The 57,671-nt window shown below is 55.7% G+C and carries 52 protein-coding genes and 1 pseudogene (2 of these 53 cut by a window edge); 17 read left to right on the plus strand and 36 right to left on the minus strand.

Annotated features, from left to right (window positions below):
• The 9 genes from EA20_RS0118845 to zwf form a co-directional block, all read right to left on the minus strand.
• A protein-coding gene (locus EA20_RS0118845) for a bifunctional 4-hydroxy-2-oxoglutarate aldolase/2-dehydro-3-deoxy-phosphogluconate aldolase (protein ID WP_024968311.1) crosses the window boundary here: on the minus strand, window positions 1-233 show its beginning. Its footprint begins 406 nt before the window's first position; 233 of the gene's 639 nt are visible here — the first part of the coding sequence; it begins with the start codon at window positions 231-233; its stop codon lies beyond the left edge, outside the window.
• 561 nt (window positions 234-794) lie between these two features.
• Entirely contained in the window at window positions 795-1,385 is a 591-nt protein-coding gene (locus tag EA20_RS0118850; protein WP_024968312.1) for an ATPase AAA, read from the minus strand.
• Complete coding sequence (locus EA20_RS0118855) at window positions 1,382-1,819, minus strand: PTS sugar transporter subunit IIA (protein WP_024968313.1); 438 nt, start codon at window positions 1,817-1,819, stop codon at window positions 1,382-1,384. Before EA20_RS0118855 ends, EA20_RS0118850 begins: the two co-directional genes overlap by 4 nt.
• A 9-nt stretch (window positions 1,820-1,828) precedes the next feature.
• On the minus strand, window positions 1,829-2,098 hold the full coding sequence (locus EA20_RS0118860; RefSeq protein WP_024968314.1) for a hypothetical protein: 270 nt from the start codon (window positions 2,096-2,098) through the stop codon (window positions 1,829-1,831).
• Window positions 2,099-2,171: 73 nt separating this feature from the next.
• Window positions 2,172-3,014 (minus strand): class II fructose-bisphosphate aldolase, encoded by an 843-nt coding sequence (locus tag EA20_RS0118865; protein ID WP_024968315.1) that lies wholly within the window; start codon window positions 3,012-3,014, stop codon window positions 2,172-2,174.
• Complete coding sequence (locus EA20_RS0118870; protein ID WP_024968316.1) at window positions 3,001-4,368, minus strand: PTS sugar transporter subunit IIC; 1,368 nt, start codon at window positions 4,366-4,368, stop codon at window positions 3,001-3,003. The genes EA20_RS0118865 and EA20_RS0118870 overlap by 14 nt, the downstream gene beginning before the upstream one ends.
• Window positions 4,361-4,675, minus strand: coding sequence for a PTS sugar transporter subunit IIB (locus EA20_RS0118875; RefSeq protein WP_024968317.1), 315 nt, complete (start codon window positions 4,673-4,675; stop codon window positions 4,361-4,363). Before EA20_RS0118875 ends, EA20_RS0118870 begins: the two co-directional genes overlap by 8 nt.
• A 10-nt stretch (window positions 4,676-4,685) precedes the next feature.
• Complete coding sequence (locus tag EA20_RS0118880; protein WP_024968318.1) at window positions 4,686-5,666, minus strand: 6-phosphofructokinase; 981 nt, start codon at window positions 5,664-5,666, stop codon at window positions 4,686-4,688.
• Window positions 5,667-6,224: 558 nt separating this feature from the next.
• Window positions 6,225-7,700 carry a glucose-6-phosphate dehydrogenase gene (zwf, locus tag EA20_RS0118890; RefSeq protein WP_024968320.1) on the minus strand — a complete coding sequence of 492 codons (1,476 nt, stop codon included), beginning with the start codon at window positions 7,698-7,700 and terminating at the stop codon, window positions 6,225-6,227.
• A 384-nt stretch (window positions 7,701-8,084) separates the two neighbouring features.
• Here zwf and EA20_RS0118895 point away from each other — a divergent pair, with 384 nt between their 5' ends.
• From EA20_RS0118895 to EA20_RS0118920, 6 genes are all read left to right on the plus strand, one after another.
• On the plus strand, window positions 8,085-8,960 hold the full coding sequence (locus EA20_RS0118895) for a MurR/RpiR family transcriptional regulator (RefSeq protein ID WP_024968321.1): 876 nt from the start codon (window positions 8,085-8,087) through the stop codon (window positions 8,958-8,960).
• 103 nt (window positions 8,961-9,063) lie between these two features.
• Window positions 9,064-10,506: a pyruvate kinase gene (gene pyk, locus EA20_RS0118900; protein WP_024968322.1), complete on the plus strand. Its 1,443-nt coding sequence runs from the start codon at window positions 9,064-9,066 to the stop codon at window positions 10,504-10,506.
• A 402-nt stretch (window positions 10,507-10,908) separates the two neighbouring features.
• Window positions 10,909-12,462: an aspartate aminotransferase family protein gene (locus EA20_RS0118905; protein WP_024968323.1), complete on the plus strand. Its 1,554-nt coding sequence runs from the start codon at window positions 10,909-10,911 to the stop codon at window positions 12,460-12,462.
• 8 nt (window positions 12,463-12,470) lie between these two features.
• Window positions 12,471-13,760, plus strand: coding sequence for a lysine N(6)-hydroxylase/L-ornithine N(5)-oxygenase family protein (locus EA20_RS0118910; RefSeq protein WP_024968324.1), 1,290 nt, complete (start codon window positions 12,471-12,473; stop codon window positions 13,758-13,760).
• A 1-nt stretch (window position 13,761) separates the two neighbouring features.
• Complete coding sequence (locus tag EA20_RS0118915; protein WP_024968325.1) at window positions 13,762-16,113, plus strand: GNAT family N-acetyltransferase; 2,352 nt, start codon at window positions 13,762-13,764, stop codon at window positions 16,111-16,113.
• An 89-nt stretch (window positions 16,114-16,202) separates the two neighbouring features.
• Window positions 16,203-17,429: an MFS transporter gene (locus EA20_RS0118920; protein ID WP_024968326.1), complete on the plus strand. Its 1,227-nt coding sequence runs from the start codon at window positions 16,203-16,205 to the stop codon at window positions 17,427-17,429.
• A gap of 124 nt (window positions 17,430-17,553) precedes the next feature.
• Here the strand turns inward: EA20_RS0118920 and lpxM are convergent, their stop codons facing one another.
• The 3 genes from lpxM to znuA all read right to left on the minus strand — a co-directional run bounded on the left by lpxM (window position 17,554) and on the right by znuA (window position 20,952).
• Window positions 17,554-18,522 (minus strand): lauroyl-Kdo(2)-lipid IV(A) myristoyltransferase, encoded by a 969-nt coding sequence (lpxM, locus tag EA20_RS0118925; RefSeq protein ID WP_024968327.1) that lies wholly within the window; start codon window positions 18,520-18,522, stop codon window positions 17,554-17,556.
• Window positions 18,523-18,654: 132 nt separating this feature from the next.
• Entirely contained in the window at window positions 18,655-19,980 is a 1,326-nt protein-coding gene (gene mepM, locus EA20_RS0118930; RefSeq protein ID WP_024968328.1) for a murein DD-endopeptidase MepM, read from the minus strand.
• A 3-nt stretch (window positions 19,981-19,983) separates the two neighbouring features.
• Entirely contained in the window at window positions 19,984-20,952 is a 969-nt protein-coding gene (gene znuA, locus EA20_RS0118935) for a zinc ABC transporter substrate-binding protein ZnuA (protein WP_024968329.1), read from the minus strand.
• Window positions 20,953-21,029: 77 nt separating this feature from the next.
• Here znuA and znuC point away from each other — a divergent pair, with 77 nt between their 5' ends.
• Both znuC and znuB read left to right on the plus strand, forming a co-directional pair.
• Complete coding sequence (gene znuC, locus EA20_RS0118940) at window positions 21,030-21,782, plus strand: zinc ABC transporter ATP-binding protein ZnuC (RefSeq protein WP_024968330.1); 753 nt, start codon at window positions 21,030-21,032, stop codon at window positions 21,780-21,782.
• Window positions 21,779-22,564, plus strand: coding sequence for a zinc ABC transporter permease subunit ZnuB (gene znuB, locus EA20_RS0118945; protein ID WP_024968331.1), 786 nt, complete (start codon window positions 21,779-21,781; stop codon window positions 22,562-22,564). The genes znuC and znuB overlap by 4 nt, the downstream gene beginning before the upstream one ends.
• Window positions 22,565-22,851: 287 nt before the next feature.
• On the opposite strand, the gene ruvB is transcribed toward znuB, so the two are convergent.
• From ruvB to aspS, 6 genes are all read right to left on the minus strand, one after another.
• The gene (ruvB, locus tag EA20_RS0118950; protein ID WP_024968332.1) at window positions 22,852-23,856 is read right to left on the minus strand and encodes a Holliday junction branch migration DNA helicase RuvB; all 1,005 of its coding nucleotides are present in this window, start codon (window positions 23,854-23,856) and stop codon (window positions 22,852-22,854) included.
• Between the two features lie 8 nt (window positions 23,857-23,864).
• Window positions 23,865-24,482 carry a Holliday junction branch migration protein RuvA gene (ruvA, locus tag EA20_RS0118955; RefSeq protein ID WP_024968333.1) on the minus strand — a complete coding sequence of 206 codons (618 nt, stop codon included), beginning with the start codon at window positions 24,480-24,482 and terminating at the stop codon, window positions 23,865-23,867.
• A gap of 70 nt (window positions 24,483-24,552) precedes the next feature.
• Window positions 24,553-25,077, minus strand: coding sequence for a crossover junction endodeoxyribonuclease RuvC (ruvC, locus tag EA20_RS0118960; RefSeq protein ID WP_024968334.1), 525 nt, complete (start codon window positions 25,075-25,077; stop codon window positions 24,553-24,555).
• Between the two features lie 43 nt (window positions 25,078-25,120).
• A complete protein-coding gene (locus tag EA20_RS0118965) occupies window positions 25,121-25,864 on the minus strand; it encodes a YebC/PmpR family DNA-binding transcriptional regulator (protein WP_024968335.1) in 744 nt (247 codons plus the stop codon).
• A gap of 197 nt (window positions 25,865-26,061) precedes the next feature.
• Window positions 26,062-26,496 carry a dihydroneopterin triphosphate diphosphatase gene (gene nudB, locus EA20_RS0118970; RefSeq protein ID WP_024968336.1) on the minus strand — a complete coding sequence of 145 codons (435 nt, stop codon included), beginning with the start codon at window positions 26,494-26,496 and terminating at the stop codon, window positions 26,062-26,064.
• Window positions 26,497-28,296, minus strand: a complete 1,800-nt coding sequence (aspS, locus tag EA20_RS0118975) for an aspartate--tRNA ligase (protein WP_024968337.1) — start codon at window positions 28,294-28,296, stop codon at window positions 26,497-26,499.
• 282 nt (window positions 28,297-28,578) lie between these two features.
• Between aspS and EA20_RS0118985 the strand changes: the two genes are divergently transcribed.
• The 6 genes from EA20_RS0118985 to EA20_RS0119010 all read left to right on the plus strand — a co-directional run bounded on the left by EA20_RS0118985 (window position 28,579) and on the right by EA20_RS0119010 (window position 33,683).
• Window positions 28,579-29,142, plus strand: a complete 564-nt coding sequence (locus tag EA20_RS0118985; protein WP_024968338.1) for a hydrolase — start codon at window positions 28,579-28,581, stop codon at window positions 29,140-29,142.
• Window positions 29,143-29,234: 92 nt separating this feature from the next.
• Window positions 29,235-30,059, plus strand: coding sequence for a DUF72 domain-containing protein (locus EA20_RS0118990; protein ID WP_024968339.1), 825 nt, complete (start codon window positions 29,235-29,237; stop codon window positions 30,057-30,059).
• Between the two features lie 101 nt (window positions 30,060-30,160).
• On the plus strand, window positions 30,161-30,556 hold the full coding sequence (locus EA20_RS0118995) for an MAPEG family protein (RefSeq protein ID WP_024968340.1): 396 nt from the start codon (window positions 30,161-30,163) through the stop codon (window positions 30,554-30,556).
• Between the two features lie 108 nt (window positions 30,557-30,664).
• A complete protein-coding gene (gene cmoA / locus EA20_RS0119000; RefSeq protein WP_024968341.1) occupies window positions 30,665-31,405 on the plus strand; it encodes a carboxy-S-adenosyl-L-methionine synthase CmoA in 741 nt (246 codons plus the stop codon).
• On the plus strand, window positions 31,402-32,370 hold the full coding sequence (gene cmoB / locus EA20_RS0119005) for a tRNA 5-methoxyuridine(34)/uridine 5-oxyacetic acid(34) synthase CmoB (RefSeq protein WP_024968342.1): 969 nt from the start codon (window positions 31,402-31,404) through the stop codon (window positions 32,368-32,370). The genes cmoA and cmoB overlap by 4 nt, the downstream gene beginning before the upstream one ends.
• 215 nt (window positions 32,371-32,585) lie before the next feature.
• Window positions 32,586-33,683, plus strand: a complete 1,098-nt coding sequence (locus EA20_RS0119010) for a glycerol dehydrogenase (RefSeq protein ID WP_024968343.1) — start codon at window positions 32,586-32,588, stop codon at window positions 33,681-33,683.
• Between the two features lie 275 nt (window positions 33,684-33,958).
• On the opposite strand, the gene EA20_RS0119015 is transcribed toward EA20_RS0119010, so the two are convergent.
• Window positions 33,959-34,789 carry a hypothetical protein gene (locus EA20_RS0119015; RefSeq protein ID WP_024968344.1) on the minus strand — a complete coding sequence of 277 codons (831 nt, stop codon included), beginning with the start codon at window positions 34,787-34,789 and terminating at the stop codon, window positions 33,959-33,961.
• Between the two features lie 284 nt (window positions 34,790-35,073).
• Window positions 35,074-35,829, minus strand: coding sequence for a copper homeostasis protein CutC (gene cutC, locus EA20_RS0119020; RefSeq protein ID WP_024968345.1), 756 nt, complete (start codon window positions 35,827-35,829; stop codon window positions 35,074-35,076).
• A 100-nt stretch (window positions 35,830-35,929) separates the two neighbouring features.
• On the opposite strand from cutC, the gene EA20_RS0119025 reads away from it, so the two are divergent.
• Entirely contained in the window at window positions 35,930-37,078 is a 1,149-nt protein-coding gene (locus EA20_RS0119025; RefSeq protein WP_024968346.1) for a MalY/PatB family protein, read from the plus strand.
• A 2-nt stretch (window positions 37,079-37,080) separates the two neighbouring features.
• Here EA20_RS0119025 and EA20_RS0119030 read toward each other — a convergent pair whose 3' ends face one another.
• Window positions 37,081-37,665, minus strand: coding sequence for a VOC family protein (locus tag EA20_RS0119030; protein ID WP_369699801.1), 585 nt, complete (start codon window positions 37,663-37,665; stop codon window positions 37,081-37,083).
• A 287-nt stretch (window positions 37,666-37,952) separates the two neighbouring features.
• On the opposite strand from EA20_RS0119030, the gene EA20_RS21245 reads away from it, so the two are divergent.
• Window positions 37,953-38,078 (plus strand): hypothetical protein, encoded by a 126-nt coding sequence (locus EA20_RS21245; protein WP_255343144.1) that lies wholly within the window; start codon window positions 37,953-37,955, stop codon window positions 38,076-38,078.
• A gap of 217 nt (window positions 38,079-38,295) precedes the next feature.
• The gene (argS, locus tag EA20_RS0119045) at window positions 38,296-40,026 is read left to right on the plus strand and encodes an arginine--tRNA ligase (protein ID WP_024968349.1); all 1,731 of its coding nucleotides are present in this window, start codon (window positions 38,296-38,298) and stop codon (window positions 40,024-40,026) included.
• Between the two features lie 109 nt (window positions 40,027-40,135).
• On the opposite strand, the gene EA20_RS0119050 is transcribed toward argS, so the two are convergent.
• The 15 genes and pseudogenes from EA20_RS0119050 to flhC form a co-directional block, all read right to left on the minus strand.
• Window positions 40,136-40,528 carry a flagellar protein FlhE gene (locus tag EA20_RS0119050; RefSeq protein ID WP_024968350.1) on the minus strand — a complete coding sequence of 131 codons (393 nt, stop codon included), beginning with the start codon at window positions 40,526-40,528 and terminating at the stop codon, window positions 40,136-40,138.
• Window positions 40,528-42,606 carry a flagellar biosynthesis protein FlhA gene (gene flhA / locus EA20_RS0119055; RefSeq protein WP_024968351.1) on the minus strand — a complete coding sequence of 693 codons (2,079 nt, stop codon included), beginning with the start codon at window positions 42,604-42,606 and terminating at the stop codon, window positions 40,528-40,530. The genes EA20_RS0119050 and flhA overlap by 1 nt, the downstream gene beginning before the upstream one ends.
• Window positions 42,566-43,751, minus strand: a pseudogene (flhB, locus tag EA20_RS0119060) (flagellar biosynthesis protein FlhB). The gene flhA and the pseudogene flhB overlap by 41 nt, the downstream one beginning before the upstream one ends.
• A gap of 183 nt (window positions 43,752-43,934) precedes the next feature.
• Window positions 43,935-44,579, minus strand: coding sequence for a protein phosphatase CheZ (gene cheZ, locus EA20_RS0119065; protein ID WP_024968353.1), 645 nt, complete (start codon window positions 44,577-44,579; stop codon window positions 43,935-43,937).
• A 9-nt stretch (window positions 44,580-44,588) separates the two neighbouring features.
• Window positions 44,589-44,978: a chemotaxis response regulator CheY gene (gene cheY / locus EA20_RS0119070; protein WP_024968354.1), complete on the minus strand. Its 390-nt coding sequence runs from the start codon at window positions 44,976-44,978 to the stop codon at window positions 44,589-44,591.
• Between the two features lie 41 nt (window positions 44,979-45,019).
• Window positions 45,020-46,069 carry a chemotaxis response regulator protein-glutamate methylesterase gene (locus EA20_RS0119075; RefSeq protein WP_024968355.1) on the minus strand — a complete coding sequence of 350 codons (1,050 nt, stop codon included), beginning with the start codon at window positions 46,067-46,069 and terminating at the stop codon, window positions 45,020-45,022.
• Entirely contained in the window at window positions 46,069-46,941 is an 873-nt protein-coding gene (cheR, locus tag EA20_RS0119080) for a protein-glutamate O-methyltransferase CheR (protein ID WP_024968356.1), read from the minus strand. Before cheR ends, EA20_RS0119075 begins: the two co-directional genes overlap by 1 nt.
• Window positions 46,942-46,967: 26 nt before the next feature.
• Window positions 46,968-48,569: a methyl-accepting chemotaxis protein gene (locus EA20_RS0119085; protein WP_024968357.1), complete on the minus strand. Its 1,602-nt coding sequence runs from the start codon at window positions 48,567-48,569 to the stop codon at window positions 46,968-46,970.
• Window positions 48,570-48,615: 46 nt separating this feature from the next.
• Window positions 48,616-50,283 (minus strand): methyl-accepting chemotaxis protein, encoded by a 1,668-nt coding sequence (locus EA20_RS0119090; protein ID WP_024968358.1) that lies wholly within the window; start codon window positions 50,281-50,283, stop codon window positions 48,616-48,618.
• A 407-nt stretch (window positions 50,284-50,690) separates the two neighbouring features.
• Window positions 50,691-52,361, minus strand: coding sequence for a methyl-accepting chemotaxis protein (locus tag EA20_RS0119100; protein WP_024968360.1), 1,671 nt, complete (start codon window positions 52,359-52,361; stop codon window positions 50,691-50,693).
• 196 nt (window positions 52,362-52,557) lie between these two features.
• On the minus strand, window positions 52,558-53,055 hold the full coding sequence (gene cheW / locus EA20_RS0119105; protein ID WP_024968361.1) for a chemotaxis protein CheW: 498 nt from the start codon (window positions 53,053-53,055) through the stop codon (window positions 52,558-52,560).
• 23 nt (window positions 53,056-53,078) lie between these two features.
• A complete protein-coding gene (gene cheA, locus EA20_RS0119110) occupies window positions 53,079-55,058 on the minus strand; it encodes a chemotaxis protein CheA (protein ID WP_024968362.1) in 1,980 nt (659 codons plus the stop codon).
• A 10-nt stretch (window positions 55,059-55,068) separates the two neighbouring features.
• On the minus strand, window positions 55,069-56,106 hold the full coding sequence (gene motB, locus EA20_RS0119115; RefSeq protein ID WP_024968363.1) for a flagellar motor protein MotB: 1,038 nt from the start codon (window positions 56,104-56,106) through the stop codon (window positions 55,069-55,071).
• Window positions 56,103-56,990, minus strand: a complete 888-nt coding sequence (motA, locus tag EA20_RS0119120) for a flagellar motor stator protein MotA (protein WP_024968364.1) — start codon at window positions 56,988-56,990, stop codon at window positions 56,103-56,105. Before motA ends, motB begins: the two co-directional genes overlap by 4 nt.
• A gap of 133 nt (window positions 56,991-57,123) precedes the next feature.
• Window positions 57,124-57,671, minus strand: the 3' portion of a protein-coding gene (gene flhC, locus EA20_RS0119125) for a flagellar transcriptional regulator FlhC (protein ID WP_024968365.1). It continues 31 nt past the right edge of the window; only the last 548 of its 579 coding nucleotides appear in the window; its start codon lies off the right edge, out of view — the gene reads right to left on this strand; it ends in the stop codon at window positions 57,124-57,126.

Genomic DNA, 57,671 nt, shown 5'->3' on the forward strand with positions numbered 1-57,671 from the left:
TCAACGTTCAGCACGGTGCCCGCACCCACAATGGCTTCCGGCACTTCCCTGATCATCGCTTTGAGGGCGTCCATTGCACAAGGCGTACGCAGGGTGACCTCCAGAACTTTTACGCCACCCGCCACAAGCGCCTTCGCCATCGGCACCGCGTGCTCAAGTTTGTTGACGACAATCACCGGCACAACCGGGCCCGTGGTCAGAATCTGTTCTGCGCTTGTTTTCCAGTTACTCATTAAGCTGCTTCTCCTGTTAAACCCACCTCTGCACTCACGGCGAGGCGGCAAAAAGCGACGCACGCGGCGTCCGGAAGTAAATGCTGCATCTACCATACAGGATGTTGACGCTCTGCGTCCATGCGCTGGCGCAGTTTTTGAAACTGCGGTTCATTTTTTTAATGTGCCTTGTTTATCTTGAAATAATAGAGGCACTGAAAACCACGCAGATGACGGGCAAACGGAACGCGAAAAGGACAGATATGAAACGTAAAGCGTCCCATCCCTGGGGCGGCGCTGGTCGGGAAAGGCGTTGCTGTTGCGTCTTTACGGGTAAGCCCTGCTCCCGACTCCGGCACTTTACTGTAACATCAGGCGCTGAAAGCGTCTCAGGCGAGCTGTCCAGGAGCACAGTTACACCTCGTAAACGAACTATCGGGATCTTCAGGCACTTGAGCAGATCAAACGACGTTTCCAGGAGTTCAGGCAGACCTCTTAAACAACTCCTCCATACCTCACGCTTGTACGTCTTAAACAAACCTACATACCTCACGCCTGAAAGTCTCTGATAACAGTTCCAGCTTAACTGACCGGTTGGGAGGGATGATGACCGTTAATCACCTGCGTAACAGAAGAGGAAAACCAGCCGCTGAGCCAGCGATCCAGCCCGGCATAATCGACATGTTTCCCCTGTGCCAGCTCATAGACCGGCCCCAGCGCCAGAGGTTTTGCGCGTTGAGCGAGTTTATACAGCTCTGGCAGATAATCTTCGCCAGGATGACCGTGCTTACGCTCGTGCAACCGCGCGCCGTAACGCGCCACAGCCTGGTCTGGCGAGATCTCGTTCCAGATCTCCAGCACCTGCTCAACCCCGGCCTGTTCGAAAATCGCCTGCCAGAAAGCGGATGGCTGAAATCCGAACCAGGCATCCACCACATAGACGCATTTACTGGGCGCCTGTGAAACGATGCTGCCAATGACCTGACAGGCCGCGCGTCCCAGCTGACGATTGGTGTCACGGTCTAAATCAGGATAGTGCGCCATGAAAGGTTCTTTAATGTCGTCAACAGAGAGCGAAGGCCAGTTGAAACGATCGGTCAGATGGCGTACCACGGTGCTTTTACCCGAGGCGGGTACGCCATTTACCAGCACCAGCTTTTTACCGTATGTCATAGGATAGCCACCACTTGCTCTGGGGTACGAGCCTGGCGTAGCTGGCGCAGCACCTCTTCGTCATCCAGCAGGCTCACAATGGCGCGGATGCCCTCTTCGATATGCGAGTTACTGTCACAGGCAGCAAACATAATCACGATATCCGCTTTATCACTGTCGTAAAACTGCACGGGTTCATCCAGCACCACAAGACTGAAACCGTTTTTGATCACCCCGCACTCCGGACGCGCGTGCGGCATGGCAATCCCCTCATCAAATACGTAATAGGCGCCATGTTCCAGCGTACTCTCAATTACCGCCTGCCCGTAGCGCTCTTCAATGTAGCCGTGGGCCACCAGCGGCTGGGCCGCCAGACAGATAATTTTTTGCCAGTCCTTTTCTTTTACCCCGACCTGAATCGCCTGGGCATCAATTAATAACTGTTTAATCGTCATATTTCCTCCCTAAATATTACGGCGAATAGTATTGCGTAATTCATCAATTTTAATGAACAGTGCATCCACCTGCTGGCGATGCGCCGGGCTTTTGGCAAAAACAGATAATGCACGATTATAACGCAGCATCAGCGTCTTTTGCGTTTCGCCATCACGTGGGTCCGCCGCTAATTGCGTTTCCAGACGTTGCAGCTCCGTCATTAATTCTGCAGCTTCCTGCTGAACATCGCCCTGCGCTTCCGGCGCTTTGTTAAATAAAGACTTTATGGATGAAAACATATTATCCTCCCGGCCCCGCCGGACAAGCCGGGGCCTTTTGCAGTTAAGCAAATAAAATTTAATGACGGCGGATTTATTTAAATAAGGCGATTTTTTCCATTAATACATTCGTGACGGCCTGGTTTGCAGGAATAAGGAATTTGCGCACGCTGTCGTTAACTTTGCCTTTATCAAAGGTGGCCTTACATTGCCCGACCCACTGCACGTTCATTTCGGTGCCGACATTGACCTTATCAATGCCTTCGGTCACGACTTTACGCATATCTTCGTCGCTGACGCCGGTGCCACCATGCAGCACCAGCGGCTTGCCGGTAACTTCACTGATGGCCGCCAGACGCTGATGCTGGATCTGGGTTTTCCCGGTATACATGCCGTGTACGGTACCGATAGAGACGGCCAGCATATCCACATCGGTGGCGGATGAATAACGCATGGCGTCCTCAACGGTGGTGAATTCAATCGCGCTCATATCAACCGATTTACCATCTTCAGTGCCGCCAATGGCACCCAGTTCCCCTTCTACGGTAATGTTTCGCGGCCGGGCCAGCGACACCACTTTTTTGGTGTTTTCAATGTTCTCTTCAATCGGCAAATGCGAGCCGTCGTACATCACCGAGCTGAATCCGGCATCCATGGCGGTGGTGATATCGTCGATGCTTGAGCAGTGATCAAGATGCAAACACGCCGGAACATTATGGCTTGCCGACAGCGAGCAGACGGAATCGACTAACAGCTTATGGCCCAGGTATTCAGCCGTACCGGTCGAAATCTGGATCATCAGCGGGCTGTTGGTGTTTTGCGCGGCCTTGAAAAAGGCCGGCAGCATTTCCAGACAATGTAAGTTGAATGAGCCGACCGCTTTAAAATTACGTTGCTTAGCGACAGTCAGAAGATCGGTGAAATTATACAGACTCATGGGCCTTCTCCTCGTGGTGCTTAGTAGATTTGCCGTTGACGAACCAGGCAAGTAAGGTGACAAACAGAATGAATACGCCGACAAACAGCCAGTTATTCTGGAACGCGTGGCCCATCAGCAGGCCGCTGCTGATAACATCGGAATCGCTAAAGGTCACGCCGGTGAAGCCGTAGCTCTCCAGCATCGGCACCAGTATCGCGGGCAGGAAGGTGATAAACAGACCGTGTACGATGCCGCCGATGACCGCTCCCCGTCGACCACCCATAGCATTGCCAAACACCCCTGCCGTACCGCCGGCAAAGAAGTTGGTGAGCAGGCCGGGCAGAATCATTGCCAGACCAAACATCGGGAAGAGGATCATGCCGATAAGGGAGCCGACAGTAGTCGCCAGGAAGCCGACAATGACCGCATTGGGGGCATACGGAAACAGTACCGGACAGTCGAGAGCAGGTTTCGCGTCGGGGACTATCCGCATGGCGATACCGCGGAAAGCTGGCACCAGCTCGTTTAACAGCAGACGTACGCCGCTATAGAGCACAAAGACGCCCGCCACAAACTGAATGGCCTGCATAAACGCGTACATCAGGTAGTTGGTGCCACCGGAGAACTGCGCGATATAGCCTGGTCCCGCCGCCAGGGCCGGGATCAGATACATCGGCACCATGACCACCGCCATTGAGAAATAGGTGTCTTGCAGGAATTTGAAGTTGTCCGGCAGTTCCAGATCTTCAGTTGAACGGGAGCCCTTACCGACGACTTTGGCTACGGCGGCCTGGACCAGATAACCGATGGTACAGAAATGCCCCAGTGCGACATCGTCAGAGCCGGTGATCCGCCTTACAATCGGCTGCGCCAGCGCGGGCATCAGTACCGCCATGATGCCGCCGAAGATCCCGCCGGTCAGAATCAGTGGCAGGCCAGTCAGGCCGGTTTTATAGCCGATGACCGCGCCGATGGTTGCCATCCACAGCAACGCCTGTCCGGTCAGGAAGATATATTTGAACGGCGTAATGCGGGCGATAATGATATTGACGGCGAAAATAACCATCAGGGTAAGCGCCACTTCCGAGCCGAGTTCACGATTAGCCAGGCCCGCTATCGCCGCCACGTCGGTGATGTAACCCTTCATGCCGAAACCATGCGTAAATATATCGTTCAGGAAGGTCAGCGTGGCGACGATAATATTGATCCCCGCCATCATTATCAGAAAGCCCAGTAGCGTCTTAAAGGTGCCTTCCGCCACCTTACCCAGTGATTTTTTCTGCAAAATCAGCCCAAGCATGGCAATAAATGCGATAAGGATGGACGCCTGTCCGAGCAGATCTTTGACGATGAAGTTAATGAAACTAGTCATGTTCCGCCACCTTCAGATTATGCATTTTCATATAGGCGAGAATTTTCTCTTCAATTTCTGCCTTATCTGTGAGCCGGTTTAATATAATGACGCGCCTGGCTTCTTCCGGCGTGGCATCGGCGGTCAGAATATCGGCAAAGGCTTTTTGCGTGAGGATCATATCCGATTTAAACGCGTTTGCTTCGGAAACCGTGGTGTGATCCAGTTTCGCCGGGATTTGTAATTTCTTAAATACGGCCTGCGCGCTCATTTCAATGGCAAAGCTCGACCCTAAACCGCAGCCACATACACAGAGAACTTTCAACATGGGAGTATCCTTAAATGATATGGATTTGCCTGGCCAGCTTATAATGATGCCCTTCGGTATCGACCAGCCGTTTTTGCATACTGACTAAATCAATCGGAATGGGCTTATTGCCCGCATTAATAATGATGGCTTTATTTCTCATTCCGGCGTTAATACAGCGAACCACTTCGCTCGCCATGATGGTGCCTTGATAGATCTCCTCACAGGTTGGGTCACCATTTCGCAATCCGTAGCCCAGCAGGGTTTTACGAATGCGAACGCCAATGCGCGGTTCAAGTTGTTTTATTAACGTATCGATAGCCCCCTGAAACCCCGGGGAATACTCTTTGGTATAGCCTTCAGAGCACAAAATAATGACGCTGTTCTGACCGGCAAGGCGCTGTTTAATCCGCTCTGCCAGGAGAGGGATCGGGATCTGGCATTCAGGGATTAACGCAAAATCCGCATTGCTCTTGATCGCGGCTTGTAGCGTTAACTCTCCGCAGTAGCCGCCTAACAGCTCCATCATAAATACCCTGCCCGGCAGCGCCCGTCCGGTATTTCGCAGTTTCCTGACTTCCATCATCACCTGTTCACAGGCGGTGGAAAAACCAATTGAGTAATAGCTGCCAAAGACATCATTATCGATGGTCATCCCTACGCCGAAGCAATTAACGCCGTATTCACTCAAATGATGTAAAAATTGCAGCGAGCCATCCCCCCCGGCCATTACCAGCACATCAATGTGCAGGCTTTTTAATTTTTTTGCGATAAGTTCATATTCGCTCCCCATCAGCTTTCTGTCGGTTCTGCCCGAAGCCATAACAGGAATGGCCGAGATGGAATAATCCACCAGATCGCGGGAACTTATTTCCTGATGCTGGTTTTCCAGTAACCCGACAATTCCCCCACTGAATAACGTCATTTCCGCACCGGCCTGCTGAGCCAGTTGAAATATAAAATTATTGATGCCGGAAACATCGCCTCCGCTGATTACCATTCCAATTTTCATTAACACCTCCCGAGTCATGGCGCAGGGAAAGTATTTACCGAATGCAAGACCCGAATTTGCAACGAATGTCACACTAAAAGGATTATTTTCATGCCGGGGAAGATTGACAGCAGGGAAGAAAGGCACTTTTTCGTGATGTAAATCACAAATAAAAAGTGTGAGGTATTTAACAAAGGTAAAAATTTAAATAATAAAATCATTAAGTTAAATTTCAGCCTTATTTCAGCACTCGAAAAGCACGTCGATATGAACTTATCTGGAAATTTCCGCTTCATTTTTGTGAAGCCTGACGCATTTTCTGGCGAGTTAAGGTGACTCAACGTCGCGTTCGAAACAGGGTGGTTTAACGAAAGTCGCAGCAGAGCATTTAGTGTCTTGCTGGCTGGTGAGGAGTAGCATTATTAACAGCGGTAAATATAGCCGTAGAATAGCGGCATTAATCACGCTAAAAAGTAGCACCACAGGAAGAGAAAAAGGCACAGAGAAGCAGACAAATCCGCTCCCGCTGTGCCTTTGTTTATCCGGCCATCACCTTCCGGCTCCGGCATGGACTAAATCTTATTCAAACTCATTCCATGAGCGGCCATCACGGGTAATCATCGCAACGGAAGCCACTGGCCCCCAGGTGCCGGCCTGATAGGGCTTAGGCGCTTCTTTATCTGACGCCCAGGCTTCCATGATGGAGTCGACCCATTTCCAGGCTTCCTCAACTTCGTCACGACGCACAAACAGCGCCTGAATGCCGCGCATGGTTTCCAGCAGCAGGCGCTCATAGGCGTCCGCCAGATGAGACTGATTGAAGGTTTCCGAGAAGCTCAGATCGAGTTTGGTCGTCTGGAGGTTATGCTTATGATCCAGACCCGGCACCTTATTCAGAATCTGAATATCGACGCCTTCGTCCGGCTGCAGGCGGATGGTCAGCTTGTTCTGCGGCAGTTCCTGCCAGGAATCCTTAAACAGGTTCAGAGCCGGGTTTTTAAAGTAGACCACCACTTCCGAACACTTGGAAGGAAGGCGCTTCCCGGTACGCAGATAGAACGGCACGCCCGCCCAGCGCCAGTCGTCAATGTCCACACGGATAGAGACGAAGGTTTCGGTATTACTGGATTTATTGGCGTCCTCTTCTTCCAGATAACCCGGCACTTTTTTCCCCTGAACGAAGCCAGAAGTGTACTGACCCCGGACGGTTTTTTCGCGCACGTTGCTGTGATCGATGCGGCGCAGCGAACGCAACACTTTCACTTTCTCGTCACGAATGCGGTCAGCGGAAAGATCGGCAGGCGGGGACATGGCAATCATAGTCAGAACCTGTAGCAGGTGGTTCTGAATCATATCTCTCATCTGTCCGGCTTTGTCGAAGTAACCCCAGCGGCCTTCGATACCCACCTCTTCAGCCACGGTAATCTGCACGTGGTCGATGGTACGGTTATCCCAGTTGGCGGCAAACAGCGAGTTGGCAAAGCGCAGCGCCAGCAGGTTAAGCACCGTCTCTTTACCCAGATAGTGGTCGATGCGGAATACCTGATTCTCTTCGAAATATTCCCCGACCTGATCGTTGATCTCACGGGAGGTTTCCAGCGACGTGCCCAGCGGTTTTTCCATTACCACGCGCGCCGGCTGTGCATTCAGTTTCGCCTCGCCCAGCCCCTTACAGATTGCGCCGAACGTGCCCGGTGGCATGGCAAAGTAGTTAATGGTGACGCGTTTTTTCTGATCGAGCATTTTGCCGAGCGTGGAAAAGTGCTTCACATCATTGACGTCGAGGTTACAGAAATCGAGCCGGCTACTCAGTTTATCCCACAGCGCCTCGTCGATTTTCTCCTTCATAAAGGTTTCCAGCGCCTCGCGCACGACCTTGGTGTAAGCAGCCTTATCCCATTCTGCACGGCCTACGCCAATAATACGGGATTCTTCATGAATCTGACCGGCTTTCTCCAGCTGATACAGGGAAGGCAGCAGTTTCCGGCGTGCCAGATCGCCCTTAGCACCGAATATCACCAGATCGCATGCCTGGGCTGTTTGTGTAACCGCCATTATATTCTCCTCGTTGCAGGATGAGCCTGACCTGCTGAATCCGTCTGCTCAGGCTCTTATTGTAATTTTCTTTCGACACAATGTACTGATTTGCCGGGTCCACGTAAACCGGACTGCCCGGCATAAGCACGCAGTGTTACGGTTCCGTCTGTTTTACCGCTCTCCATCGCCGGATGGACAAGCAGTTAATGCGTAATTTTTCGTCTTTTTTGTTACTGTGTTTACGACTCTGAAAGTCAGACACAGATCAAAGTCTGGTAAAAAAAGGCCACAAACCGCGTTACGCCTCTGCCGCCAGCCCGTTGGGGGCCTGTATATTCTCAACAAATTGACATTGATTGCACCTTTGATTGAAATCGTCAGAATGTATGAGTGGAAACCGTTATGAATATGCTGGAAAAAATCCAGACAAGCCTGGAACACCTTAGCAAATCCGAGCGTAAAGTGGCGGAGGTCATTCTGGCGTCGCCCGGCTCTGCTATCCACGCCAGCATCGCGTTGTTAGCCCGGGAAGCGGGCGTGAGCGAACCGACCGTTAACCGCTTCTGTCACCGTTTACAGACCAAAGGGTTTCCGGACTTCAAGCTGCAACTGGCGCAGAGCCTTGCTAACGGTACGCCCTATGTCAGCCGTCACGTCGAGGAGAATGACAGCGTTGAGGCCTATTCAGCCAAGATCTTTGAGTCCACAATGGCGTCGCTCGACCATGTAAAGAATAGTCTTGATGCCAGCGCCATTAACCGGGCGGTCGATTTACTGACCCAGTCGAAAAAAATTGCCTTTTTTGGCCTTGGCGCCTCAGCGGCCGTTGCGCATGATGCGATGAATAAATTTTTTCGCTTCAATGTGCCGGTTATCTATTCCGATGATATTGTGATGCAGCGTATGAGCTGCATTAATGGTGCGGAAGGCGACGTGGTGGTGCTGATTTCCCATACGGGCCGCACCAAATATATGGTCGAACTGGCCCAGCTTGCGCGGGAAAATGATGCCGCCGTGCTGGCGATCACCTCGCCGGGTTCACCCCTGGCGCAGGAAGCCACGCTGGCGTTGACGCTGGATATCCCTGAAGACACCGACATTTATATGCCGATGGTTTCCAGGCTGGCGCAGCTGACCTTAATCGACGTGCTGGCCACCGGGTTTACCCTGCGTCGCGGGAGTAAATTTCGCGACAATCTCAAAAGGGTGAAAACCGCGCTGAAAGAGTCACGACTCGATAAAGAAGCATCCGATCCCCTGCTCGTCCGAACACGATGAATGACTGCCAGTGGCCAGCTTCAGCGGCCCTGGCTGATAAAACAGCATGAACCTTTTCAGGGATTGCGCCTGCAATGCCTTTTCAAAGTCAACGGAGTCATACATGTCAAGACGTCTCAGAAGAACCAAAATCGTAACCACCCTGGGCCCGGCAACCGATCGTGATAACAACCTCGAAAAAATCATCGCTGCTGGCGCCAATGTTGTTCGACTGAACTTCTCACATGGCACGGCAGAAGATCATCTGCTGCGCGCCAATAAAGTCCGGGAAATTGCGGCGAAGCTGGGACGACACGTTGCTATCCTCGGCGATCTGCAGGGTCCAAAAATCCGCGTCTCCACCTTCAAAGAAGGCAAGGTTTTCCTGAGCATCGGCGAGCGTTTTCTGCTGGATGCCAGCCTGGGTAAAGGCGAAGGCGATAAAGAAAAAGTCGGTATTGATTACAAAGGGTTGCCTGCTGACGTGGTGCCCGGTGACATTCTGCTGCTTGATGATGGACGCGTACAGCTTAAGGTGCTGGAAGTACAGGGCATGAAGGTGTTCACGGAGGTGACGGTTGGCGGCCCGCTGTCAAACAATAAAGGCATCAATAAACTTGGCGGCGGCCTCTCTGCGGAAGCGCTGACGGAAAAAGATAAAGCGGATATTCTGACTGCCGCCAAAATCAGCTGCGACTATCTGGCGGTCTCCTTTCCCCGCTGCGGCGAGGATCTGAACTACGCCCGTCGCCTGGCACGAGATGCAGGCTGCGATGCGAAGATTGTGGCGAAAGTCGAGCGCGCAGAGGCGGTCGCCACTCAGGAGGCGATGGACGACATTATTCTGGCCTCCGACGTGGTGATGGTTGCCCGTGGCGATCTGGGCGTGGAAATTGGCGATCCTGAACTGGTCGGTATCCAGAAAGCGCTGATCCGTCGTGCGCGCCAGCTGAACCGTTCGGTCATCACCGCCACGCAGATGATGGAGTCGATGATCACTAACCCGATGCCGACGCGGGCGGAAGTGATGGACGTGGCCAACGCCGTTCTGGATGGCACCGATGCCGTCATGCTTTCTGCAGAAACGGCAGCAGGCCAGTATCCGGCAGAAACCGTCACGGCGATGGCGAAGGTCTGCCTCGGCGCGGAAAAGATCCCCAGCATTAACGTCTCCAAACACCGCCTGGACGTGCAGTTCGATAATATCGAAGAGGCTATTGCGATGTCCGCCATGTATGCGGCTAACCATCTGCAGGGCGTGACGGCCATTATCACCATGACCGAGTCGGGGCGAACCGCGCTGATGACTTCACGCATTACTTCCGGCCTGCCGATCTTTGCCATGTCCCGCCATGAGCGCACGCTGAACCTGACCGCGCTCTATCGTGGCGTCACGCCGGTCTTCTTTGACAGCAACAGCGATGGCGTCGCTGCCGCGCATGATGCAATCAATCTGCTGCGCGACAAAGGATTCCTGATGTCTGGCGATCTGGTTATCGTCACTCAGGGTGACGTGATGAGTACGACCGGCACAACGAATACCAGCCGCGTTCTGCGAGTCGAATAACCTCACTTTGATTGGGCCGTAAGGCCCAATCGGCTTGATTTCCTTCCCCCCACATCCGCCACCTAAGTTCCGCTACACACCTCGGAAATGTGATCCACATCACACAAATAACATTAACACTACTTATAACAAAACTGCCATATCAATCCTATTGAATGATAATGATTACTATTTATAATCTCATACTCATTAACAACTGACACAGGCATGCCACAATCCCCTACAAGATGGAGTTTCTTTAGGTTTACACAATCAGAATCGCTGAACGGGCAACGCCCATCGTTTTTGGCATCCGCCACAAAGCATTAACAAACCTGAACTAACGACGCGTCGTCAGGTGCATCACGCTGCCCTGTTGTCCGGGCGGCAGGGCTTTTTACGTCTCTGATTTAAGGAATTGATATGGTTTTACGTACGCAAGCTCAGCAGGAACCTCAACGGCCCCGCCCTTCCGGTATGGCCGGCCACCAGAAATTTATTTTCAATAAGCGACAGCTGGCGGCCTGGGAAGTACAAACGCAGGCGGTTGTGTCGCTGCTGACCGATACGTTAAACGACGTGGAAAAACCTTTCAGCGGCATTCTGCCGCAGGAGCTTGTCCCTGCCTTCGGCCAGGTCGATCTGGATCGGCCTCTGGGCAGCAATGAAGCGGCACTGGCGGAACTGAAAACGCTCTACCTCCGTGATGCCGTCTTTTTCCACCATCCCAAATATGTGGCGCATCTTAACTGTCCGGTGGTGCTTCCTTCGATCCTGGCGGAACAGGTTATGGCCGTGATCAATAGCTCGGTGGATACCTGGGATCAGAGCGCGGGCGGTACGCTGATTGAGCAGAAGGTGATTGACTGGACGCTTCAGCGCATCGGCCTGCCCGCCACCTCTGACGGGATTTTTACCAGCGGGGGAACGCAGTCGAATCTGATGGCAATGCTGCTGGCGCGCGACAGCTGGTGCGCGGCTCATCATCCGGGGCGCCTGATTAAACAGCAGGGCCTGCCGCCAGAGGCGAGCAAATGGCGCGTGTTCACCTCGAAACTCAGCCATTTCAGCATCCAGAAGTCGATGGCCATCCTGGGTCTGGGCTACGATGCGGTTATTCCGGTGGATTACGATGAGCACTACCGTATGGATGCGACGCTGCTTGAAAAGGCGATTCAGGACGCCCTGCAGGAAGGCCTGATCCCGATGGCGATTGTCGCCACCAGCGGCACCACTGACTTTGGCAGCATCGATCCTCTGCAGGATATCGCCATGCTTTGCCAGCATTATGGCTTGTGGATGCATGTCGATGCCGCGTATGGCTGCGGCCTGCTGGTCTCTGAACACCACCGCGCACGCCTCGCCGGGATCGAATGCGCCGACTCCGTTACCGTCGATTATCACAAATCGTTTTTCCAGAGCGTCAGCTGTGGCGCCTTTTTTGTCCGTGACCGGCAGCATCTCAGTCACGTTACCCACCATGCCGACTATCTCAACCCGCTCAGCGCGCAGCAGGAAGGCACGCCCAATCTGGTCAACAAAAGTATCCAGACGACCCGTCGCTTCGACGCGCTGAAGATGTGGCTGACGCTGCGGATTATGGGCCCGGCCGCGCTGGGCGAGGCGTTTGACAGCCTGATCGCCTTAACGCACGCCTGCCACCAGCTGCTGCGCGCGCACCCGTCAATTGAAACGCTGCATGCGCCAGAGCTGACCACGCAAATTTTCCGCTATATCCCAAGGCCCGGCATGAGCGATGCGCGGGTTGATGAAATTAATGCGGCTATCCGTAAAGCGCTGTTCCGATCCGGTAATGCCGTCATCGCCGGAACCAAAGTGGATGGCCGTCAGTATCTGAAATTCACCCTGTTAAACCCAACGACCACGGTGAGCGATCTCGAAGATGTGATCGCGCTGGTGGTCCATTATGGCCGCGAGCAGGCCCATTCCACCGTGCTGAACGCGGCCAATCAGTGAGGGATAGCATGAACACAGTTTATGATTTTATCGGCATTGGTATCGGACCTTTTAATCTGGGCCTGGCCTGCCTGAGCGAACCGGTTGAGGGGTTGAACGGCGTGTTTCTCGACCAGAACCCCGGCTTTGACTGGCACACCGGCATGATGCTGGAAAGCGCCCATCTCCAGACGCCGTTTATGGCCGATCTGGTGACGCTGGCCGATCCCACCAGCCCTTACAGCCTGCTGAATTATATGAAGCAGAAAGGGAAGCTTTACGCCTTCTATATTCGCGAAGATTTTTTCCTGATGCGCAAGGAGTACAACCAGTATTGCCAGTGGGCCTGCTCACAGCTCAGCAACCTGCGCTGGAATACCCGCGCTGAGTACGTCAGCTATGACAGTGAGCTTGCGTGCTACCGGGTCCGCACGATTCAGACGCAAAGCGGCGAGCAGCAGGAGTGGCTGACGCGCCAGCTCGTGCTGGGCACCGGCCCCGGCGCCTGGATGCCGCCTTGCAGTCGTCCCTATCAGGATCGGATCACCCATTCCGGTGAGTATCTGCGCAACAAAGCTGACCTTCAGAGCAAGCGTTCAGTCACCGTCGTCGGCAGCGGACAGAGCGCCGCCGAAATTTTCTACGACCTGCTGGGCGATATCGACCGCTGTGGCTATCAGCTGAACTGGATAACCCGGGCGCCGCGCTTCTACCCGCTGGAATATACCAAGCTGACGCTGGAAATGACCTCACCGGAATGGATTGATTATTTCCACGCCCTGCCGTCCGCGAAGCGCGATGAACTGAACGCCTGTCAGAAGAATCTCTACAAGGGTATTAACAGCAGCCTGATCAACGCTATCTACGATCTGATGTATGTGAAACAGCTCGATGGCGATCTTAACGTCAACCTCTTTACCCATTCCGAACTGACCGATATGCGCTGGCTGCCCGAAGGAGAATTTGAGCTTGCGCTTTACCAGCAGGAACAGGCGTGCAGCTATACCCGCCATACCGAAGGTGTGGTCATGGCGACAGGCTATCAGTACCGGCCACCGATATTTATTGAAGGCATCGCACCGCGCCTGCGCTGGGATGATAAGGGGCGTTACGACGTACAGCGCAACTACAGTATCGACCATCACAACAAGGTTTTTGTCCAGAATGCAGAGCTGCATACCCACGGCTTCGTCACGCCCGATTTGGGCATGGCCTGTTACCGCAACTCGGTCATCCTGCGTGAGCTGACTGGCCGGGAAATTTATCCCGTCGAGCGGCAGATCGCCTTCCAGACTTTTCCCGCACTATCGGATCGCTAATATGAAGCAGACTTCCCGCTATACCGCCCTGCGTCCTGCAGGCCTGTTTACCTTGCGTCCCCTGACCGCAGAGGACGCTCCGCTTATCCATAGCTGGGTGACGCGCGATTACGCCCGCTTCTGGGGAATGCAAAATGAGAGCCTGGAGCAGGTAGCCGCCTTCTATCAGGCGCTGACCGCAAAAGATCCCGGCGCTGCGCTGCTGGGCTGCTGCGATGGCGAACCGGTTTTCCTGACCGAGATCTATCAGGCTTCAGAGGATGAAGTTGCGAGGTTTTATCCGGTTCAGCCTGGCGATTACGGTATGCACATCTTAATCGCGCCCGCGACCAGCCCGGTCAGACAGTTCAGCTGGCAGGTTTTCACCCTGGTGATGGACTACCTGTTCAGCCAGCCTGCGGTCAGACGCGTGGTCGTCGAGCCGGATGTACGAAATGAAAAAATCCATCGTCTGAACAAACGTGCCGGGTTCCGCTATCAGCAGAAGATTGATATGGGCCATAAAACCGCGTGGCTGGCGTTTTGCCAGCGTGACGATTATCAGCACTCTCTTATGCAGGAAACAGCGAACATGAACACTACCTCTCCGCTGCTTAGCGGCACCCATCTCGCGGGTGATAACTGGGCCCAGGCCAACCGCATGCTGATCCGTAAAGCGATAGCGGAATTTGCCCATGAGCGGCTTATCGATCCCCGTCAGCAGGATAACGCGTTCTCGCTGGCCGTCCCGGCAGGCGAAGCGGTGTATCGCTTCAAAGCACGCCGGCTTGCGCTGGATCACTGGGAAATTGATGCTGCCTCCCTGAGCAAACAGGAGAACGGGCGTCCTCTGCCACTGGACGCGCTGCAGTTCATCATTGAGTTCAGTGAACAGATCGGCATTCCACCCGCCATGCTGGCGACCTATATGGAAGAGATCACCAGCACCCTGTGCAGCAGCGTTTATAAACTGCAAAAAAACAATCCCGACAGCGCTGCACTGGTGAAGGCTGATTTTCAGACGGTGGAAGCCGCCATGACTGAAGGCCATCCCTGCTTTGTCGCCAACAACGGCAGAATAGGATTTGATGCCAGGGATTATCTGGCTTACGCGCCGGAAGCCGCCAGCCCTATCAACCTGGTCTGGGTGGCCGTTCACCTGCGCAATGCCCACTTCTCAAGTCTGAGTCATCTGGATTATGAACAACTGATGCGTGAGGAGCTTGGCGAGGCCACGATAACGGAATTTAACGGGCAGCTGGTGGCGAAAGGGTTATCGCCGGATGATTATCTCTTTATGCCGGTTCATCCCTGGCAGTGGCAGAATAAATTGCTGACCGTCTTTGCGCCTGATATTGCCAGCTGCGATATTGTCTATCTCGGCACAGGCGAGGACCAGTATCAGGCTCAGCAGTCGATCCGTACTTTCTTTAACCGGAGCCAGCCCGCGCGGCGCTACGTAAAAACCGCCCTGTCGGTGCTGAATATGGGCTTTATGCGCGGCCTGTCGCCCTATTATATGGCCACCACGCCTGCGATTAACGAATGGCTGGCGGCGCTGGTCACAAAGGATACCTGGCTCCAGCGCTGCGGTTTTCGCGTATTGCGTGAGGTCGCGGCCATTGGCTATCACAACCGCTATTACGAGCGCGCTATTCAGGGGGATTCCGCTTATAAAAAAATGTTCGCCGCGCTGTGGCGCGATAATCCGGTGGCGGCGCTTAAGCCAGGCCAGCGCCTGATGACCATGGCCTCCCTGCTGCATGTCGATCACCATCAGCAGGCGCTGCTTCCTGCGCTGATTGCCGATTCCGGTCTGCCCGCAGAGGAATGGATTAGCCGCTATCTGACATGCTATCTCAGCCCGCTACTGCACTGCTTCTATCAGTACGATCTGGTCTTTATGCCGCACGGCGAGAACCTGATCCTGCTGTTTGAAAACAATGTGCCGGTCAGCGCCTATATGAAAGATATTGGCGAAGAGATTGCGGTGATGAATCCCGATGCGATCCTGCCTGAAAAGGTGGAGCGTCTGGCAGTCTCGGTACCTGAAGAACTCAAACTGCTGTCGATCTTTACGGATGTCTTTGACTGTATCTTCCGCTTTATCAGCGCGACGCTCGATGAGTCCGGTACGCTGCCGGAAGCGCATTTCTGGCAGGCGGTTGCCCGCTGTATCAAAACGTATCAGGAGGCGCATCCACAGCACGCCGCTAAATTTGCCCGCTACGATCTGTTTGCGCCTGAATTTACGCGCTCCTGCCTGAACCGGCTGCAGCTCGCCAACAATCAGCAGATGATTAACCTTACCGATCCGGCGGAAAACCTGAAATTCGCCGGCACACTGGTGAACCCTGTCGCCGCCTGGCGCTAGATAATTCGTCAGAATGACATCAAACTGGTGTATGTTGACGCGGTCACTTCGGTGACCGCGTTTTTTCCTTTCATTCACAGGGATCCAGAATGTCTCTTTTTGTTCCCGTGTCGAGTCTGACCCCTCGGCACCTGATTTTCCCGCTGTCGCTGGTGCTGTTTGAGTTCGCCACCTACATTGCTCACGATATGATCCAGCCGGGCATGCTGCTGGTCACCGATGAATTTAATGTCGGCCCGGAATGGGTTTCAGCCTCGCTGACCGCCTACCTGGTGGGTGGAATGGTGCTGCAATGGCTGCTCGGCCCGCTCTCCGACAAGCTGGGCCGTCGTCCGGTCATGCTCACCGGGGTGGTTTTCTTTATGCTGACCTGCATCGCGACACACTGGGTACAGAGTATTGAGCAGTTTATCCTGGTGCGTTTTTTACAGGGGATCAGCCTCTGCTTTATTGGCGCTGTCGGCTATGCGGCTATTCAGGAAGCCTTTGATGAATCGCTGAGCGTCAAAATTATGGCGCTGATGGCCAACGTTGCGCTGATTGCGCCGCTGGCTGGTCCGCTGGCAGGTGCGGCGTTTCTGACGGTGGGAGAGTGGCGGACCATGTTCTGGCTGTTCGCCGCCGTCACCGCCGTGGCGCTGATCGGTTTGTGGCGCACCATGCCGGAGACGTCGGGCGACAGAAATACCTCGCTTTCCCTCCGGTCACTGGGCAAAGGCTACCTTGCGCTGGCAACGGACCGGCAGATTATGAGCGGCTCGCTGGCGATCGGACTGGTAACCATACCCTGCCTCGCCTGGGTTGCCCTCTCGCCGGTTATTCTGATCCATGACGAAGGGCTGAGCCGGATGGACTATGCGCTGTTACAGCTCCCGGTTTTTGTGGCGATGATTGCCGGTAACCTGACGCTTGGCCGCCTCGCCAGCCGTCTGCCGATCGACCGGCCGCTGCGGCTTGGCGCCTGGCCAATCCTGGCCGGACTGGCGCTGTCGGTCGCCAGCAGCGCCATTGATACGCACAGCTATCTCTGGCTGACGGCTGGCCTGAGCCTTTATGGTTTTGGCACGGGCCTGGTCAACGCGGGGCTTTATCGCCTGACGCTGTTTTCCAGCAACGCGGGGAAAGGCAGCGTGGCCGCCATGCTGGGTATGGTCAGCATTGTGGTTTTTGCGCTGGGGATTGAAGCTGCAAAAGGCGCTTATTTCAGCGGCGGCGCGCTCTGGTTCAGCCTGGTGAATCTCGCCTGTGGAGTGGTGTGGTTTGTGCTGGTCAGCGCCTTCCTGCGTGAACGCCAGCGCCGCAGCCAGCTCCACTAAATCTTTACTAACTGCCCTAAAGCTGAAAGCGTTACGGGATCCCCCAGTCTGGCTGGGGGTTTACTGTAGAGATAAAAAACGGGCGGCTCACTGCCGCCCGTTTACGCTTTGCCAGCACCGCCGATTATTTAGGATAGAGATCCTTGCGTTTATAGGGTTCGGTATCGCCCTCTTTACGCGTCTTCAGCAGCTTGAGTATCCAGGTATATTGTTCCGGATTCGGCCTGACAAGATGCTCCACCTCTTCATTCATGCGTCGCGCCAGCGTCGCATCATCAGCATCGACTAAATCGTCCATTGGCGGACGAAGATGAATTTCCAGGCTGTGTTTTTTACCATCATAGACCGGAAATAATGGCACAACGCGGGCGCGACAGACCTTCATCAACCGGCCAACCGCAGGCAGCGTGGCCTTATAGGTGGCAAAGAAATCGACAAATTCGCTCTGTTCCGGCCCGTGATCCTGATCGGGCAGATAATACCCCCAGTAACCCTGACGAATGGATGAGATAAACGGCTTGATGCCGTTATCGCGGGAGTGCAACCGCCCGCCAAAGCGACGCCGGACGGCGTTCCAGACGTAATCCAGCAGCGGATTGCGCTGATGGTTAAACATGGCGGCAACGTTCTGCCCTTCTGCCGCCAGCGCCATGGCAGGAATATCCACGGCCCAGCCGTGGGGAACCAGCAAAATAACGTTCTGCCCTTCTTCACGCAGGCGATCGATGATTTCACGGTTATGCCAGACAATTTTCGGCAGCGCCCGTTCCGGACGTAGCGCGACTTCCGCCATCATCACAATCGCCTGAGGCGCCGCAGCGAACATCTCATCAATCAGCTTTTCCCTGGCCTCTTCAGAAAGCGCCGGCATACAGTAGAAAAGGTTAATCTGGGCGCGACGCCGCGCGCTTCTGGCATATTTACCGGCGAAGCGACCCAGCGCGCCCAGCAGCGGATCGCGCATCCGGCCGGGTACCCAGGCCAGCGCAGCACAGGCGCTGGTGCCCAGCCAGTCTCCCCAGTGACGCGGCAACAGAAAGGACTTTTTGAAGACGGGAATAAACTCACTGCTGCTTTTTTTTCGGTTTTCCATGCACTCGCCTCGAACAATAACCGGCTAATGATAGTGCCGGCGGGCAATTTTGCAATGCCCGCATCATTTCGCTGATAAAAAGAAAAAGCCGGCGGGGAAACCCCGTCGGCCTTGAATAACGCCCAGAGCCGCTTATTGCAGTTTGAGCTTCGGCGTCACCTCGCGAACGCGCGCCAGATAGTCGCTGCGATCTTTGCCCGTCAGCCCTTCCATTCTCGGCAGTTTCGCCGTCAGTGGATTGACCGCCTGATTGTTGATCCAGATTTCATAGTGCAAATGCGGGCCGGTTGAACGCCCGGTATTGCCGGTGAGGCCAATACGATCGCCGCGCTTCACTTTCTGCCCAGGTTTCACCAGCAGCTTTTTCAGGTGCATATAGCGGGTCATATACTGACGACCGTGACGGACCGCGATGTAGTTTCCTGCGCCGCCGCTGCGTTTGGCAACGATCACTTCACCATCGCCCACCGCCAGCACCGGGGTGCCAATCGGTACGGCAAAATCGACGCCTCTGTGCGGCGCTACGCGGCCCGTAACCGGATTCACGCGACGCGGATTAAAGTTAGAGGAGACGCGATACTGCTTAACCGTCGGAAAACGCATAAAGCCACGCGCCAGCCCGGAACCGCTGCGGTCGTAGAATTTGCCGTCTTCCGCGCGGATAGCATAGTAATCTTTGCCGCCGCTTTGCAGCCGGACACCGGCCAGATGGCTCTGTTCACTCTTGCCGTCCAGCATTTCACGCGACATCAGCACGGAGAAGCGATCGCCTTTACGCAGCTTACGGAAGTCGAGCTGCCACTGCAGCGCCTTGATCACGGCGCTGATCTCGCCACCGGAAAGCCCCGCCTGACGGGCGCTGGAAACAAAGCTTCCGTTGACGGTGCCGGCGAGCACGCTGTTTTGCCATTCGCCTTTCTGAATTTCGGAAGAGGATTTAAAACCGTCACCGAAACGATCGTAAATTCGCGTTTCCCGACGGGATGTCTCCCAGCTTAAGCGCTGTAGCTGACCATCGTCGGTCAGCGTCCAGGAGAGCTGCTGACCCACCCGCAGGTTGCGCAGATCGTTATCGACTTTAACCAGCTGGCTAATCACGCCCATATCAATGCCATACTGATTGAGGACGCTACTTAAGGTATCCCCTGATGAGACCACGTAATCGTGGGTGCCGGTTTCATTCGGCACATCCTCGTCGATTTCATCTTTCGGCACATCTTCTTCCGGCGTCGGCGGCGCCTGATCGATCGGCTCGCTCGCCTCTGGCAGCAGCGTACGCAGCTGATTTTTCTCCAGCTCCACCGTTTTTACGATCGGACTGTTGCTGACGGGATGATAGACGTAAGGCCGCCATACCGAGACGGCCAGGGTAACAACGGTAAGCGAACCCAGCATGATGCGGTGGGTTCTCGGCAATGTGTTAAACGCCATGGCGACAGCGCGGGCAATTTGCTGCACGTATTATGTTCCTTTGGGCTCCTTCAGGCAGCTCGCAAACTGGCTGGACAACTGTGCGAGGAAAGTCACATAGCTGTCTCTGTCCGGTGTGATGCCCATTCCCAGCGGATCCAGCGTTCCTGAACGCACTTTGGTTCCTCTGGCAACGGCTTCAACGACGGCCGGCCTGAATTGTGGCTCAGCAAAGACGCAGACCGCCTTTTGCTCAACCAACTCTGTTCGAATATGGTGAAGTCGCTGGGCGCCGGGTTGAATCTCAGGGTTAACGGTAAAATGACCAGACTGCGTCAAGCCGTAGTGTTTTTCAAAGTAGCTGTAAGCATCGTGAAAAACGAAATACCCCTTACCTTTCACCGGCGCAAGCTGAGATTTTATTTGCGTATCGGCTGAGGCCAATTCTGCTTCAAAGTGCTGCAGGTTCGCGTCTAATTTGTCTCTGCTTTGCGGCATAAGTTCCAATAATTTTGCGTGGATTGCAACCGCTGATTGCCTTGCTATCTCAGGGGACATCCACAGGTGCATATTATATTCGCCATGATGGTGATGATGCTCCGCTTCATCATGATCGGCATGGCCATGTTCGTGCTCATGTTCATGGCCATGCTCTTCCTCTTCCGTCCCTTTCATCAGCAGCGGTTTTACCTGGGGTAACGCGGCCAGCGCCAGCGATTTATCATCCGGCAGTTGCCCGATCGTTTTCGGTAAAAAAGCCTCCATTTCAGGCCCAACCCAGACCACCAAATCCGCCTGGCGCAAGCGTTTGACGTCGGAAGGACGCAGCGCATAGTCGTGGGCTGAAGCGCCGTCCGGCAGCAGAATTTCGACCGGGGTCACGCCATCGGCAATGGCGGCAGCGATAAAACCGACGGGCTTGATAGAAGCCACAACGGCGGCGTGGAGTGGTGCGGTAAACGAAGCGGCAATGAGTGAAGCAGAAAGCAGTAAAACCGGGCGCTTATTTTTATGTAACATAATACGTCATTCCATCGTGAGAGGTCGATGGAGTGTGATATTATAACATTCGAAAACTTCTGCAACCCATAATGACTATGCCCTCACTAATAACACTGGAAAAAATAGCCGTCAGCTTCGGCCAGCGTCGCGTGCTTTCGGATGTTTCGCTGACGCTGCAGCCGGGACGTATTCTGACGCTGCTCGGGCCAAACGGCGCGGGGAAATCCACGCTGGTACGCGTGGTACTCGGGTTAATACAGCCCGATCGGGGAGAGATGATCCGCCCCGCCCAGCTACGGATTGGCTACGTGCCGCAAAAAATTCATCTGGACGCCACGCTGCCGCTGACCGTTGAGCGCTTTTTGCTGCTGCGCGGTGGCGTCAGCCGCGCTGAAATCCTGCCTGCACTCATGCGTGTCAACGCCGCCCAGTTGATCCGTTCGCCGCTGCAAAAATTGTCCGGCGGCGAAATGCAGCGTGTGCTGCTGGCCCGCGCCCTGCTGAATCAACCTCAGCTGCTGGTGCTGGATGAACCGACGCAGGGCGTTGATGTTAACGGGCAGGTGGCGCTTTACGATCTTATCGACAAGCTTCGTCAGGAACTGAACTGTGCCGTGCTGATGGTTTCACACGATCTGCATCTGGTGATGGCGAAGACGGATGAAGTGCTCTGTCTTAATCAGCATATTTGCTGCTCCGGCACGCCAGAAGCGGTTTCCCGGCATCCGGAGTTTATCTCCATGTTTGGCCCCCGCGGCGCTGAACAACTGGCAATCTATCGCCATCATCATAACCATCGTCACGACCTACAGGGCCGTATCGTTTTACGCAGAGGACAAGGCGAGTGATCGAACTTCTGTTACCCGGCTGGCTGGCGGGTTTTTTACTGGCGCTGGCGGCAGGCCCGCTTGGCTCATTCGTTGTCTGGCGCCGGATGTCTTATTTCGGTGACACCCTGGCCCATGCCTCCCTGCTTGGGGTTGCGTTTGGCCTGCTGCTGAACATTAATCCTTTTTATGCCGTTATCGCCGTCACGCTGATTCTGTCGCTGGCGCTGGTCTGGCTGGAGCGTCGCCCGCATCTTGCCATCGATACGCTGCTGGGGATTTTCGCCCACAGTGCGCTCTCGCTGGGTCTGGTTGTGGTCAGCCTGATGGCGAACGTTCGGGTCGATTTGATGGCTTACCTGTTTGGCGATCTGCTCTCCGTTACCCCTAACGATCTTTATACCATCGGTATTGGCGTGGTCATCGTGCTGGGGGTACTGGCGCTGAACTGGCGTTCCCTGCTTTCCATGACCATCAGCCCGGAACTGGCGCAGGTGGACGGCGTCAATATTCAGCGCACCAAACTGGTGCTGATGCTGGTGACGGCGCTGACCATCGGCGTGGCGATGAAATTTGTCGGCGCGCTGATTATTACCTCGCTGCTGATTATTCCCGCCGCCACCGCGCGCCGCTTTGCCCGTTCGCCGGAGCAGATGGCCGGCATCGCCGTGCTGGTCGGCATCGCCGCCGTTACGGCAGGGCTGACGTTCTCAGCCTGGTATGACACGCCTGCCGGCCCTTCCGTCGTGCTGGGCGCCGCAGTGATGTTTATGCTCAGCATGGTGAAGAAACCGGCAGTATAGTGGTTGATGATCTGAAGCCTGGCGGAAGCCACTACATCAGGCAGCGCGCTGATACATAAGCCGGCGCGTCTGTGGCACTAACAGAAAAACCGGGGAATCCCGGTTTTTTTATGCCCAGAACAGGCGCGTACGCTTCCTGCCGGGAAGTGCTGAGTAAGTAACAGGTTGCCGCGTTGGGTGGCGTCGCGTCTGGCACCGGCATTAAGCAATAACGCCTTAACCAGCGCCTCTGCGGTGACAATAAAAAAACCGGGCAAGCCCGGTTTTTTGCAGAATTCGCGCTAAAGCTACTCTTCCCGGGTAATGCCGAAATGCTTATAGGCATGCTGGGTGGCGATACGTCCACGCGGCGTCCGCTGAATAAATCCCTGCTGGATCAGATAAGGTTCCAGCACATCCTCAATGGTTTCACGCTCTTCGCCAATCGCCGCCGCCAGGTTATCCAGTCCGACGGGCCCGCCGGTAAATTTATCGATAATGGCCAGCAGGAGTTTGCGATCCATATAATCGAAACCTTCCGTATCGACGCTCAGCATATCCAGTGCTTTCGACGCCACTTCGCCGCTGAGGCTGCCGGCCGCACGGACTTCTGAGAAGTCCCGCACCCGGCGAAGCAGACGGTTAGCGATACGCGGCGTACCGCGAGAGCGACGGGCAACTTCCAGCGCGCCTTCTTCACTGAGCGGCAGGCCCAGGCAGGCGGCGCTGCGTCCGACGATATGCTGCAGATCTTCCACCCGGTAAAACTCAAGCCGCTGAACGATGCCAAACCGATCGCGCAGTGGCGAGGTCAGAGAACCTGCACGGGTTGTCGCGCCAATCAGCGTAAAAGGGGGCAGATCCAGCTTGATGGAGCGGGCGGCTGGCCCCTCCCCGATCATGATATCGAGCTGATAATCTTCCATCGCCGGATAGAGCACTTCCTCCACCACCGGCGAGAGACGGTGGATCTCATCGATAAAGAGCACATCGTGAGGCTCCAGGTTGGTCAGCATCGCCGCCAGATCGCCCGCCTTCTCCAGCACCGGACCGGAGGTGGTGCGCAGATTAACGCCCATCTCATTGGCAACAATATTGGCCAGCGTGGTTTTCCCCAGTCCCGGCGGGCCGAAGATCAACAGGTGGTCGAGCGCATCCCCGCGCATTTTGGCCGCCTGGATAAAAATTTCCATCTGCTCGCGCACCACCGGCTGGCCCACATACTCTTGCAGCAGTTTTGGACGTATAGCGCGGTCAACGAGTTCTTCTTCATTGACGGAGCCCGGCGAGACCAGACGATCGGCTTCAATCATGCATTACCTCAAATAGCGGCGCGCAGGGCTTCGCGAATCAGCGTTTCACAGTCAGCGTCAGGACGTCCGACTTTACTTATCATCCGGCTGGCTTCCTGAGGTTTATACCCCAGCGACACCAGAGCGGCAACCGCCTCGCTCTCTGCATCGTTCGCCGCGTCGGCAGGCTGAACCTCACTGGTAAGGGCAAATGGCGTATCGGCCGCGAAGAGATCGCCATGCATGCCCTTGAAGCGGTCTTTCATTTCCACCACCAGCCGCTCTGCGGTTTTCTTCCCCACGCCTGGCAGTTTGACCAGCGCCGCAATTTCTTCCCGCTCGACGGCGGTAACAAACTGCTGCGCGGACATGCCGGAAAGAATGGCAAGCGCCAGCTTTGGCCCGACGCCGTTAACTTTGATCAGCTCGCGAAACAGCGCCCGTTCCTGCTTGCTGTTGAAGCCAAAGAGCAGCTGGGCATCTTCCCGCACCACGAAATGGGTGAAGATCACCGCTTCGTGACTGAGTTCGGGAAGCTCGTAAAAGCAGGTCATCGGCATATGGACTTCATAGCCTACGCCGTTGGCTTCCAGCAGCACCAGCGGCGGCTGTTTCTCCAGGATCGTGCCTCTTAAACGTCCAATCACGTTCGCTTCCTTCCATAACAATCAGTGCGGGGGTTATATCATAAAAAAAGCTGGATGAATATCCAGCTTGTCAGGAGCGCAGGCGTCCGCGGGCCAGGTTAAGCTGCCCTTCGCCCATGCGGTTAGCGTTCTGGCTAACGTGACAGTGGGTGATGGCGATAGCCAGCGCATCGGCGGCGTCCGCCTGAGGACTGGCCGACAGCTTCAGCAGCGTTTTGACCATATGCTGCACCTGGCTTTTTTCCGCGCTGCCAGTGCCGACCACGGTCTGCTTAACCTGACGGGCGGCATACTCGAAAACCGGCAGATCGTGATTCACTGCCGCCACGATAGCCGCACCGCGCGCCTGCCCCAGCTTAAGCGCTGAGTCGGCGTTTTTCGCCATAAATACCTGCTCAATGGCGAAATAGTCCGGCTGGAACTGCGTGATGATTTCGCTGACGCCAGCATAGATAAGCTTCAGGCGGGTGGGCAAATCCGTCACGCTGGTCCGGATACAGCCGCTGCCCAGATAGGTTAACTGCCTGCCCACCTGACGGATAACGCCGTAGCCGGTGATGCGTGAACCCGGATCGATACCTAAAATGATCGCCATCACGCTCCTCCGGCCAGGTTTTGCTGCGGGGTAAACAACGCCATTAAAGGGTTGCCGCCACCTCGTCAGAAATCTCACCGTTGTGGTAGACCTCCTGAACGTCATCGCAATCTTCCAGCATGTCGATCAGACGCAGCAGCTTCGGCGCGGTTTCCGCATCCATATCCGCTTTGGTGGAGGGGATCATGGTAACTTCTGCCGTATCCGCCTTCAGACCTGCCGCTTCCAGCGCATCTTTCACGTCACCGAGAGTTTCCCAGGCGGTAAAGACGTCAATCGCGCCGTCATCGTAGGTCACCACGTCATCAGCACCCGCTTCCAGCGCGGCATCCATCACCGTATCTTCTTCCAGACCCGGTGCAAATGAAATCACCCCTTTGCGGGTAAAGAGATAGGCGACTGAGCCGTCGGTGCCCAGGTTGCCGCCAGTTTTGGTAAAGGCGTGACGCACTTCAGAAACGGTGCGGTTGCGGTTATCACTCAGGCATTCCACCATGACCGCCGTGCCGCCAGGACCATAACCTTCATAAATGATGGTTTCCATGTTGCTGTCGTCTTCACCGCCCACGCCACGCGCAATGGCGCGGTTCATGGTGTCACGCGTCATATTGTTTGACAGCGCTTTATCCATAGCGGCGCGCAGGCGCGGGTTGGAGGCGGCATCACCACCGCCCAGCTTGGCTGCGGTAACCAGCTCACGGATAATTTTGGTGAAAATTTTGCCGCGTTTGGCATCCTGTGCCGCTTTACGGTGTTTGGTGTTAGCCCATTTACTATGACCAGCCATCTGTTCCTGTCTCCAAAATTAACATCGGCCAGGCTCTCTTACCGGCAACGTTGTCCGCTGGCTGTGCCCGCAATCCTCAGGTACATAAGTACGCTGTGGTTGCTGCGCGCAGGCGGCGAACAAATCTGCTGTGCCGGTATATGCCTGAACCTTTGACTTATTCCATCCCTTCAGCCACGTGATCGTAAGCCAGGGAACTACATAACAAATTCTTTAATCGCCTGGCTGTTACTCCAGGACTTAGTCAGCGCGGCGGCTTCATCCGCGGGCAGCCACTGATAAGCGAGATGCTCGCTTAAAGCGATATCCTGCTCTGCGGGCAGCGCCAGGCTGAACCAGTGTTCAGTGTTGTGCGTCACTTCCGGCGCGTAACGGTGGCGAAAGTGGGCAAAGATTTCGAACTCAATCTGACGCTGACAGTTCACCATGCTGAACTGCCCAAGCCCGATATCAATTCCCACCTCTTCACGCACCTCACGCGCGGCGGTTTCCGCCAGCGTTTCACCCGGTTCCTGGCTGCCGGTAACCGACTGCCAGAACGCCGGATCGTCACGTCGCTGTAGCATCAGCACCCGCCTGGTATCGCGGGCGTAAATCACCACCAGTACCGAAACGGGATGCTTAAAGGCCATTCAGTCGTTCTCTGATGGCGTATCCGCAGGCGCGTTCTGGTATTTTTTGATGACTTCAATACCCAGTTCACCCAGCGATGCCGGATTGGCAAAGCTTGGCGCTTCGGTCATCAGGCAGGCCGCCGCGGTGGTTTTCGGGAAGGCGATAACGTCACGGATATTATCCGTGCCGGTCAGCAGCATCACCAGACGATCCAGACCAAATGCCAGGCCCGCATGAGGCGGCGTACCATACTTCAGCGCATCAAGCAGGAAGCCGAACTTCTCACGCTGCTCCTGTTCGGTAATACCGAGAATGCCAAAGACGGTCTGCTGCATCTGTCCGTTATGAATACGGACTGAGCCGCCGCCGACTTCGTAACCGTTAATCACCATGTCGTAGGCGTTAGCAATAGCGGTTTCCGGCGCGGCTTTCAGCGCTTCCGGCGTCATCTCTTTCGGTGCGGTAAAGGGATGGTGCATCGCGGTCAGACCGCCTTCGCCATCCTCTTCGAACATCGGGAAGTCCACTACCCACAGCGGCGCCCAGGCCGCGTTATCGGTAATGGCCAGATCGCGGCCCAGCTTCAGGCGCAGCGCGCCAAGCGCGTCGGCAACGATTTTAGCGCTGTCTGCGCCAAAGAAAATCGCATCGCCGTCAGCGGCAGAGGTGCGGCTCAGGATCGCTTCCACGATTTCGGCGTTCAGGAATTTGGCCACCGGGCTGGTTACGCCTTCCAGACCTTTTGCACGTTCGTTGACTTTCATCCACGCCAGGCCTTTCGCGCCGTAGATTTCTACAAACTTGCCATATTCATCGATCTGCTTGCGGCTAAGCCCAGCGCCACCCGGCACGCGCAGTGCGGCAATGCGGCCCTTAGGATCGTTAGCCGGGCCAGAGAAGACCTTAAACTCAACGTCTTTCAGCAGATCGGCAACGTCCACCAGCTCCATCGGGTTACGCAGATCCGGCTTATCGGAACCGTAACGGCGCATCGCCTCTTCAAAGGTCATCATCGGGAAATCGCCCAGATCGACACCTTTCACGTTCTGCCACAGCTCGCGCACCATCCGCTCCATGATTTCACGCACCTGAGGCGCGGTCATAAAGGAGGTTTCAACATCAATCTGGGTAAATTCAGGCTGACGGTCAGCACGTAAATCTTCATCGCGGAAGCATTTCACGATCTGGTAATAGCGATCGAAGCCGGACATCATCAGCAGCTGTTTGAACAGCTGAGGTGACTGCGGCAGCGCATAGAACTTGCCTTTATGCACGCGGCTCGGCACCAGATAGTCACGCGCGCCTTCCGGCGTCGCTTTAGTCAGCATCGGTGTTTCAATATCCAGAAAGCCGTTATCGTCCATAAAGCGGCGCACAAAGCTGGTGATTTTCGCTCGCGCCTTCAGGCGGTTTGCCATATCCGGACGGCGCAGATCCAGATAGCGGTATTTCAGACGCGCTTCTTCACTGTTGACCTGGTTGGAGTCCAGCGGCAGCGGCTCAGCGCGGTTGATGATGGTCAGATCGGTAGCGAACACTTCCACTTCGCCGGTCGCCATATCGGGGTTTTTGTTTTTCTCATCACGGGCGCGAACGGTGCCGGTGATCTGGAGGCAAAATTCGTTACGCAGCTCGGAGGCGAGCTTAAAGGCGTCCTGACGATCCGGGTCGAAAAAGACCTGCACGATACCTTCACGATCGCGCATATCAATAAAAATCAGGCTCCCCAGATCGCGGCGGCGATTGACCCAACCGCACAGTGTCACTTGCTGGCCTACGTGGGACAGATTGAGCTGTCCGCAATACTCAGTTCGCATAACGATATCCTTTAATCTTCGCCGCTTACGCGCAGCAGGGAGAACTTTTACCGCCCTTCCGGGCGCTGCTGACGCGAAAAATGGCGGCCATTATAATGGAAAAAGCGCGGCGCGATAAGTGCCGGCACCGCATCAATAGCGCCTTTCGCGGTCAAAACAGGCGATGCTCCCCTTGCGCCTCACAAAAGCTAACAAATTTCACGCTTTTCGAACATTGTTCTGGTCGCTTCAGGCGAAGGATCGCCTGTAATCTCAACAATTTCCCCCAACTATGGAGAATGTATGCTGGAGTTAACTGCTGATAAAACCGCGCTGGTGCTGATTGACCTGCAGGAAGGGATCCTGCCTTATGCCGCAGGTCCCCATCAGGCCAGTGATGTGGTCGCCCGTTCGGCGACGCTGGCGGCAAAATTCCGCTCGGTCAACGCGCCGGTTGTGCTGGTGCGCGTGGGCTGGTCAGCCGACTTTGGCGATGCGCCGAAGCAGCAGGTGGACGTCAGCCACAGCGGCGCCCTGCCTGAGAACTGGTGGGTCTATCCGGCTGCGCTCGGTAAACAGGAAAGCGATATCGAAGTGACCAAACGCCAGTGGGGCGCTTTTTACGGCACCGATCTGGAGCTTCAGCTGCGCCGCCGCGGCATTGATACGATCGTGCTGGGCGGGATCGCCACCAATATTGGCGTGGAATCGACGGCCCGTAACGCCTGGGAGCTTGGTTTTGATCTGGTGGTGGTCGAGGATATTTGCAGCGCTGGCAGCGCCGAAGAGCATCACGGCAGCTTTAAAAATATCTTCCCGCGTCTGGGACGCGTCCGCTCGTCCGGTGAGGTATTAAGCGCGCTCTGATGCTGACGCAACCCGATCTCCGCAGCGTCGGGTTGCACTCTTCCTCTCCCCCCGCTACATTTTTAGCCTGCTTATCGATACAGGACGCGCCGGTGACGCCTTTTTATCTCGGACTGCCGCAGTGGCAGCATCCCCACTGGAAGAAAATCGGGCTTCATACCCTTGCCGACTACGCGCACTATTTTAACTGTGTTGAGGGTAATACCACGCTCTATGCGCTGCCCCGGCCTGAGATTGTGCAGCGCTGGCGTGATATGACGCATGATGATTTCCGTTTCTGCTTTAAATTCCCTGCCACCATCAGTCACCAGGCTGGCCTGCGCAACTGCGCCGATTTGACCGCCGAATTCTTCGCTTTGATGACGCCGCTTTCGGCAAGGATTGGTCAGTTCTGGCTGCAACTTCCCGCCGCCTTTGGCCCGGCGGCGCTGGAAACGCTCTGGGCATTTCTCGACGGCCTGCCGGGCGAGTACAGCTATGGCGTTGAGGTACGTCATCCCGAGTTTTTTACTAAAGGTGAGGCGGAACGCGCGCTTAATCGCGGCCTGCATCAGCGCGGCGTTAACAGAGTGATTCTGGATACGCGCGGCGTCCATTCGGCCCATCCCAGCAATCCGGCAATTATTGAAGCACAGCGCAAAAAACCGGTCCTTCCCGTCCATGCCGTCATGACCGCGCAGCAGCCGATGATCCGTTTTATCGGCGGCGACGAGCCGCAGGACAATCTGCGCTGGTTCCAGGCCTGGCTGCAGAAGCTGCCGGAATGGACCGCCAGCGGGCAGCCCTGGCTGTTTATTCACACGCCTGATATCGCCTTTGCGCCCGATCTGGTGCAGTACCTCTGGCCCGCCCTCCAGCAGGCTGTGCCGCAGGTGGGCGACGCGCCGGGCTGGCCGCAGCAGGACCGGCTTTTTTAACTGCCAGTACGGGATTCTGTTTCGGCGTTGTATTGACGCTGACAATAGCCGCTTTCGCCGTTATGATGGCGCCAGAATTTTCCAGGCTTAAGGGAGCCAGAATGGTCAGCGCCTTGTATGTTGTGCTCGGAGCACTGTTCCTGATTAAGTTTTCGTTTGATGTAATTCGTCTGCGTCGCCTCTATCACGTCTCAACCGGTGACGGCGGCTTCTTTGAGCTGCAAACCGCTATTCGTATTCATGGTAATGCGGCGGAATATATCCCGGTTGCGATGCTGATGATGGTGATGATGGAGATGAACGGCGCTGAGATCTGGATGCTGCATCTGGTTGGCATCGTTTTCTTTCTGGGGCGCAGCCTCCATTTTTACGGTATGAACAGCAGCACCCTGCTCTGGCGAAAAAATGGCATGATCCTGACGATAATATCTCTGGTCGTCATGATCTTACTTAACCTGGTTTATCTTCCCTGGGATCTGGTGATGCCGCTGCGTTAACGCCCTGTCCGTTCTGCCCTTCCACTAATGGACCGGGCAGAACAGGTGCAGCCTGCGTCGCTTTCTGCCAAAATAGCGCCTTTCCGTTTTTCTTCCGGACTTACCACTATGTCTAACCGCGATACGCTGTTCTCCGCGCCGATTGCCAAACTGGGCGACTGGACGTTTGATGAGCGCGTGGCCGAAGTTTTTCCCGATATGATCCAGCGTTCCGTGCCGGGTTATTCCAATATCATTTCCATGATCGGCATGCTGGCTGAACGTTTTGTGCAGCCGGGCAGTCAGGTTTATGATCTGGGCTGCTCGCTGGGCGCGGCTACACTTTCCGTGCGCCGCAATATCAAGGCTGAAGGCTGTAAGATAATCTCCGTCGATAACTCGCCCGCCATGGTTGAGCGCTGCCGGAGGCATATTGATGCATTCCGGGCAGAGACGCCGGTTGAGGTGATCGAGGCCGATATTCGTGATATCGCCATTGAGAATGCATCGATGGTGGTGCTGAACTTTACGCTCCAGTTCCTCGATCCTGATGAGCGTCAGCAACTGCTGAACACTATCTGGCAGGGGCTGCGACCCGGCGGCGCGCTGGTGCTGTCCGAGAAATTCAGTTTTGCTGATGCTGATGTGGGTGAACTGCTGTTCAATATGCATCACGATTTCAAACGGGCTAACGGCTACAGCGAACTGGAAATCAGCCAGAAGCGCAGCATGCTGGAAAATGTCATGCTGACCGACAGCGTGGAAACCCATAAATCGCGTTTGCGTACCGCCGGCTTTGAACACGCGGAACTCTGGTTCCAGTGTTTTAACTTCGGTTCGCTGATCGCCCTTAAAGCAGGTTCCGCCTGATGGACTTCGGTAATTTTTATCAACTTATTGCAAAAGGCCCGCTTGCCCACTGGCTGGAAACCCTGCCGGCGCAAATTGCGGCCTGGCAGCGCGAGCAGTTGCACGGTCATTTTAAAAACTGGGATCGGTCGGTCGGGCATCTGCCGACCATTGTACCGGAAACGCTCGATCTGCTGCACAGCGTGACCGCTGACAGCAGCCAGCTCAGCGATCGCCAGCGCAGCGGTATCGAAAGCCTGCTGCGCAACCTGATGCCGTGGCGCAAAGGGCCCTACTCACTGTACGGCGTACATATTGATACTGAATGGCGCTCCGACTGGAAATGGGATCGCGTGCTGCCACATATTTCGCCGCTGGCGGGCCGCACCGTGCTCGACGTCGGCTGCGGCAGCGGTTATCACATGTGGCGTATGATCGGTGCAGGCGCAAATCTGGTGGTGGGCATCGATCCGATGCAGCTGTTTATCTGCCAGTTCGAGGCCGTGCGCAAGCTGCTCGGCGACGATCAGCGCGCGCACGTGCTGCCGCTCGGCATTGAACAGCTCCCGGAACTGAAAGCCTTCGATACGGTGTTTTCAATGGGCGTGCTTTATCACCGTCGTTCTCCGCTGGATCATCTGTTTCAGCTGAAAAATCAGCTGGTCAGCGGCGGCGAACTGGTGCTGGAGACGCTGGTGGTCGAAGGCGACGAGCACGCGGTGCTGGTGCCGGGCGAACGCTACGCGCAGATGCGCAACGTCTATTTCATTCCCTCTACCGGCGCGCTGAAAAACTGGCTGGAGAAATGCGGCTTTGTTGACGTGAAGATCGCGGACTATTCCGTTACCTCAACGGAAGAGCAGCGCCGCACCGACTGGATGACCAGCGAGTCGCTGGCGGAATTCCTTGACCCCAACGATCCAACAAAAACCGTGGAAGGTTATCCGGCCCCGCTACGCGCCGTGCTGGTCGCGCGTAAACCTTAACTGATCGCCCCACCCGTTTCTCTGCGGGTGGGGAACTGCTTTCGCCCCGTCCAGACTATCGCATTTCGATCTCCTCCTTTCTGAAAGTGACGTGATAAACAGCGCATGCTGACTAATTTTTGCCAAAAAACCTTTTTAAACAAACCCTGTCGGGAAAATGGGTCCAGGATGTAAGGCGTACGGCATCTTTTTCATTTCACTGAAAGGAGTCCCACATGAGTAAGTTTGTTTTCTCTTCCCCGCGAAAATATGTTCAGGGCGCAGGCGTGATGGCACAGCTGGGTGAGTACGTTGCGGAATTGGGCAACAGCGCCTTTGTGGTGGCTGACGATATTGTCTGGGGGCTGGCTGGCAAAGATGTGCAGGCTTCCCTGCAACAAAGTCAGGTTGAATGCCACTATCAGCGGTTTAACGGCGAAGCGTCAGGCAACGAAATTTCACGCCTGGCTGCGCTGGCGCAGGAAAGCGGCGCCAGCCTGGTGGTCGGCGTTGGCGGTGGGAAAACGCTGGATACCGTTAAGGCGGTGGCAGATGAACTGAAACAGCCTGTAGTGATCGTGCCGACTATCGCTTCAACGGATGCGCCCTGCAGCGCCCTTTCCGTGATCTATTCCGACAGCGGCGTCTTTGAGAGTTACCGTTTTTACAGTAAGAACCCCGATCTGGTGCTGGTTGATACCCAGGTGTGCGCCAGAGCGCCGGTGAGGCTGTTTGCGTCCGGTATCGCTGATGGCCTGGCGACCTTTGTGGAAGCGCAGGCGGTGAAACGCTCGCACAGCAAATCGATGGTGAATGGCGATCCTACCATCGCCGGGATGGCTATTGCAGAAGCCTGTGAAAAAACGCTGCTCGCCTTTGGCTTCAGCGCTTATCAGGCGGTTGAGAAAAAAGTGGTGACGCCGGCAGTGGAAGCGGTCGTTGAAGCGAATACGCTGCTTTCAGGGCTGGGCTTTGAGAATGCCGGCCTGGCGGGCGCTCACGCCATTCATAATGGGTTTACCGCGATTGAGGGCGATATCCATCACCTGACCCATGGTGAGAAGGTTGCTTATGGCACGCTGACGCAGATGGTGCTTGAGCAGCGTACTGATGAAGAGATCGCCCGCTACATTCGCTTCTATCGCTCCATCAAGATGCCCACCACGCTTAAGGAGATCCATCTGGAAAACGAAAGTTGGGAAAACCTGGTGAAGGTCGGTGCGCTCGCCAATAACGAAGGCGATACCCTGAAAAATCTCAACCCGAATCTGGGTGCGGAAGATATTGCCAGCGCGATTCTGGCCGTGGATGCATTCAGTAAAACGGTCAGTTAACCGCAAAACTGTAAGGGGCCGCCGTGCCCCTTTTTGCATCAGTAGCGACGTTAAGTGCAGTGCGGCATCTTCAGGCTTTTAACCGCAATCTGCACTGATCTGTGGGTTATCTCCTCAGAATTGTTTGTATGCCCGACGACTCATGCACGGTGATATCTCTCACGACATACTGCAACTGCCCCACCAATGTGTCGCTAATAACCCGGTCTCACCCTGTTGTCATGGCTGACTGGTTTGTTACCAAGTTAAGAAGCTCGCCACAGGCAGAGGCGTAACTATTTTTCCCAATACTCATAGCGGTAAGCCGCGCTGATATTACGGCTGACCACGGCGCCGGGATAGGTTTCCTTCTCATGCAGATAGCTGAGCGTGCAGTTGCCGCGGTTATCCCATAGCTGGCATTCGTCCAGCGAGGTTTTTTCGCTGAACGCATTATGTTCCTGTGAGTGCAGCTTCAGCTCACGGTCCTTGTTGTCATAGTGCCAGGTCATCTTACTGTCCGGTGACTCGGAAGCCACCAGCTGGTTTTTGGGGTTCCAGCGGTAGCGGGTTTCGCCGTTCGCCTGGCTGTCAGAACTGCGCGATACGCTTTTGATTAGCCGCTGCTGCCGATCAAACGTATAAATCGTCTCGGTAAAACCCTTTTCCCCTTTGAGTAAAAAAGCTTCTGTGGCGCTGGTTATCGTCCCTTTTTCGCCGATCAGATAGTTAATGGTACCCTGCTTGCGGTTGACCTCAACGGCCTTCCCCTGTTTCAACACGAAGACTGAGATATCGTATACGGCCTGCCAGCCGCTCGCTGCCTGGACAACGCTTTGTACCATCTTCAGCATCACGTTATTTTCATTTTTGTCGAAGCTGATGTCGGCGCGCAGCAGCGTCCCGCATTCATCGAACTGACCCAGAATGCGCCTTTGCTGGTTAACGTCACGCCCAAACTCCCCAAGCACAACCTGTTTTACCGGGCCTTTGGCCGTTCCACCAAGTAACACGATACCGTTACTGTTATTGATGAGCTCAGCATGAGGGGGACATTTCTGCGCCGCAAAGGCGCTGCCCATAAGCAGTAAACCAAGACTACAGACGCTCAGCATGATGATTTTCATCGCGATCCCGTGAAGGTAATGACATTCTGCTGTAAGTGTAAAAGGGATTCTGGCGAAGCAGAATTTATATTGCTAACTCTGGTGCCGGTAATGTGGATTTACTCAGGGGAGACAGAGATCCACAAATGCAGATAACCGACGCCCCTGCTTTCACTCCAGCTATTATTTCAGGCTCACTGCCGGGCCCCGTTTAACCGGCGAAAAAAAGCCCCATCAAAACGATGGGGCCTGGTACTTGCAAACATCACGTCGCTGAACTGGCGTGCTGCGCGGCAAAATCTGGTTCAGGCCACGTGGACCGGTGCACTGAGCGACATGGCAACCTTCATCGCTTCGACCATATCACCGTCTACGCAGGTACGGCTGAATTCATCGGTTTCCGCAATGGAACTCATGGAAACCCCCGCTTTACGATAGCGCATGGGCGACGCTATTCGCTGGCTGGCCGAGCTGTGGATCTCACTCAGCCCGGCTTCGATAAACTTTTGCAGGTTGCTGAGACGTACGCCAGCACCTGCCATAATGATTGGACCACGGGTGGAGCGAGTTAGTTCCCTCAGCAGCGGCAATCCACTTTCGGCACTCTGCTGCTGCCCTGATGTCAGTATCCGGGCAACCCCCAAATCGGTCAGCTGTTGCAGCGTAACCAGCGGGCTGTGGCAGAGATCGAACGCACGATGAAAAGTGACCGCCATTCCTTCACACAGCGCCATGATCTCTTTCATGCGCTTAAGGTCAACGTGCCCATCAACGTCCAGGATGCCGATAACCAAACCGGGAAAGCCCAGTTCACGAAGGAAAGCGACGTCGGATTTCATTTCATTGAATTCGCCCGCGGTAAAACAAAAATCTCCCCCACGCGGACGGACGATAGGATGAACGGGAATCGTAATATTTTTCCGGGCCTGCATCAGACTGCCCGCCGACGGGGTCAGCCCACCTTCGGAGGGCGCAGCGCAAAGTTCGATACGATCGGCTCCTGCCTTCTCCGCCGTCAAAGCACAATCGACTCCGTAGCAGCATACTTCCAGTTTAAGCATTCCATCCTCCTGTTAATGCCTGCCGGTTGGTTGTGATAATCTTTCCAGATACGTAGTGTGCATTAAAAACTTATGAATAATAGTAACGGGAAATAGTCACATGGCATCCAGTTTTAATGAACGGATCGATCGCCGTCACAGCGATAGTCTGAAATGGCAAAAATATGGTGACCAGGATATCCTCCCTCTCTGGGTGGCCGATACGGATTTCCGCTCGCCGCAGTGCGTGATTGATGCGCTTAAAGCGCGCGTTGAACATGGCGTTTTCGGCTACGGCGGCACGCCTGGTGAACTGATTGATGTCATCATCGCCCGGATGAGAGAACGTTATCAGTGGGAGATCAAACCTGAATGGCTGGTGTTCCTGCCCGGCATCGTCAGCGGTCTGAATATCTCGGTTCGCGCCTTCACCACCCCTCATCAGGGCACTGTCGCGCCCACCCCCATCTATCCGCCTTTCCGCTCGGCCGCCAAGCTGGCCGATCGTACGCAAATTAACGGCCAGTTACGGCTGGAAAATCAGCGCTGGGTGATGGATATCGGGGCGCTTGAGCCCCAGATGAACGGTAATGAAAAATTATTGATGCTGTGTAATCCGCAGAACCCCGGCGGCACCGTTTACCGCAAAGAGGAGCTTGAGGCGCAGCTTCGCTTCGCCCAGCGTCACGATTTGATTGTCTGCTCCGATGAAATTCATTGCGATCTCCTGCTGGAGCCCGGCGTTAAGCATATTCCTTTTGCCACGCTGAGCAGCGATGCTGAACAGCGTTCGATCACGCTGATTTCGCCCTCTAAAACCTTCAATATTGCCGGACTGGGCGCGTCGCTGGCGATCATTCCTGACGCCAGCCTGCGGGCCCGCTTTACGCAAACACGTCAGGGCATTGTACCTGGCGTGGATATTCTGGCTTACGTCGCCGCCACCGCGGCCTGGCGCGATGGGCAGGCCTGGCTGGATGAGAAGCTGGCCTATCTGCGGGAAAGCCGCGATTTACTCACCAGCCGCATTAACGCAATGCCGGGACTCTCTGTCGCCCCGCCAGAAGCGACCTATCTGGCCTGGATCGATGCCAGCAAGCTGGGCGTTGCCAGCCCGGCGCGTTTCTTTGAACATCACGGTCTGGGCTTCTCGGCAGGACGGGAATTTGGCGACGATGGGTTTGTTCGCTTTAACTTTGGCTGCCCGCGAGACCTCATCCATGAGGCGCTCCGGCGGATGGAAAACGCGTTGAGAACGCTTAACCGTTAAGGTTACGCGCGCTCGCTCTCCACAATCTCTTTCAGGCTCCAGGGATGGAACTTGATGGTCACCGTACCATCGGTCACCGCCAGAGTAGGATTAGGCAGCCTCTCGCCTTCACCTTCCGGCGCGCTGCTTTTTACTGAAATGCCAGGTTCACATAAGCCTTCGTCAGCAAGCAGGGCCAGCGCCCGCATCCCCAGCTGTGCCGGTTCGCCTCTCAGCACGACCTCAATATGTTCCCAGCCCTCATGCCGGTACAAGCGGTTGCCCGGCCAGGGGAGCTCAATCACCGCGATTTCCCACGGCCCTACCTTCAGCGGGCAACGCAGTTCAAAGAGTGCGATAGGACGACCGTTGATCGTTTTTTCTGAAAACAGCTCGCCAAGCTGTAAAAAGCCTTGCTTCCAGCGTTCCGCGGTGGTGTTCTGATGACAGCGCACGGCGATATGATCCACTGCCAGTGAAGCGAGATCGAGCCCGAGCCGGGCCGCCAGCTGATTAAGAGAAGCTTCAAATTGCGGCAAATCATTAGCCAGATCGCTCAGTTTGTCTTTCCATATCTCTTCAGACATGCTCATTTCGCCATATAACATTAATTAACCTTATCATTACGCACATTTCCCAGGCACTCTCCGGTCCACTGTAGTAAACAATTTCTCATAAATTATGTAACATTCTTATCAAATGCCGCGTTTTTCTCCAGGAAAGCTCAGTTTTCGCTGGCACAGTACCAGTTCTTACTTTAGAAAGTTACCTTTAACTATCTGTTTTGATTTGAGTTAAATTGTACAATGCGACGATTCTTAAATACAAATCGGCATGCTGTACTGTATGATTTTACTTCTTAATTGAACCCGGTTTTCCTTAAAGGAAAGGCATCATGCTCATGTTAATCTTTGTCGCAGTGCTGATCGCGATGATGGGGTTTGCTCTGGTACGCCACTGGAAGATCCGTAATACGAAAACCACCGTTGCCAGCCCTTACCGGCCACATCGTCGCCGTTAAGTCCCCTCTCTCAGGCGGGAAACTGCGTTCACCGGGTTTCCCGTTTCTGATCCTGTCCCTACAGGTTCCTGGATAACCGGAACGAAAATGCAGTATACTTTTCCCCTTATTTTTTTAGCGGTGCCATTGTACAGCAGATCCCTCTGCTGACGGGCTTCGCTGAGGCAGGCGGCCTGCGCAACTAGCGCGGGCCTTTTCAGCATATTAAGGTAACCCGGTGAATATTCAGGCTCTTCTTTCCGAAAAAGTCAGTCAGGCGATGATCGCAGCAGGCGCCCCGGCCGACTGTGAACCCCAGGTTCGGCAGTCAGCTAAAGTCCAGTTTGGTGACTACCAGGCAAACGGCATCATGGCCGTGGCCAAAAAACTGGGCATGGCGCCCCGACAACTGGCAGAAGAAGTCCTCCGGCATCTCGATCTTCAGGGCATCGCCAGCAAGGTGGAGATCGCCGGACCGGGCTTTATCAATCTTTTCCTCGACGCTGGCTGGCTTTCCGCTCAGGTGGATAGCGTGATCGATGCGCCGCGCCTTGGCGTGGCGCCGGTCGAGCCGCAAACGGTGGTTATCGACTATTCCGCGCCAAACGTGGCCAAAGAGATGCATGTTGGCCACGTACGCTCCACCATCATTGGTGATGCCGCCGTCCGCACGCTCTCATTCCTCGGTCATAATGTGATCCGTGCCAACCATGTCGGCGACTGGGGTACGCAGTTCGGTATGCTGATTGCGTTCCTGGAAAAACAGCAGAATGAGCATCACGAAGAGATCGCCCTTTCTGACCTGGAAAATTTCTACCGTGAAGCTAAGCGCACCTACGATGAAGATCCGGCCTTTGCCGAACGCGCGCGCGGCTACGTGGTGAAGTTGCAGGGCGGCGATGAATACTGCCGTAAAATGTGGAAAAAGCTGGTCGACATTACCATGTCTCATAACCAGATCGTCTATGACCGCATGAACGTGACGCTGACCCGTGATGACGTGATGGGCGAAAGCCTCTATAACGACATGCTGCCCGGCATCGTGGCCGACCTGAAAGCTAAAGGTCTGGCGGTCGAGAGCGAAGGCGCAACGGTGGTTTTCCTTGACGAATATAAGAATAAAGATGGCGATCCGATGGGCGTGATCATCCAGAAAAAGGATGGCGGCTATCTTTACACCACCACCGATATCGCCTGCGCTAAGTACCGTTATGAAACGCTGAAGGCTGACCGCGTACTTTACTACATCGATTCGCGCCAGCATCAGCATCTGATGCAGGCATGGACCATCGTGCGTAAAGCGGGCTACGTGCCGGAGTCCGTGCCGCTTGAGCACCACGCTTTCGGCATGATGCTCGGCAAAGATGGCAAACCGTTCAAAACCCGTGCGGGCGGCACCATTAAACTCGCCGACCTGCTGGATGAAGCGGTTGAGCGCGCCACGCAGCTGGTGCGTGAGAAAAACCCGGATATGCCTGAAGATGAGCTGAAGGCGCTGGCCAACAGCGTGGGAATTGGCGCGGTGAAATATGCCGATCTCTCCAAAAGCCGCACGACCGATTACGTGTTTGACTGGGATAACATGCTGGCCTTCGAAGGCAACACCGCACCTTATATGCAGTATGCCTATACCCGCGTCCTCTCCGTCTTCCGTAAAGCGGGCATCGCAGAATCTGAAGTGACCGGGAAAACGCTTATCGCGGAAGAGAGAGAAGCGGCCCTGGCCGTCCGCCTGCTGCAGTTTGATGAAACCATCACTCAGGTGGCCCGCGACGGTACGCCGCACGTAATGTGCGCCTACCTCTACGACCTGGCCGGTCTGTTCTCAGGCTTTTATGAACACTGCCCAATCCTTACCGCAGCGGATGAAGCTACCCGCCAGAGCCGCCTGAAGCTGGCGCTGCTGACGGCAAAAACGCTGAAGCTGGGTCTGGATACGCTGGGCATTGAGACGGTAGAAAGGATGTAACGCCGTTTCCGGATCCAGAAGGTCAAAGAAGTAAACCGTAATTGTATTTGCAGACGGCAAATCAGGTTAAGGCTGCAGAACTCAGAGGCAATCATCGATTGCCTCTTTTTTACTGGTAATTCACCATCACCTGGTTACTCAACACGCGTAGCGGCTGTGGCAGCCTTCCTTTACCTTCCACGCCATAGGCGAAATGCAGGCTCTCCCCCGCCGGAATATTGCTCAGCCCACTCGTTGTTCCACTCGCTCCTTCCAGCGCCACACAGCGGGTCTGAGCACAAAGATAAACTCGCAAGCCGGAAGGCGGCGGACCGGTCAGCACATAGCGCCAGGCTATCTGCGTAATTGCGCCGCTGACAGGTTCTGCCGGACTCAGCGCTGGCGACGTCGCCATCTGACCGCGGTTGCCTACGCCTGGCCCAGCTGAGCTGGCCTGCCAGCCCCCGGCAGCCATGACCGTGCCGGGTAACACGAGCGCCAGTAACAGCAAAGCGCTTCTCATCACTGTCCTCCGATGGTTGAGGTCATACGGATTTGACGGTTGTCGGTCAGCTCAAGATTAGAGATCACCATTAACTGTGGCAGGTTACGGCGCAGGAAGCGGGCCAGCAGCGCACGCAGCGGATGGTTAACCAGCAAGACCGGCGGCGCACCCAGCGCTTCCTGATGATTTAATGCGCCCTGCGCCTGGGCCAGCAGGCGATCTGCCAGGCCCGGCTCCAGTCCGCCACCGCCCTGCAAGGCCTGTAGCAGCAGGCGTTCCAGCGTACTGTCGAGGCCAATAACCTGCACCTCTCCGTTGCCGGGGAACCACTGCTGAGTGATGGCTCTGCCGAGCGCGACGCGCACCACCGAGGTCAGTTCATGCGGATCGTTCTGTACCGGCGCGTGCTCCGCCAGCGTTTCGATAATGGTGCGCATATCGCGAATGGAGACGCGCTCCAGCAACAGATTTTGCAGCACTTTATGCAGCGTCGTCAGCGTGATAACGCCCGGGATCAGATCTTCCGTCAGCTTAGGCATCTCCTGGGTAACGCGATCCAGCAGCTGCTGCGCCTCCTGACGGCCAAACAGCTCGCTGGCGTGCTGGCCGATCAGATGGTTAAGGTGCGTGGCGACCACGGTACTTGCCTCCACCACGGTAAAGCCCTGAATCTGCGCCTGCTCTTTCAGCGCGCTGTCGATCCAGACCGCTGCAAGGCCGAAGGCCGGATCGACCGTCACCTCACCCGGTAGCGTCCCGGCGGCGGTGCCTGGGTTGATCGCCATCCAGCGGCCAGGGTAAGCGTCACCGCTGCCAATTTCCACCCCCTTCATCAGGATACGGTAGCGTGCAGGCGGCAGATCCATGTTGTCACGGATATGAACAACCGGCGGCAGGAAGCCCATTTCCTGCGCGAATTTCTTACGGATACTGCGGATACGTCCCAGCAGTTCACCGTCCTGAGTATTGTCCACCATCGGGATCAGCCGGTAGCCGACTTCCATCCCGAGGGAGTCTTCGAGCTGAACGTCAGTCCAGGAAGCCTCCACCGTGGCGGCCGTTTCGGGCGCACGGGTTTTCACCGGCACTTCCGCTTTCGGCTGCATCTCTTTGCCCCGGAGATACCAGGCCAGACCAAGCAGTGCTGCGGTAAAAAGCAGAAAGACGAAGTTTGGCATGCCGGGCACCATGCCCAGTAATCCCAGTACGCCCGCACTCAGCATCATCACGCGTGGGTTTTTGAACAGCTGGGTCACCATCTGCTCGCCAACGTCCTGGTCGGTGGCGACGCGAGTCACGATAACGCCTGCCGCTGTAGAGATCACCAGCGCCGGGATCTGCGCGACGAGGCCGTCACCGATGGTCAGCAGCGTATAGGTTTCACCCGCGCTACCGACTGACATGCCGTGCTGAATAACGCCAACCAGCAGGCCACCAATTACGTTGATGACCATGATCATGATGCCGGCGATGGCGTCACCACGCACAAACTTACTGGCGCCGTCCATTGAGCCGTAGAAATCCGCTTCCTGAGTAACATCTGAACGGCGCTTTTTCGCTTCCTCTTCACCGATCAGACCGGCGTTGAGATCGGCGTCGATGGCCATCTGTTTGCCCGGCATACCGTCGAGAACAAAGCGTGCGCCAACCTCTGCGATACGCCCTGCACCCTTGGTGATTACCATAAAGTTGATAATAATGAGGATAACAAAAACCACGATGCCGATGGCAAAGTTGCCGCCGACCAGGAAGTGACCGAAGGCTTCGACCACCTGACCCGCCGCCGCGCCGCCGGTATGCCCTTCCATCAGGATAATACGCGTCGAAGCGACGTTCAGCGCCAGGCGTAACAGCGTGGAGAAGAGCAGAATGGTTGGAAAAGCGGCAAAATCCAGCGTGCGCTGGGTGAACATCGCCACTAACAGCACCATGATCGACAGCGCGATATTAAAGGTGAACAGCAGATCGAGGATGAAGGCAGGCAGCGGCAGCACCATCATCGACAGGATCATCAGGATCAATACCGGTCCGGCCATCACCTGCCATTGGGTATCTTTAAAATTTGGTAAGCGTAGTCGTGCGGCCAGATTCGCCATCAGTCTTCTTCTCTTGAGCCAAAGTCCAGCGCGTCCGGCACCGGTAAATTGTCAGGTTTTTTCGGAGCCAGGCCACCCTCCAGCTTCCAGCGACGGAGCTGCCAGACCCAGGCTAACACTTCTGCTACAGCGGCATATAACGTTCCCGGAATATGCTGCCCAATCTCAGTATGGCGGTAGAGCGCACGCGCCAGCGGCGGCGCCTCCAGCACCGGAATACGGTGTTCTTTACCCAGTTCGCGAATACGCAGCGCAATCTCTCCGGCCCCTTTCGCTACCACTTTGGGGGCGCTCATCTTGCCTTCGTCATATTTCAGCGCCACCGAGTAGTGCGTCGGGTTGGTGACGATCACGTCCGCCTTCGGCACATCAGACATCATGCGCCGCTGGGCCGCAGCCCTCATCTGCTGACGGATGCGCCCTTTGACGTGCGGGTCGCCTTCCTGCTGTTTAAACTCGTCGCGAATATTCTGGCGGGTCATGCGCAGCCCTTTGTAGTAGCTGTAGACCTGCCAGAAAACGTCAAATCCCACCATCGGTGAAAGGCCAAGGACCACCAGCAGGCAGCACATCGCAATCATATTCAGCGCGCTGGCCAGTGCATTGAACGGCGATTCGCTGACCAGCCTCAGCATGTCCGGCCAGTGATAACGCAGATAAAGCCAGGTGACACAGCCCACCAGCAGCGCTTTCAGTACGGCCTTAAGCAGTTCTGCCGCCGACTGGGCGGAAAACAACTTGCCCAGCCCTTTGATCGGGTTCATTTTGCCCACATCAAATTTGATCGCCTTGCCGCTGATCACCACGCCGCCAAGCAGCATGGGGGCGGCGATCGCCACCAGCACCAGCCCGGCCATCATCGGCAACAGCGCAAAAACGGCCTGCGGGATCAGCGCCCCAATTTGATGCAGCATCAGGGTGCTGTCGCTCACCACCGAATGGTTGAATTTGAGGCCGTCGGCCAGCAGCGCGCCCAGCTTTCTGGCAATGGTGAGGCCGCTCATCCAGAGAATGCTCAGCCCCGCCACCAGCATCAGTACGGAGGTCAGCTCACGCGATCGCGGGATCTGACCCTCTTCCCTGGCCTTTTCTATTCGGTGGGGTGTGGCTTCTTCGGTCTTTTCTTCGTCGCTGTCCTGGGACACGGCAGCTCACCCTCAATGCGGAATTTCAGCGGGTAGCATGCCAAATTCGGGCTGCAATGATGGCGCGAGTAAACCGCTAAATAGGGGGTTATTTTGCGGATAGCAGAAAAAGGGGACAGCAGAAGCCGCCCCCTGGGTCAGAGGAGAGTGCCCGCGCCGGTTTGCCACCGGCGCGGTAAGCCATCAGAAGCCGAGGCTGTCCAGCAGGTCATCAACCTGATCCTGGTTCGCCACCACGCCCGGTGCCGCGCCGTTAATCTGCGGTCCGTTGAGCAGGCTGTCCGCATCCTTTTTAGGCCGCGCCGCCGGTTCTGGCATATTCTCCAGCAGCACCGCCAGCAGCTGACGTTCAATCTCCTGGATCACATCCATCATGCGCTTGATAACCTGACCGGTGAGGTCCTGGAAATCCTGCGCCATCATGATTTCCATCAGCTGCGCGTTGGTGAACGAGGTGTGCTCCGGCACGGCTTCCAGATAACCACGGGTATCCGAGACCAGCGCGCGGGCGTCGGCCAGATCGACAGGATGTTCGAACCACTCATCCCAGCGCCCCTTCAGCTCTTTCGCACCCGTTTCCATCAGCGTCTGCCGTGGCTGGGAGGCCTCCACACAGTTCAGGGCCCGCTCTGCCGCCTGAGCAGTCATTTGCACTACGTAATCGAGTCGATCGCGCGCATCAGGAATAGCTTCTGCCGCTTCGGCGATCGCCTGATCCAGACCCAGCTCGCGCAGACTGTCACGCAGCATCCGCGTCAGTGAACCGATGCGGGAGATGATGTCGTGCGCCGAGGCCGCATCAACATTTGGTGTCGGAATAGTGGTCATCTCGGCTCCTTACATGCCCAGCTTTTCGAAGATCTTACCTAATTTCTCTTCAAGCGTGGCTGCGGTAAAAGGTTTAACAACGTAGCCGCTGGCTCCCGCCTGAGCAGCCGCAATAATATTCTCTTTCTTCGCTTCCGCCGTAACCATCAGCACCGGCAGCTTGCCCAGCGCAGCGTCAGCACGAATGGTTTGCAGCAGCTGCAAGCCGTCCATGTTGGGCATGTTCCAGTCGGAGATGACGAAGTCGAAGCCGCCGGTGCGCAGTTTCGCCAGCGCATCAACGCCATCTTCAGCTTCTTCAACGTTGTTGAAGCCCAACTCTTTCAGCAGGTTACGGACGATACGACGCATAGTGTTGAAATCGTCGACCACCAGAAACCGCATATTTTTATCAGCCATACTTACTCCTGTTTTGTGTAGCCCCGCGGACGGGCGCTGCGTTATATACGTAATGCCTGTCCGGCGCTAATTTTTGCCAGCATGTGCTGGCTGATTTGGTGGAGATCCACCACTTCGCTGGCGCCCCCGAGGCCGATCGCCTCGCGGGGCATGCCAAAGACCACACAGCTCGCTTCGTTCTGAGCGATGGTCCAGGCTCCCGCTTTGTTCATCGCGAGCAGTCCTGCTGCTCCGTCATTGCCCATGCCGGTCAGGATCACCCCGACGGCGTTACGTCCGGCGTACTGCGCCACGGATTTAAACAGGACATCCACCGACGGTTTGTGACGGTTCACCGGCGGTCCTTCATTCAGTTTGACCTGATAGTTCGCGCCGCTGCGTGCCAGTTCCATATGCATCGCGCCTGGCGCGATGTAGGCGTGACCGGGCAGAATTCGCTCACCGTCCTCAGCCTCTTTTACCGTAATCTGGCACAGCTTGTTCAGCCTCTCCGCAAAGGAGCGGGTAAAGCCTGGCGGCATATGCTGCGTAATCATCAGCGCCGGGCTGGTGGCAGGCAGCGGCTGCAGCACGTGGCGGATCGCTTCGGTTCCACCGGTTGAGGCGCCAATGGCGATCAGCTTTTCGCTGCTCAATAGCGGACCCGCTTTCAGCATGGTCGGCGCCACCTGCGGGCCGCGCATCTGTAGTCTGGCGCGCGAGGCCGCCCGGACTTTATCGGCAATCATCTGGCTGTAGCCCAGCATTCCTTCACGGATGCCGAGCGAGGGTTTGGTGACGAAATCCACCGCACCAAGCTCCAGCGCACGCAGGGTAATTTCCGAACCCTTGCCGGTCAGAGATGACACCATGACCACCGGCATCGGCCTCAGCCGCATCAGCTTCTCAAGAAAGTCGAGACCGTCCATGCGCGGCATTTCCACATCCAGCGTCAGCACGTCGGGGTTAAACTGCTTGATAAGATCGCGTGCCACCAGCGGATCCGGCGCTGAAGCGACCATCTCCATATCTGAATGACTGTTGATGATTTCCGTCATCAGCTGCCGCATCAGCGCGGAATCATCAACACATAACACTCTGATTTTGCCCATTATCTTTCCTTAGTCAGTCCGTAGACTGTCTGGCCGCGCAGATAAAACTCTTTGCTAATCTGGCTGAAGTTTTCCGAGTGACCGGCAAACAGGATGCCGCCAGGTTTCAGCATCGGCACAAAGCGCCGTAAAATCTTCTCTTGGGTCTCTTTATCAAAGTAGATCATGACGTTACGGCAAAAAATTGCATCAAAGGGACCCGGCACGGACCACTCATTCGCCAGCAGGTTCAGCTGGGCATAAGAGACCATGTTTGCCAGGTCGGGCCTTACCCGCACCATGCCGGCGTGCGGGCCCGTGCCGCGAAAGAAAAACTTTTGCAGCTGCTGCGGCGAGAGCGTCCGCAGCTCTTCCTGGCGATAGACGCCTGCCAGCGCCTTTTCCAGCACCTGGGTATCAATGTCAGTGGCGTGTACCTGGAACTTTCCCGGCCCGCTGCCCAGCGTTTCCGCCAGCGTCAGGGCGATGGAGTAAGGTTCCTCGCCGGTGGAAGCCGCCGCACACCAGACGTTGAAATTGCCGCTGCGCCGTTTGGCATGCTCCGCCAGAATCGGGAAGTGGTGCGCCTCACGGAAAAATGCCGTCAGGTTAGTGGTCAGCGAGTTAATAAACGCCTGCCACTCCGGGCTGTTGGAGTCACTCTCCAGCAGCGCGAGGTAACGGCCAAAATCGTCGATGCCCAGCATCCTCAGCCTGCGGACCAGTCGGTTGTAAACCATTTCTCGCTTGTGATCGGCGAGAACAATACCGGCTCGCTGATAAATCAGCTGGCTGATACGCCTGAAATGTGTGTCGGATAACGGCAGGCGCTGTGCCATCTGGCCCAGCAGCGTTGCGTTTTCCGCCGGCGCTAACAACGTCGATTTTTTCATCCAGATTCACCCTGCTAAATGCAGTCTTATGGGGTTAAAGCCAATTCATGTTCCCTGTTGGCCTGCGTGGCAACCTGGTCCGGCATCTCTGCGTCGCTGAGTGAGAATTTGCTCACTGCGCCCGTCAGGAAGTCTGCCTGTGCTTCAAGTGCTTCTGTGGCGGCTGCCGCTTCCTCTACCAGCGCGGCATTCTGTTGTGTTACCTGATCCATCTGGCTGACCGCCTCCGCCACCTGTTCGATTCCGCGACGCTGTTCGTCGGAGGCGGAGGCGATCTCACCCATAATGTCGGTGACCCGCGTTACCGAACGGACGATTTCATCCATCGTTTCACCCGCGCTGGCGACCAGGACGGAGCCCTGACTGACCCGGTTAACCGATTCTTCAATCAGCCCTTTTATCTCTTTCGCTGCCTGCGCGCTGCGCTGGGCCAGACTGCGTACTTCACCGGCCACCACCGCAAATCCCCTTCCCTGCTCACCCGCGCGGGCGGCTTCCACTGCCGCATTCAGCGCCAGAATGTTGGTCTGGAAGGCGATGCCATCAATTACGCTGGTGATATCGCCGATTTTTTTCGAACTGCCTGCTATTTCGTTCATGGTGGCTACCACGTTTCCGGTCAGCGAGCCGCCTTTGTGCGCCGTCACCGAGGCCTCTTTGGCCAGCTGCGAGGCCTGACGGGCGTTCTCAGCGTTGCCGGTTACCGTCGCCGTCAGCTGTTCCATGCTTGCCGCCGTTTCCGCCAGCGAGGCGGCCTGCTGCTCCGTGCGTGCCGAGAGATCGTTATTGCCTGAGGCGATCTCACGGATGCCGGTCTGCATCGCCTGGCTGCCATCGCGCACGCTGCTGACGGTTTCCGCCAGCGCCTGCTGCATCGCTTTCAGGCTGGTGAAGAGCTGGCTCAGCTCGTTACGGCCTTCGGCAGTAATCGTGCCGCCCAGGTTGCCCGAGGCGATGCGTTCGAAGTGCCCGCGCATCAGCGCCAGTGGCGCAATGACCGCCTTACGCACCCACAGTATGCCGGTCAGCATTACCACCAGGGAGAGCACCACGGCGATGAAAAAGATCACCTTCGATTGCTGATAAAAACCGCGGCTTGCTTTGCTGGCTGCCAGCCGCTCCTGGTCGAAATACTGCATCCAGCGGTTATATTCGCCCTGAAACTTGTCCTGCACGCCCTGCGTTGGTGAATCCAGAAAATCCTGCAGCTGATAGTTCTGCAGATAGACAATCAACTGGCTCAGCTCCTGGGCATAGTTGTCATAAACGACTTTGATATTGTCCTTCATTGCCGGATCCGCCACTGGCCATGCTGCAAATGCCTTATAGGCTTTATCGGCAGCATCGAGATCTTCCTGAGCCTTTGTCATCAAACTTGTGACTTTATCGCGCGGAAGACTGAGCGCCGCACGCGTGCCGGCCCGGCTCAGTGTCAGGCGCGCGCTAAGCAGCGCGGCCCAGGTCTGACCAAGCGCATCACGCTGCGCCCCGCTCGCTTCAACCTGATGCATATTGTCGGCATCCTGGCGAAACGAATTAAAGGACAGGCCACCGGCAACGATTTGCATCACGCAAAACAGACCCAGCAAAAAAACGATCGTGGTGGAGATGCGAATCCGACTAAACATCAAAGCCTCCTGGACAAGCCGCCCCATCCGGGCGGCAAAAGGTCAGTTAAAAGGTTTCCCAGTTATCTTCTGAAGCGGGCGCGGCCAGTGCTTTACGCGGCGTGGCCGGCTCGTTTTTTATCGTCTTAAGGACATTAACGGCCTGGATGACATTTTCTTTACGGATTTGAAACACGGCGACGGCCTGGCTCAGCCGGCTCGCCTGCTCTTCAAGCGCGGCAGCAGCAGCGGCGGACTCTTCCACCAGCGAGGCGTTCTGCTGGGTGACGCGATCCATTTCCGTTACGGCGGTACCCACCTGGTCAATCCCTTTGCTCTGCTCATCGGAGGCGGAGGCAATTTCCCCCATGATGTCGGTAACGCGGGTGACGGCGCTGACGATATCGGACATGGTTTCGCCTGCGCTTTCTACCAGCACCGAGCCGGTATCGACGCGGGCAACGGAATCTTCAATCAGGCTTTTGATCTCTTTGGCCGCCTGGGCGCTGCGCTGCGCCAGGCTGCGGACTTCACCGGCAACGACCGCAAAGCCACGCCCCTGTTCACCCGCACGGGCCGCTTCCACTGCCGCGTTAAGTGCCAGGATATTGGTCTGGAAGGCGATGCCGTCAATCACGCTGGTGATATCCGCAATCTTTTTCGAACTACCGGCGATATCGCTCATTGTCTTCACAACGCCATCCACTACCTTGCCGCCTTTCTGTGCGGTTTCGGAAGCGCTCAGCGCCAGCTGTGATGCCTGACGGGCGTTTTCGGCGTTCTGCTTAACCGTCGCGGTCAGCTGTTCCATGCTGGCTGCCGTTTGTTCCAGCGAGGCCGCCTGCTGCTCAGTCCGTGAGGAGAGATCGTTGTTGCCCGCTGAGATTTCGCTCGCGCCGGTGAAAATAGCGTCAGAACCGTCGCGGACGTCGCTGACGGTACGCACCAGCGACTGCTGCATCTCACGCAGGCTTTCAGCCAGCTGGGTCATCTCGCTGCGCCCTTCCACCTCGATGGACTGGGTAAGATCGCCGCGTGCGATATGTCTGATATGTTCGATATTGCTGTTCAGCGGACGCAGCAGGATGTGCTGAATGCCGCGCCAGGCCAGTGCGATGACCGCCAGCGTGACAAAGGCGACAATCATCAGCAGCCACAGCGTACGCAGATAGGCGTTCTCATTTGTTTCCACGCCCTCTGCCGTAAGCTGGTTATTGGTCTCCAGCCAGGCGTTGTAGGTTTTCTCAAACTGATTCTGATAGCCCTGGGTCGGCTGGGCGACAAATTCGTCAAACCTGCCGCTCTCCATCATGCCGATCAGTTCGGTAAGCGCGGTATGCAGCTGGTTATAGTCGTTATGCAGCGCCTTGACGTTCTCTGCCGTTTTCCCTTTTTCAGAAAGGTTGGCGTCAAAGATCACCATGGATTTGTCCGCACGCGTCAGCTCTTCGCGCGCTTCCGCCAGCAGCTCCTTCACTGTGGTACCGGAGCCGGACTGCGTGGAATCCTGTAAATAGCGAATACCGGCACGGTTAAGCGTGTTACGTGCCTGAACCAGGGAAACCCATGAGGTACCCATCGCCTGCTGTAGATTCCGCAGTTGCTGGTTAAAAGCGAAATTATCTTTGTCATTTTTCACGGTCTGGAAGAACAGACCGCCGGTGCCAAGCTGTAAAACGGCAAACAGCGCCAGGACACCGATCAGACCGGTGACCACTTTCATACGTTTAAACATATCTACCTCGGTAAAGGGTCATTTGACTTTATTATCGGCAGCGGCGGAGGGATCTTTATTAAGGAATCCATTAGCTGCCCGGCGGCAGAGAAAAAGCTGAAAGCAGTACGCCAGGAAACCGGCCTGAGGCTGAGGCGGTGTTTAAAATATCGCCAGCCGTACCTTCCGCGCTTTTCAGACGCTGAAAACGCTTCTGATTAAGGCGGGATTCAGACTGCTGACAAACGTAATGAGAGATAAGAGGGAGAAGAAGTAAAGCGGCCCGCGCCATAACAGGCGTGGGCCGGGCTTTCAGAAACCTTAACCTGCTTCTTTACGGACAGGTCCTGTTACCGGCGCCTGATCCGGATGAATAACCGGCAACGCCGCCCGTTCGAAGCGGCGTTGCCGGTTTGCTGTTAACGCAATCAGAACGTTTCCCAGTTTCCTTCTGAGGTCGCCGGCGCGCTGTTTTTTGACGTCAGCGCTTTAGGAGAGGCAACTTTTGCCATGGCCGGTTTCAGGGTTTTAACCGTCTGATCGTTACGCACGCGGAATACGGCTACCGCCTGGGTCAGACGGCTTGCCTGCTCTTCCAGCGCCGCTGCCGCAGTGGCTGACTCTTCCACCAGCGAGGCGTTCTGCTGGGTGACGCGATCCATCTCGGTTACGGCTGTGCCGACCTGATCGATACCCCGGCTCTGCTCGTCGGACGCGGAAGCAATTTCCCCCATGATGTCGGTGACGCGCGTAACGGCGTTCACGATGTCATTCATGGTTTCGCCTGCGGTGCCTACCAGCACAGTTCCGCTATCGACGCGGGCAACAGAGTCTTCAATCAACCCTTTGATCTCTTTGGCGGCCTGCGCGCTACGCTGCGCCAGGTTACGCACTTCACCGGCCACTACCGCAAAGCCTCTGCCCTGCTCACCGGCCCGCGCAGCTTCCACGGCGGCGTTCAGTGCAAGGATGTTGGTCTGGAAGGCGATACCGTCAATCACGCTGGTAATGTCAGCGATTTTCTTCGAACTGCCAGCGATGTCGCTCATGGTTTTCACCACGCCATCCACCACTTTGCCGCCTTTCAGCGCGGTTTCTGACGCGCTCAGCGCCAGCTGTGAAGCCTGACGCGCGTTTTCGGCGTTCTGCTTAACGGTGGCGGTCAGCTCTTCCATGCTGGCGGCGGTTTCTTCCAGCGAGGCAGCCTGCTGTTCGGTACGGGCAGAAAGATCGTTGTTACCGGCAGCGATTTCGCTGGCGCCGGTATAGATCGCGTCTGAACCGTCACGTACGTCGCTGACGGTGCGTACCAGCGCATGCTGCATATCGCGCAGGCTGCTGGCCAGTACTGCCATTTCGTTACGGCCTTCAACTTCAATGTTGTTGGTCAGATCGCCGCTGGCGATTTTGCTGATGTGGCCAATGTTGGTCTGCAGGGGCTTAATCAGCACGCGCTTCAGGCCAAACCAGCACAGCACGATCAGCGCCACCACCAGCAGCATCACGCCGCCAATAACCCACAGCATCAGGTTATAAGCACTCTGGTTGGCTTCCACGCCCTGTGCGGTCAGCACGTTTTGCGCATCACGCCAGGCGCTGTAGACGTCCTGCATCTCGTTCTGTTTTTGCTCGATGTTTTGCTTATACATCTCCACCAGCTGCCGGTTTACCATCAGCTCCAGCATGGTGTTTAACGCTGTCGAATAGTTAACGTACTGCTGCTCAAGATTGGCAATCAGTTTTGGATCGGTGCCCGGCGTGTTTGGAATCGCGCGATAGGCCTGAAAGGATTTTTCCGCATCATCCAGCAGCGCGCGGCCCTGCTTACTGATAGCGTTCAGCGATTCGCTGTTGATGCTGTTGGCAGTTTCGCTCTGTAAACGCAGCATGCCGCGATTAAGCGTGATACGCGTCTGATTCAGTGAAATCCAGGCATCGGTAAATAATGAGACGTTCTGGCTGGAGCTCTGTGCAATGACAAAGTTATTTTTATCTTTGGTCAGCGCGTGGATAAATAATCCGCCGGAAATCAGCTGCAACGAGCCGAAGACCAGCAGTACGATTAAAAGACTGGTTACGACCTTTATACGTGTAAACATGGAGCACCCTTGGTATTGAAAAATTGGAACATCACCGGATCTATCGGCCCTGCATGGTGAATCTTTATGCGGTCTGAGGGCTATTTTTTGGTAAATATTCCGGCGAAGTCGTTGCTGAGCAGGCGAATCATTTACCCGCTCGCCAATAAAAAAGGCCGATCGCACGAGGATCGGCCCTGTTATGATGAAATTGGGTTTACGCGCTGCGCAGCGTATCCATCAGCGCCATCTCTTCGCTGCTGAGTAATTTTTCGATATCGACCAGAATCAGCATGCGATCGTTGAGCGCACCCAGTCCGGTCAGATACTCGGTTGACATTGTGACCGCGAATTCAGGCGAAGGACGGATTTGATCCTGGCTCAGCGACAGCACGTCAGAAACGCCATCCACCACAATTCCAACCACGCGCTGCTCAAGGTTCAGCACGATCACCACGGTATTATCGTTATATTCCACATCCGGCTGCGCGAACTTAATGCGCAGATCGATAATAGGAACGATAACGCCGCGCAGGTTCGTCACCCCTTTAATGAACTGCGGCGTGTTAGCGATGCGGGTAACCTGATCGTAACCGCGGATCTCCTGCACTTTTAAAATATCGATGCCGTACTCTTCGTCACCCAGTGTAAACACCAGAAACTCCTGACCCACGGTTTCGCCAGCGAGTTTAGTGACAGTTGCCATTCCAGTCATAGTTCTACCCTTAATCGGTTAAGTCAGGCTGCGGCTCCCGCCACGCGCTTTTCACGGTTGAGAGACTGAAGTGCCGAAACATCGACAATCAGCGCCACGCTACCATCACCCAGGATGGTGGCCGCCGAGATCCCCGGCACTTTGCGATAGTTACTTTCCAGGTTTTTCACCACGACCTGGTGCTGACCAATCAGCTGATCCACCAGCAGCGCATAGCGCTTACCGGCACTTTGCAGGATAACCACGATGGCCTGAGTCGCTTCCGTTTTCGCACCCTGCACGTCAAACACATTCCACAGCTCGACCAGCGGCAGATATTCGCCGCGCACTTCCAGCACGCGCTCGCCGCCCGCCAGCGGATGCAGATCGTCTGCCAGCGGCTGGAGGGATTCCATGACCGCATTCAGCGGCAGAATAAAGACTTCATCCGCCACGCGCACGGACATGCCATCCAGAATCGCCAACGTCAGCGGCAGCAGAATACGGATGGTGGTGCCTTTACCCTGCTTAGAAGAGATTTCGACGTGACCGCCCATCTCCTGAATATTTCTTTTCACCACGTCCATGCCGACACCGCGGCCGGAAACATCGGTAACCTGCTCCGCCGTCGAGAAACCAGGGGCAAAAATAAGCATCCCTACTTCTTCATCGCTCATCGACTCGCTGACCGGCAGCCCCGAAGAGAGCGCCTTGGCCAGGATACGTTCGCGGTTCAGCCCGGCGCCGTCATCGTTAACTTCGATGCAGATATTGCCGCCCTGATGTTCCGCGGAAAGCGTCAGGTTACCGACGGCATGTTTGCCCGCCGCCAGACGTTTTTCCGGCGATTCGATGCCGTGGTCGAGGCTGTTACGGACCAGGTGAGTCAATGGATCGATAATGCGTTCGATCAGGCTCTTGTCCAGCTCGGTTGAGCTTCCCATCAGCGTCAGCTCGACTTCTTTACCCAGCTTACTGGCCAGATCACGCACCAGACGCGGGAAGCGGCTGAAAACGTATTCCATCGGCATCATACGGATGGACATCACCGACTCCTGGAGATCGCGGGCGTTGCGCTCCAGCTGGCCCATGCTGTTCAGCAGATCGCCGTGTGCGACTGGATCAAGTTCGTTGGAACGCTGAGCCAGCATCGACTGCGTGATCACCAGTTCGCCTACCAGGTTGATCAGCTGATCGACTTTTTCTACCGCTACGCGGATGCTGGTAGATTCGCTTGCCTTCGGCGCCGCTTTCTTCGCGCTTTCACGCTTAGCCGCTGGCGCGATTTCACTGACGACAGCCGGTTGAGGCGCCGCCTCGACGACCGCTTCCATCACCTCTGGCTCTGCCGCCGGAGCCGCTACCGCTGGCGCATCAACGAATTTGATCTGCGCTTCATCAATGACAAAGCAGAGGACGGCGACGATATCATCCTGGCCCACTGAGGAATCCAGGGTAACTTCTACCGACGTTTCGCCCTTGATCACCTCAGAGACGGTGCCAAGATTGCCCAGCTCTTCCAGCATAAGCGGAATTTCTGACGGCTTCAGATCGACCAGCGCCAGGCGCAGTGCGCCGCCGGTCGCTACCGGCGTCGCTGCGGGCGCTGCCGTTGTCGCGGCTGGGGTCACTTCACCTTTGGCTTCCAGGGCAAGCTGACGCAGCGCCTGACAGATGTATTCAAACGTCTCGGCATTCGGTTCCGTGGCGGTTTTATAGGCATCGAGCTGTTCCTGCATAATATCTTTGGTTTCCAAAAACAGGTTGATGATGTCGGTGCTTAACTGCATTTCGCCGCGGCGGGCACCGTCGAGAATATTCTCCAGAATGTGCGTCGTTTCCTGCAGCACGGTAAAACCAAAGGTCCCAGCCCCGCCTTTTATGGAGTGGGCCGCACGGAAGATAGCGTTAAGCTGCTCCGAATCGGGTTCCTGGGGATCTAACCCCAGCAGATGTTGTTCCATGTCGGCCAACAGTTCGTCGGCTTCATCGAAAAACGTCTGGTAAAAATCGCTGATATCCATGCTCACGGTATCACCTCTGCTGTGAGTCGCGATCGGTCTGAACTGCTGACGCAGGCGCTGCCGGGACGGATGCCGCCGGTACTACCTGACTTTCCGCAGACTCAGCCTGTGAGAGTTGAGGGTCTGGGTTTTTGCTGGCATCGCCGGGTATCGCCGGTGCCGCTATATTTTTAAAACTTGCCGCGTCGGGGTCGCTAATCTGCATGGTATCGCTTTCCGAGTTTTCCTTTTCAATCTGCTCTTCGGTATCGTGGTTCAATACCAGCAGGCTAATCCGGCGGTTAACGGCATCATTCGCGCCGCGGTTCTTCAGTTTCATGGTATCGGCCATGCCGACCACACGAAGCATTTTATTGCTGGCCAGGCCACCGATGGTCAGCTCCCGGCGCGAAGCGTTAGCGCGATCGGCGGAGAGCTCCCAGTTACTGTATCCCCGGTCGCCGTTGCCATAAGGGATGTCATCTGTATGGCCTGCCAGGCTCATCCTGTTGGGTATGTCGTTCAGGATGGGCGCAATCGCACGCAGTATGTCGCGCATATAAGGCTCTACATCCGAACTGCCCGTTTTAAACATCGGTCGGTTCTGGCTGTCGATAATCTGGATACGCAGCCCCTCTTCAACCATGTTGATAATCAAATGAGGCCGCAATGCCCGCAGCCGGGGATCGGCTTCGATCAGCTGATCCAGTCGTTCACGCAGCCGGTTCAGCCGGATCTCTTCCAGCTTGCGCTTTTGTGCGTCCATCGAGGGCACTTTATGGACTTCTCCCTGCTGCTGCGTCGGATCTTCACCGCCGCCCGGAATCGGACTGACGCTGTCGCTGCTGCGTGCCCCGCCGGTCACCGCCGTCTTCAGCGGCGTTTTAAAGTAATCAGCAATCTGCACCCGCTGCTGAGGTGTAGAGATCGAAATCAGCCACATCACCATAAAAAAGGCCATCATGGCGGTCATGAAGTCTGCGTAAGCAATTTTCCATGAACCGTGTGCGCCATCATGACTCTTATGCTTCTTGCGCTTGACCAGCACAATAGGGTGGTTGTTCTTCATGCGTCCTGATCCGATGTCTGTTTCGCGGGCGATTTCGCGTTACGGACGTGCTCCTCCAGTTCGGTAAACGACGGTCGTTCCGTTGAGTAGAGCGTTTTACGGCCAAATTCAACGGCGATCTGCGGCGCGTAGCCATTCAGACTGGAGAGCAGCGTCACCTTAATGCACTGCATCATTTTGGTGGACTCAGCACACTTCTGGCGCAGCACGCTAGCCAGCGGAGAGACAAATCCATAGGCGAGCAGGATGCCAAGGAAAGTGCCGACCATCGCGTGGGCAACCATTTCGCCCAGCTCGGCTGCCGGACGATCTGCTGATGCCAGGGTATGCACCACGCCCATTACCGCCGCCACGATGCCGAAAGCGGGAAGAGAGTCTCCCACTGCGCCGATGGCCGTAGCAGGAACGTCACATTCATGCTCGTAGGTTTCAATCTCTTCATCCATCAGCGCTTCGATTTCAAACGCGTTCATATTGCCGCTGACCATCAGACGGAGATAATCGGTAATGAAGTCCACTAATCTTTTATCGGCAAGAATGCGCGGGTAATTAGCAAAAATTTCACTGTCCTGCGGACTTTCAATATCCTGCTCCAGTGACAGCATCCCCTGCTGGCGAGATTTCGCCATCAGCCGGTATAACAGCGCCATCAGATCCATATAAACGGCTTTATTATATTTTGAGCCACGCATCAGGAGTGGAAAGGCTTTCAACGTCGCTTTGATCGCCTTGCCGTTATTGCCCACAATAAATGCACCTATCCCGGCACCACCTATTATCAGCAGCTCTGAAGGCTGATATAGCGCGCCAAGATGGCCCCCAACGATGGCATACCCGCCCAACACCGACGCGGTAACCAGGATGTACCCTATAATAATTAACACATTCAATCCTTACGTCTGGTGACGAGTGGGTGGATGATTCCTGTGTGCGGCAGGCCTTTTCATTCAGCCTCAGGCAAAAAAAAAGCAGCGGTTAAATAACCGCTGCTGGATTCATTCCACGTGGGGAGCTCTGTTAAACAGCTTGTTTGACAGGTTCATCCAGCAGTTGTGAAATGTTATCGGCAGACTCTACCGAAAGTTTACGTCTTTTTACTGCTCTGGATGGCGGCTGGCAAAGGCTGCAAACAAAGCTGCCCACCGGCTGATGCGCATGATTAATAAAGCTTCCGCCGCAGCATTTGCAGTCAGACAGTTCAAGCATGCCGCTCTCGACAAACCGGACCAGGGTCCAGGCGCGTGTCAGCGCTAACAGGGGGCCTTCATCCTGTTGCGGGCACTGCTCAAGGTAGAGCCGGTAGGCTTTGATCACAGCGTCCACGCCTTTGCTCAACCCGCTTTTGAGTAAAAACTGCCAGGCGTTGCAGAACATAGAAGAGTGAATATTCTGCTCCCAGGTCATAAACCAGTCGGTAGAGAAAGGAAGCATCCCTTTTGGCGGCGGGCTGCCGCGCAGTTCTTTATAAAGCTTAATTAAGCGGCCGCGGCTGAGCTGCGTTTCGCTTTCTAACATTTGCAGACGGGCGCCGAGGGTAATTAATTCCATCGCCAGCTGAATATCGC

The sequence above is a fragment of the Pantoea sp. IMH genome, from assembly GCF_000599885.1.
GTDB lineage: Bacteria > Pseudomonadota > Gammaproteobacteria > Enterobacterales > Enterobacteriaceae > Erwinia.

Excerpts from the sequence above, each read along its gene's own strand:
- EA20_RS0118850 (WP_024968312.1), bottom strand. The coding sequence starts at position 1,385 with ATGACATACGGTAAAAAGCTGGTGCTGGTAAATGGCGTACCCGCCTCG.
- EA20_RS0118855 (WP_024968313.1), bottom strand. The coding sequence starts at position 1,819 with ATGACGATTAAACAGTTATTAATTGATGCCCAGGCGATTCAGGTCGGG.
- EA20_RS0118860 (WP_024968314.1), bottom strand. The coding sequence starts at position 2,098 with ATGTTTTCATCCATAAAGTCTTTATTTAACAAAGCGCCGGAAGCGCAG.
- EA20_RS0118865 (WP_024968315.1), bottom strand. The coding sequence starts at position 3,014 with ATGAGTCTGTATAATTTCACCGATCTTCTGACTGTCGCTAAGCAACGT.
- EA20_RS0118870 (WP_024968316.1), bottom strand. The coding sequence starts at position 4,368 with ATGACTAGTTTCATTAACTTCATCGTCAAAGATCTGCTCGGACAGGCG.
- EA20_RS0118875 (WP_024968317.1), bottom strand. The coding sequence starts at position 4,675 with ATGTTGAAAGTTCTCTGTGTATGTGGCTGCGGTTTAGGGTCGAGCTTT.
- EA20_RS0118880 (WP_024968318.1), bottom strand. The coding sequence starts at position 5,666 with ATGAAAATTGGAATGGTAATCAGCGGAGGCGATGTTTCCGGCATCAAT.
- zwf (WP_024968320.1), bottom strand. The coding sequence starts at position 7,700 with ATGGCGGTTACACAAACAGCCCAGGCATGCGATCTGGTGATATTCGGT.
- EA20_RS0118895 (WP_024968321.1), top strand. The coding sequence starts at position 8,085 with ATGAATATGCTGGAAAAAATCCAGACAAGCCTGGAACACCTTAGCAAA.
- pyk (WP_024968322.1), top strand. The coding sequence starts at position 9,064 with ATGTCAAGACGTCTCAGAAGAACCAAAATCGTAACCACCCTGGGCCCG.
- EA20_RS0118905 (WP_024968323.1), top strand. The coding sequence starts at position 10,909 with ATGGTTTTACGTACGCAAGCTCAGCAGGAACCTCAACGGCCCCGCCCT.
- EA20_RS0118910 (WP_024968324.1), top strand. The coding sequence starts at position 12,471 with ATGAACACAGTTTATGATTTTATCGGCATTGGTATCGGACCTTTTAAT.
- EA20_RS0118915 (WP_024968325.1), top strand. The coding sequence starts at position 13,762 with ATGAAGCAGACTTCCCGCTATACCGCCCTGCGTCCTGCAGGCCTGTTT.
- EA20_RS0118920 (WP_024968326.1), top strand. The coding sequence starts at position 16,203 with ATGTCTCTTTTTGTTCCCGTGTCGAGTCTGACCCCTCGGCACCTGATT.
- lpxM (WP_024968327.1), bottom strand. The coding sequence starts at position 18,522 with ATGGAAAACCGAAAAAAAAGCAGCAGTGAGTTTATTCCCGTCTTCAAA.
- znuA (WP_024968329.1), bottom strand. The coding sequence starts at position 20,952 with ATGTTACATAAAAATAAGCGCCCGGTTTTACTGCTTTCTGCTTCACTC.
- znuC (WP_024968330.1), top strand. The coding sequence starts at position 21,030 with ATGCCCTCACTAATAACACTGGAAAAAATAGCCGTCAGCTTCGGCCAG.
- ruvB (WP_024968332.1), bottom strand. The coding sequence starts at position 23,856 with ATGATTGAAGCCGATCGTCTGGTCTCGCCGGGCTCCGTCAATGAAGAA.
- ruvC (WP_024968334.1), bottom strand. The coding sequence starts at position 25,077 with ATGGCGATCATTTTAGGTATCGATCCGGGTTCACGCATCACCGGCTAC.
- EA20_RS0118965 (WP_024968335.1), bottom strand. The coding sequence starts at position 25,864 with ATGGCTGGTCATAGTAAATGGGCTAACACCAAACACCGTAAAGCGGCA.
- nudB (WP_024968336.1), bottom strand. The coding sequence starts at position 26,496 with ATGGCCTTTAAGCATCCCGTTTCGGTACTGGTGGTGATTTACGCCCGC.
- aspS (WP_024968337.1), bottom strand. The coding sequence starts at position 28,296 with ATGCGAACTGAGTATTGCGGACAGCTCAATCTGTCCCACGTAGGCCAG.
- EA20_RS0118985 (WP_024968338.1), top strand. The coding sequence starts at position 28,579 with ATGCTGGAGTTAACTGCTGATAAAACCGCGCTGGTGCTGATTGACCTG.
- EA20_RS0118995 (WP_024968340.1), top strand. The coding sequence starts at position 30,161 with ATGGTCAGCGCCTTGTATGTTGTGCTCGGAGCACTGTTCCTGATTAAG.
- cmoA (WP_024968341.1), top strand. The coding sequence starts at position 30,665 with ATGTCTAACCGCGATACGCTGTTCTCCGCGCCGATTGCCAAACTGGGC.
- EA20_RS0119010 (WP_024968343.1), top strand. The coding sequence starts at position 32,586 with ATGAGTAAGTTTGTTTTCTCTTCCCCGCGAAAATATGTTCAGGGCGCA.
- EA20_RS0119015 (WP_024968344.1), bottom strand. The coding sequence starts at position 34,789 with ATGAAAATCATCATGCTGAGCGTCTGTAGTCTTGGTTTACTGCTTATG.
- cutC (WP_024968345.1), bottom strand. The coding sequence starts at position 35,829 with ATGCTTAAACTGGAAGTATGCTGCTACGGAGTCGATTGTGCTTTGACG.
- EA20_RS0119025 (WP_024968346.1), top strand. The coding sequence starts at position 35,930 with ATGGCATCCAGTTTTAATGAACGGATCGATCGCCGTCACAGCGATAGT.
- EA20_RS0119030 (WP_369699801.1), bottom strand. The coding sequence starts at position 37,665 with ATGTTATATGGCGAAATGAGCATGTCTGAAGAGATATGGAAAGACAAA.
- EA20_RS21245 (WP_255343144.1), top strand. The coding sequence starts at position 37,953 with ATGCTCATGTTAATCTTTGTCGCAGTGCTGATCGCGATGATGGGGTTT.
- EA20_RS0119050 (WP_024968350.1), bottom strand. The coding sequence starts at position 40,528 with ATGAGAAGCGCTTTGCTGTTACTGGCGCTCGTGTTACCCGGCACGGTC.
- flhA (WP_024968351.1), bottom strand. The coding sequence starts at position 42,606 with ATGGCGAATCTGGCCGCACGACTACGCTTACCAAATTTTAAAGATACC.
- cheZ (WP_024968353.1), bottom strand. The coding sequence starts at position 44,579 with ATGACCACTATTCCGACACCAAATGTTGATGCGGCCTCGGCGCACGAC.
- cheY (WP_024968354.1), bottom strand. The coding sequence starts at position 44,978 with ATGGCTGATAAAAATATGCGGTTTCTGGTGGTCGACGATTTCAACACT.
- EA20_RS0119075 (WP_024968355.1), bottom strand. The coding sequence starts at position 46,069 with ATGGGCAAAATCAGAGTGTTATGTGTTGATGATTCCGCGCTGATGCGG.
- cheR (WP_024968356.1), bottom strand. The coding sequence starts at position 46,941 with ATGAAAAAATCGACGTTGTTAGCGCCGGCGGAAAACGCAACGCTGCTG.
- EA20_RS0119085 (WP_024968357.1), bottom strand. The coding sequence starts at position 48,569 with ATGTTTAGTCGGATTCGCATCTCCACCACGATCGTTTTTTTGCTGGGT.
- EA20_RS0119090 (WP_024968358.1), bottom strand. The coding sequence starts at position 50,283 with ATGTTTAAACGTATGAAAGTGGTCACCGGTCTGATCGGTGTCCTGGCG.
- EA20_RS0119100 (WP_024968360.1), bottom strand. The coding sequence starts at position 52,361 with ATGTTTACACGTATAAAGGTCGTAACCAGTCTTTTAATCGTACTGCTG.
- cheW (WP_024968361.1), bottom strand. The coding sequence starts at position 53,055 with ATGACTGGAATGGCAACTGTCACTAAACTCGCTGGCGAAACCGTGGGT.
- cheA (WP_024968362.1), bottom strand. The coding sequence starts at position 55,058 with ATGGATATCAGCGATTTTTACCAGACGTTTTTCGATGAAGCCGACGAA.
- motB (WP_024968363.1), bottom strand. The coding sequence starts at position 56,106 with ATGAAGAACAACCACCCTATTGTGCTGGTCAAGCGCAAGAAGCATAAG.